The sequence below is a fragment of the Bacillus sp. A01H genome (assembly GCF_045277205.1).
Lineage (GTDB): Bacteria > Bacillota > Bacilli > Bacillales > Bacillaceae_G > Bacillus_A > Bacillus_A paranthracis.
The window spans coordinates 32,501-82,500 of the sequence record NZ_CP117702.1; the positions used below are offsets into that span (position 1 = coordinate 32,501).

A 50,000-nucleotide genomic window follows, 5' to 3' on the forward strand; every position below is an offset into this window, starting at 1 on the left:
AGCTCTGAACTGAAGCCCCAGTAAACGGCGGCCGTAACTATAACGGTCCTAAGGTAGCGAAATTCCTTGTCGGGTAAGTTCCGACCCGCACGAAAGGTGTAACGATTTGGGCACTGTCTCAACCAGAGACTCGGTGAAATTATAGTACCTGTGAAGATGCAGGTTACCCGCGACAGGACGGAAAGACCCCGTGGAGCTTTACTGTAGCCTGATATTGAATTTTGGTACAGTTTGTACAGGATAGGCGGGAGCCTTTGAAACCGGAGCGCTAGCTTCGGTGGAGGCGCTGGTGGGATACCGCCCTGACTGTATTGAAATTCTAACCTACGGGTCTTATCGACCCGGGAGACAGTGTCAGGTGGGCAGTTTGACTGGGGCGGTCGCCTCCTAAAGTGTAACGGAGGCGCCCAAAGGTTCCCTCAGAATGGTTGGAAATCATTCGTAGAGTGCAAAGGCATAAGGGAGCTTGACTGCGAGACCTACAAGTCGAGCAGGGACGAAAGTCGGGCTTAGTGATCCGGTGGTTCCGCATGGAAGGGCCATCGCTCAACGGATAAAAGCTACCCCGGGGATAACAGGCTTATCTCCCCCAAGAGTCCACATCGACGGGGAGGTTTGGCACCTCGATGTCGGCTCATCGCATCCTGGGGCTGTAGTCGGTCCCAAGGGTTGGGCTGTTCGCCCATTAAAGCGGTACGCGAGCTGGGTTCAGAACGTCGTGAGACAGTTCGGTCCCTATCCGTCGTGGGCGTAGGAAATTTGAGAGGAGCTGTCCTTAGTACGAGAGGACCGGGATGGACGCACCGCTGGTGTACCAGTTGTTCTGCCAAGGGCATAGCTGGGTAGCTATGTGCGGAAGGGATAAGTGCTGAAAGCATCTAAGCATGAAGCCCCCCTCAAGATGAGATTTCCCATAGCGTAAGCTAGTAAGATCCCTGAAAGATGATCAGGTTGATAGGTTCGAGGTGGAAGCATGGTGACATGTGGAGCTGACGAATACTAATAGATCGAGGACTTAACCATATAATATGTAGCAATGTTATCTAGTTTTGAAGGAATATGCCTTCATAGTTTGGTGATGATGGCAGAGAGGTCACACCCGTTCCCATACCGAACACGGAAGTTAAGCTCTCTAGCGCCGATGGTAGTTGGGACCTTGTCCCTGTGAGAGTAGGACGTCGCCAAGCAACTAAAAACACAAGTCAAAAGACTTGTGTTTTTTTGTGTTTTCAAACAGTATGCAAAAAGAAGTAATGGTAATACAAACACGTTGCCCAAGGATGAATCATATTATATAAGAGATTGATGTATATTTTTCTGTAAATTGTTAAGGAATAGAAGTATAAAATATGTCCATTTAAATAGGGAGGGAAAGATATGAAATCACAAAACGAAGTTTGTATTGTTTGTGAGACAGAAAGAAAAGAAGGGATATATGTTTATAATAATTTAATATGTTATGAATGTGAAAAGGACATGGTGAATACGGAAACAAATGATCCGAAGTATATATATTATTTAAAACAGCTTCGGAAATTAGAAGTATCATATTTTTAAATAGGCATATGCCTATTATTTTTTTTGTTCTGTATAATAGATAAAGAATGAAATAATAAGGAAGAGATATAGATGAATCAAAATCGCATACCTTTATATGAAGCATTAATAGAGTTTAAAGAAAGAAGGCCGTTATCCTTTCATGTCCCAGGTCATAAAAATGGTTTAAACTTCCCTCAGGAGGCGGTAGGAGAGTTTAAAGATATACTATCTATCGATGTAACTGAGTTGTCAGGATTAGATGATTTACATAGTCCGTTTGAATGTATAGATGAGGCACAACAATTATTAGCTGATGTATATGGAGTGAACAAAAGTTATTTTTTAATTAATGGCTCAACAGTCGGGAATCTAGCAATGATTTTGTCTTGTTGTGGGGAACATGATATTGTTCTTGTACAAAGAAATTGTCATAAATCCATTATTAATGGTTTAAAGTTAGCGGGAGCAAATCCTATTTTTTTAGATCCATGGATTGATGAGGCTTATAACGTACCAGTGGGAATTCATGATGAGATTATTAAGGAAGCAATTGAAAAATATCCGAATGCGAAAGCACTCATTTTAACGCATCCTAATTATTATGGTATGGGTATGGATTTAGAGGCAAGCATCGCTTATGCACATGCACATAAAATTCCTGTGTTAGTAGATGAAGCACATGGAGCTCATTTTTGTTTAGGCGGGGCATTTCCAAAGTCAGCGTTAGCATATGGTGCAGACATTGTAGTTCATTCTGCGCATAAAACATTACCCGCAATGACGATGGGATCCTATTTACATATAAATAGTCGCTTAGTGAAAGAAGAAAAAGTTTCTACTTATTTAAGTATGCTACAATCTAGTAGTCCATCGTATCCAATTATGACTTCTCTTGATATTGCACGCTTTACGATAGCGCGTATAAAAGAAAAGGGACATGATGAAATTGTCGAGTTTTTACGGGAATTTAAAGAAGAATTGAGTGCTATTCCACAAATAGCTATTTTACAATATCCATTACAAGACGAGCTAAAAGTTACCGTACAGACGCGTTGTCAATTATCAGGATACGAATTACAGTCTTTATTTGAAAAGGTTGGTATATATACAGAAATGGCAGATCCATATAATGTCTTATTTATTTTGCCTTTGCAAGTAAATAAGACATATATGAAGGCTATAGAGATGATCCGAGTGGCATTGCAATATTATGAGGTGAAAGACAAGACGGAATCTATTCGTTATACTTATAAAGGGGAAATTTCTCCTTTACCGTATACATATAAACAATTGGAAGAATACGAAACAAAAGTAGTATCTGTAGAAGAAGCAGTTGGGATGGTAGCAGCAGAAATGGTAATTCCGTATCCACCTGGTATTCCATTGATTATGTATGGGGAAAGAATTACTTCAGAACATAAAGAGCAAATTATGCATTTAGAGAAAGCTGGCGCTCGTTTTCAAGGCAGCACGAAATATATGAAAGTGTATGATATAGAAAGTAGGTTTTAGAATGAAGGGATTATTTGTAACAATTGAAGGTCCAGAAGGTTCGGGTAAAACAACGCTAATTCAAGGTTTATTGCCATACTTTGAACAAAAGGAACAAAAGGTAATGGCGACGAGAGAACCAGGTGGTATTGCAATTTCTGAGGATATTAGAACGATTTTGCATAAACAAGAATATACGATGATGGAAGCACGTACAGAGGCGTTGTTATATGCTGCTGCACGTAGACAGCATTTAGTAGAAAAAGTTATGCCGGCACTTAATGAGGATTACCTTGTATTATGTGATCGTTTTATAGATAGCTCTTTAGCATATCAAGGATATGCAAGAGGATTAGGTATGGATAAAGTATTTGAAATAAATCGTTTCGCAACAGAGGACTGTATGCCTAGTTTAACAATTTACTTAGATATTGAGCCAGAGGTTGGCTTAGCTCGAATTGCAAAAGATGCAGGACGTGAAGTGAATCGGTTAGATATGGAAGATATCTCTTTCCATAAACGTGTGCGTGAAGGGTATTTACAAGTTGTAGAACGTTTCTCGGATCGTATTGTATTGGTAAATGCTGATCAACCAATGGAAAAACTTATAGAAGAAGTTATTCAGGTTATAGAAGATAAATTGTTATAATAGAAGGAAAGAATGAAATAAGTGAGGTATGCATTATGATGAAGACGTGGGAGCAGCTTTCTGCTATACAACCCATCGGTGTAAAAATGTTGATGAATAGCATCGCAAAAGAGCGTATATCCCACGCTTACTTGTTAGAGGGAGGGAAAGGGACGGGAAAGTTTGCGACAGCAATTCAAATGGCAAAGAGTTTCCTCTGTTCTCAGCGGAATGGGGTAGAACCTTGTCATGTATGTACAAATTGTAAGCGAATTGATTCAGGTAACCACCCAAACTTACATATTGTAAAACCAGACGGATTATCTATTAAGAAGCAGCAAATTCATGATTTACAAGAAGAGTTTTCCAAAACAGGATTAGAAGCAAATAAAAAAGTATATGTTATTGAGCACGCAGACCGTATGACGGCAAACGCAGCGAATACACTGTTGAAATTTTTAGAAGAACCAAGTAGTGATACAACAGCTATTCTACTTACTGAACAAAGTCATCAAATTTTAAATACGATTTTATCTCGCTGTCAAGTTGTTACATTTAGACCGTTACCTACGGAATCTTTAATTAGAAGATTACAGGATGAAGGTATTACGGCATCTTTATCAACACTTGCTGCACAACTTACGAATAGTTTTGATGAAGCTTTAGCTTTATGTAGTGATGAATGGTTTGCACAAGCACGAGCTTTAGTGATAAAATTATGTGAAGCGCTCGAAAAAGATAAAGCCTCTATTTTTTTTGTACAAGAAAAATGGGGAAAACACTTTAGAGAGAAAGAGCAATTACAGCAAGGTTTAGATATGTTACTCCTTATTTATAAGGATTTATTATATGTTCAACTTGGAGAAGAAGATCGTCTTGTTTTTCATGAGCAGAAAGAGATGTTTGAATCTTTCTCCTACGCTCAGAAGCGCATTGTATCAGCTCTCTTTAATATATTAGAGGCAAAAAATAGAATCAACGCTAATGTAAATGCGCAGCTTGTGTTCGAACAGTTAGTGTTGCGGTTGCAGGAGGGATGACCGTTTTGTATGATGTAGTAGGTGTTCGCTTTAAGAAGGCCGGAAAGGTGTATTACTTTGATCCGAATCAGTTCGATATCTCTGAAAATGAGTTTGTAATTGTAGAAACGGTAAGAGGTATTGAATACGGAAAAGTAGTTATTACCAAAAAGCAAGTTGATGAAAACGACGTTGTATTACCACTAAAAAAGGTTATTCGCATTGCAAATGAAAACGATCGTACCATTGTTGAAGAGAACAAACATGCTGCAAAAGAAGCATATCAAGTTTGTCAGCAAAAGGTAGTAGAACATAATCTTGATATGAAACTTGTAGATGTAGAGTATACGTTCGATCGCAATAAAATTATTTTCTACTTTACTGCGGATGGTCGGATTGATTTTCGCGAACTAGTGAAGGACTTAGCAGCAATTTTTAGGACAAGAATTGAACTAAGACAAATCGGTGTTCGTGATGAAGCGAAAATGCTTGGTGGTATTGGTCCATGTGGTCGTATGCTTTGTTGTTCTACTTTTTTAGGGGATTTTGAACCTGTATCCATTAAGATGGCAAAGGATCAAAATTTATCATTAAATCCTGCAAAAATCTCTGGTTTATGTGGTCGCTTAATGTGTTGCTTAAAATATGAGAACGATGAATATGAGGCAGCAAAGGAACAACTTCCTGATTTAGATCAACGTATACAAACCCCGCATGGTACTGGCCGTGTTATCGGATTAAATATTTTAGAAAGATTAATTCAAGTGGAACTAGTAGACAAGGAACGGATAGTAGAATATACGTTAGATGAGTTAGTGAATAAAGGGGTCGTTTCGAGTCAAACCACAGATTAATGAGGTGGGTGCTTGTGGAGAAAAAAGATATTTTTGCATCGGTTTCTAGTATGGAAGAGCAAATTGGACATTTATACAAACAGTTGGGAGAATTAAAACAACATCTTGCAGAGTTACTGGAAGAAAACCAACATATAAAAATGGAAAATGAAAATTTGCGACACCGCTTTGAAGAAGTACAGATTAAAGAAAAACAAAAAGCTCAAAAACGTAAAGAAGTGAAGCCGAAGACAGATATTGGTGAAGGCTACGATAATTTAGCAAGACTATATCAAGAAGGTTTTCATATTTGTAATCTGCATTATGGAAGTGTACGTAAAGAGGGAGATTGTTTATTCTGCCTGTCATTTTTAAATAAAAAGTGAAATTACCTTTCCAATAATAATTGGAAAGGTAATTTTTTATACATGAGAGTAGAATCGAATATGTTTTTTATTAGTAGAAGATGAAATAGGGTAGGTTAAGTGTAAGAAAAGGAGCAACATATGAATTTATATGAAGATGAACGTTTAGATTACTTATTAGCACAAGATTTGAAGATTATACAAAGCCCATCAGTATTTAATTTCTCGTTAGATGCTGTTTTACTTGCAGACTTTGCTTGGGTGCCAATTCAAAAAGGTAATTTACTTGATTTGTGTACAGGTAATGCAGTTGTGCCCCTTCTATTAAGTACAAGGACGAAAGGGAATATTACTGGTGTAGAAATTCAAGAACGCTTATATGATATGGGAATAAGAAGTGTCCAATACAATAAGTTGGAAGAAAGAATTCACTTAATACACGGGGATTTGAAAGATATGCCGGAGAAACTTGGGCGTCATCAATATGATGTTGTCACATGTAATCCGCCTTATTTCCAAACACCTGCAACTTCTGAAAAAAATATGAATGAACATTTAGCGATAGCTCGTCATGAAATTATGTGTACACTAGAGGATGTTGTATCTGCAAGTAGTCAGCTAGTAAAGCAAGGCGGAAAAGTAGCATTTGTACATCGTCCAGGTCGTTTATTAGATATTGTTACATTAATGCGTAAATACAAAATTGAACCGAAGCGTGTACGATTTGTTTATCCTAAGGCAGGGAAAGAAGCGAATACATTGTTAATTGAAGGAATTAAGGACGGAAACGCAGATTTGAAAATATTGCCACCTCTTTTTGTATATGAAGAAAATAATGAATATACAAAGGAGATTCGTTCTATTTTATATGGAGAAGAATAAGCATTGTTTTTATGTAGTGGAGTGCTCTGATGGAAGTTACTATGCTGGATATACAAATCATATAGAGAAGCGGATTGAGACCCATAATAGCGGAAAAGGGGCTAAGTATACGCGTGCTAGACTTCCTGTTGCTTTAAAGTACGTAGAATTTCATGAAGATAAGCGTACAGCTATGCAAGCAGAGTATTATTTTAAGCAATTAAATAGAAAACAAAAAGAAGAATATATGCAAAAAGGAGAACGCTATGTGGCAACAAAAAAGCTTTCAACAAAGTGAAAAGGGAGTTTTATATTTAGTACCAACTCCTATTGGAAATTTAGAAGATATGACATTTCGTGCAATCCGAATTTTAAAAGAAGCGGATTTAATTGCTGCTGAAGATACGAGACAAACGAAAAAACTTTGTAATTATTTTGAAATTGAAACGCCTGTTATGAGTTACCACGAGCATAATAAAGAAGTAAGTGGAAAGAAAATATTAGAGAAGTTAGATGAAGGAAAGACTATAGCACTTGTTAGTGACGCTGGTATGCCGTGTATTTCCGATCCAGGCTATGATATTGTTGTCGAGGCAGTAGCTGAGCAATATCATGTAATCCCGCTTCCTGGGGCAAATGCAGCCCTTACAGCATTAATTGCATCAGGACTTGAAACAAAACAGTTTTATTTCTATGGGTTTTTACAAAGAAATAAAAAAGAAAGAAAAATGGAGTTAGAGAAGCTTCGTTACATACAAACTACAATGATGTTTTATGAAGCGCCTCACCGCCTGGATGATACTTTAATCTCGATGCAAGAAGTATTGGGAAATAGAGAAATCGTATTATGCCGAGAGTTAACGAAAAAATTCGAGGAATTTATTCGAGGAACAGTTGAAGAAGCAATTGAGTGGACGAAACAAAATGAAGTTCGTGGTGAGTTTTGTATTTTAGTAGCTGGTTCAACGGAAGAACCTGCTCCAGAAGAACAATGGTGGGAATCTATTTCAGTATATAATCATATTGAACATTATATAAACGAAAAAGGTATGAATTCAAAAGAGGCGATAAAAACAGTCGCTAAAGATCGAGATTTGTCGAAACGCGATGTATATCAAATCTATCATGTCGATAAAAAATAAGCTTCTCATAATTGAGAAGCTTATTTTGCTGTTTCGATATAATCTTGAAGCTCGTTTAAGATTTGCTCAGCGCCTTCTTTGCTTAAGATAATTTTACCTTCAGCTAAAGATAGGTTACCATCAGATACTTCACCAGTTACTTGGCAAGTCATGTTTGGCTTATATTTTTTTAAGATGATTTTCTCGTCATCAACATAGATTTCAAGAGCATCCTTTTCTGCAATACCTAAAGTACGGCGTAATTCGATCGGAATTACTACACGACCTAATTCATCAACTTTACGAACGATACCAGTAGATTTCATAATTCTTTTCCTCCTAAAGAAATAGTTTATAAGTTTCGAGTCTATTTTTAGATTCGTCATTTTTCGACAAAATACCCTATGGATATATGATACCAATCATTTACATTTCCGTCAATTCTTTAATTCTATATTTTTTAAAAAGATTTATAGATTTCTTACTTCTTATATATAATAGAGTTTGAGTAATTTCTACTATTATTTCACTTTATTTTCGGAAAAATCAAGAAATTATAGGTAATGACTGTATATTTTCTTGAAATATGAGTAATAGATGATAAATATAAAAATATGAACTTGTTTTTATCCTGCATTAACGAGTAGTAAGATTCTAAATTTTAAATTCGGCTGGGCCAAAGAAGTTAAGTGGAAGTCGGATTGCTCGTAAAAGTCCGATTGGTGTGGGTTGATAATCCGTGGGAATGAACAAGACCCTCACAGATTAAAGTTTCACTTTATATATAAGTTTTTGATATACTATTTATAAATACATATGAGGTTATCCGGGAGGTCCAAAACAATGACAAAGGAAAACAAATCCTTTTATATTACTACCCCAATTTATTATCCAAGTGGAAAATTACACATTGGACATGCTTATACAACAGTAGCAGGAGATGCGATGGCACGATATAAGCGTATGCAAGGATATAATGTTCATTATTTAACAGGAACTGATGAGCATGGACAGAAGATCCAAAAGAAAGCAGAAGAATTAAATGTTACACCACAAGCATATGTGGATAACATCGTTGCAGGAATTAAAGAACTTTGGGAGAAGATGGATATCTCCTATGATGACTTTATCCGTACAACGGAAGATCGTCATAAAGATGTTGTCGAAAAAATCTTCAAGCAACTAGTAGATCAAGGTGATATTTATCTTGATGAATATGAAGGTTGGTATTCTGTACAAGATGAGACATTCTATACAGAGCATCAATTAGTAGATCCAATTATGGAAGGTGACAAAGTAGTTGGGGGAAAAAGTCCGGACAGTGGTCATGATGTAGAACTTGTTCGTGAAGAATCATATTTCTTTAGAATGGGTAAATATGTTGACAGACTATTAAAGTTCTATGAAGAGAATCCACATTTCATTCAGCCAGAGTCTCGTAAGAATGAAATGATTAATAACTTTATTAAACCAGGATTGGAAGATTTAGCAGTTTCCCGTACTTCATTTGACTGGGGAGTTCGTGTTCCAGGTAATCCGAAACACGTTATTTACGTATGGGTTGACGCATTATCTAACTACATTACAGCATTAGGTTATGGAACAGAAAATGAAGAGATGTATAAGAAGTTCTGGCCAGCAGATGTGCATTTAGTTGGAAAAGAAATCGTTCGTTTCCATACGATTTATTGGCCAATCATTTTAATGGCATTAGATTTACCTCTTCCGAAAAAAGTCTTTGCTCACGGTTGGATTTTAATGAAGGATGGAAAGATGAGTAAGTCAAAAGGAAATGTAGTAGATCCAGTTACATTAATTGATCGTTACGGATTAGATGCATTACGTTATTACTTACTTCGTGAAGTTCCATTTGGATCTGATGGCGTATTCACACCAGAAGGATTTGTGGAGCGTATTAATTTCGATTTAGCAAATGACTTAGGTAACTTATTAAATCGTACAGTAGCTATGATTGATAAGTACTTTAACGGAGAAATCCCTGCATTTAAAGAAAATGTAACGGAATTTGATGAAACGTTAGTAACATTTGCGAAAGATACATTGAAAAAAGTGGAAGAAGCAATGGAGAATATGGAATTCTCTGTAGCTCTAAGCTCAATTTGGCAATTGGTTAGCCGTACGAATAAATATATTGACGAAACACAACCGTGGGTATTAGCGAAAGATGAGAATGATCGCGAAAAGTTAGCCTCTGTAATGGCTCACTTAGCAGAAGTACTTCGTCAAACGGGTATTATGCTTATGCCATTCTTAACAGTAGCACCAAGCAAAATGTTTGCTCAGCTTGGCCTTACTGATGAAGCACATATATCTTGGGGAAGCCTATCTACAATCGGCTGTATTCCAGCTGGAACAAAAGTAGAAAAAGGACAACCAATTTTCCCTCGTTTAGAAATGGACGTGGAAGTGGCGTACATTAAAGAACAAATGAAAGCCTCTGCTCCTAAAGTAGAAGAGAAAAAAGAAGAAGAACCGAAGGCAGAAGAAATTACAATTGATGATTTCTTTAAAGTAGAATTGCGTGTAGCTGAAGTTCTATCTGCGGAACCTGTGAAAAAAGCAGACAAGTTGTTAAAAATTCAACTAGACTTAGGTACAGAAAAGCGTCAAGTTGTTTCTGGAATTGCAAAATTCTATTCGCCAGAAGACCTAAAAGGTAAAAAGGTTATTTGTGTAACAAATTTAAAACCTGTAAAATTACGCGGTGAATTATCGCAAGGTATGATTTTAGCGGGTGAAGAGAATGGCGTATTGTCATTAGCATCGATTGACCAAAATCTACCAAATGGTACAAAAATTAAGTAATTAAGACAAGAAAAGAGATGTTTCACGTGTAACATGTGTGAAGCGTCTTTTTTCTTTTTACACTCTCAATTTTTGCATTAAGATTGTAGTATTGTTATCGTTAAGTTATAAAAGAGCTTATTTACGTAGAATAAATTTGATTTCAATATAAAAGGAGTTATGTATTATGTTGTTTGATACACATTCACATTTGAATGCAGAGCAATTTGAAGAAGACTTACAAGAAGTTATTGCCCGAATGAAAGAAGCGGGGGTTACTTATACAGTTGTTGTTGGTTTTGATGAAGTAACGATAAAAAAGGCGATTGAATTAGCTGAAGCCTATGATTTTATTTATGCCGCGGTTGGATGGCATCCAGTTGATGCAATCGACATGACAGAAGAGCATTTAGCTTGGTTAGAAGAACTTGCTTCTCATCCTAAAGTCGTTGCACTTGGAGAAATGGGCTTAGATTATCACTGGGATAAGTCTCCAAAAGAAATACAGAAAGAAGTATTCCGTAAACAAATTGCATTAGCGAAAAAAGTAAAATTACCGATTATTATACATAACCGCGATGCAACTCAAGATATTGTTGATATTCTAGAAGAAGAGAATGCAGCTGAAGTAGGGGGTATTATGCATTGCTTTAGCGGTAGCGTAGAGGTAGCAGAGCGATGTGTTGATATGAACTTTTTAATTTCGTTAGGTGGACCAGTTACATTTAAAAACGCTAAGAAACCGAAAGAAGTTGCTACGGAGATTCCATTAGAGAAATTATTAATAGAGACGGATTGTCCGTATTTAACACCGCATCCATTTCGCGGGAAACGAAATGAACCAAGTTATGTAAAACTCGTAGCAGAAGAAATTGCGAACTTAAAAGGAATTTCTTATGAAGAGGTAGCGGAAGTAACAACTAAGAATGCAAAAGCTTTATTTGGTGTCGAATAAAAAGAATGGGGGAGCCCATTCTTTTTATTTTTTGAGAAACAGAATAGTAGAAGTGGTAGAGAAAACGAGGGTGAATGAGTAAGTGTTACAATAAGGAGAGAGAACAAAGTTTTGGACATTCTATTTTTTAAAATGTAACAATGGGGAAAATAATAATGGAAAAGTCGTCATTTTTTTGTTTTACTAAGTAGAGACGAAACGAGTGTGGAGGCAAGCATGAAAATTAAAGAGATTATCGTTGTAGAAGGTAAAGATGATACAGTCGCGATTAAGCGTGCTGTTGATGCGGATACAATTGAAACGAACGGTTCAGCAATCGGTGATCATGTTATTGAACAAGTTAAATTAGCGCTGCAAAAACGAGGCGTTATTATTTTCACAGATCCGGATTATCCTGGAGAGCGTATTCGAAAAATTATTTCTGATAAGGTGCCTGGATGTAAACATGCTTTTTTACCGAAGGAAGAAGCACTTGCTAAGAGGAAAAAAGGTGTCGGGATTGAACATGCTTCTGATGAATCAATTCGCCGTGCTTTAGAGAATATACATGAAGAAATGGAAGCTTACACAAGTGAAATCAGTTGGAGCGATTTAGTCGATGCAGGTTTAGTGGGCGGAGAAATGGCAAAGAGTCGCAGAGAAAGAATGGGTAAGCTATTAAAGATTGGTTATACAAACGCAAAACAGTTACATAAACGTTTACAAATGTTTCAAGTTTCAAAAGAATCATTTGCAGAAGCTTATAAGCAAGTCATACAGGAGGAAAGAAAATGAAGGATATCGCAACGCCAAATCGTACGAAAGATATTGTTGAAAAGTATGGATTTTCATTCAAAAAAAGTTTAGGACAAAATTTTTTAATTGATACGAATGTATTAAATCGTATCGTTGATCACGCTGAAATTTGTTCAGAAAGTGGTGCAATTGAAATTGGACCAGGTATCGGTGCATTAACAGAACAATTAGCGAAGCGTGCTAAAAAAGTAGTGGCTTTTGAAATTGATCAAAGGTTATTACCGATTTTAGATGAGACGTTAGCTCCATATGGCAACGTTACTGTTATCAATAAAGATGTACTAAAGGCAGATGTACATGAGGTGTTTAGTGAGCAATTTGAAGAAGGGCAAGATGTAATGGTAGTAGCTAACTTACCATACTATATTACGACGCCAATTTTATTTAAATTGCTGGAAGAGAAATTACCGGTTCGTGGTTTCGTTGTTATGATGCAAAAAGAAGTTGGGGATCGTTTAGCGGCTAAGCCTGGAACGAAAGAGTATGGCTCTTTATCCATTGCTATTCAGTATTATACAGAGGTAGAAACAGTTATGACTGTACCGCGTACAGTGTTTGTGCCACAACCGAATGTTGATTCTGCAATTATTCGCCTCCTAAAGCGTCCTAAACCAGTGGTAGAAGTAACAGATGAGACATTCTTCTTTGAAGTAGTACGAGCAAGTTTTGCACAGCGTCGTAAAACTTTAATGAATAATTTATCAAATAATTTAAATGGTTTCCCGAAAGATAAAGAGCTGTTGGATCGGATTTTAACAGAAGTAGGAATTGATCCAAAACGAAGAGGCGAAACACTATCTATCGAAGAGTTTGCGACATTAAGTAATGCATTAGTTCTGCATAAGTTATCATAAGGGTACAAAAGGGACAGTTCAATTTGAACTGTCCCTTTTGTCACCTTTCTCCTCCTAAATTCATACTTTAAAAACAGGTAAGATGGCCTAACGAGTTTGGAGGTAGGAGAATGGCTTTACATGTTGGAGAATTAGTGGAACGATATTCTCATAATAGGGATATCCTTTTTCGTATTATAGAAATAAAAGGCGAGATAGCTATATTGTTTGGAGAGGAAATTAGATTAGTGGCAGATGCGCCACTTGAAGATTTAATTAGTATAGATCAACGAGAACATAAAAAGAGAGCGAAGCGTGAGAAAGAAACAATGGAGCGGACGTATCGTTTGTTTCAACAAGATTACGTATTAATGAAACAAAGGCATGAACACACTTCAACTGGTGGATATACAAGTGAAGTGAATTATTTTCAAATGCCAGGGCGTGTCTTGCATATAGATGGAGACCCGTTATATTTGCGCAAGTGCCTAGATTTATATAATAAAATTGGTGTTCCTGTACAAGGTATTCATTGTAAAGAAACAGAGATGCATGAAAAGGTAGTAGATTTAATAGATCATTTTCGTCCGGACATTTTAGTTATTACAGGGCACGATGCGTATACAAAATCAAAAGGCGTAAAGGGAGATTTAGCAGCCTATAGGCATTCAAGGCATTTTGTACAGGCTGTTCGAGAAGTGAGAAAAAAATATCCATCATTGGATCAACTCGTTATTTTTGCTGGGGCATGTCAATCACACTTTGAAGCATTAATTCGAGCAGGCGCTAATTTTGCTAGTTCCCCATCTAGAATTAATATTCACGCACTAGATCCTGTATATGTGGTTGGTAAAATTAGTTTTACGTCATTTATGGAAAGGGTTAATGTATGGGATGTTGTACGTAATACGATTACTGGTGAAAAGGGGCTTGGCGGGATTGAGACGAGGGGGATTTTACGAACTGGATTACCTTTTCAACATTATGAAGAATAAGCAAGGTACATATGTATCTTGCTTTTTTATTTGGAGAGGATTTAAATCAGTTTGGATAAAAAGAGACAAGAACGCACAGACTACATAATGATACTTTTACAATATAGTATTTCTTCTATCTATTCGAACGCATGATGCTTTTATAATGATATTGTCTGTGAGTTGCGGTTAATAATTGGGATAGATATATCGTGTTTTAAGTGTTCAATCTAAATTACAGCGAGGTGTAACGAAGTATATGTCAAAACGTTTAGATGAAATTAAAAGCGAATTAGATCACCATCTTGGACAGAGACTGATGTTAAAGGCGAACAGTGGGAGAAGAAAAACTGTAGAACAATCGGGTGTACTTGCAGAAACGTACCGTTCTGTTTTTGTTGTACAACTGGATCAACAAGAAGATGCGTTACAACGTGTATCGTATAGTTATGCGGATGTTTTAACAGAGACAGTAGAGTTAACATTTTATGGTGAACCTCATAATGAAGTGATTTTATAATTCATGTATCGTTACATATATTCCCACAAATGAAAAGCTATATTATTTTGCATACTAATGATACCGTAGCAAAATAAGGAGGGACTCTGCATTGAGTAGACGAAGAGGTGTCATGTCGAATCAATTTAAAGAAGAGCTTGCAAAAGAGTTGGGCTTTTATGATGTTGTTCAGAAAGAAGGATGGGGCGGAATTCGTGCGAAAGATGCTGGTAACATGGTGAAACGTGCTATAGAAATTGCAGAACAGCAATTAATGAAACAAAACCAGTAGTTGTAAGATACTTTCTATGCTACGGTAGCCGAGGAGTGATTCCTCGGCTTTTTGTACTATAAAAGGTGCCATCATTTTACATAAGTAGTTTCATTCTGAATGCTTTTCGTTATAATTAGGGAAGTGTCATCGTCTTACTATAAATTTATGGTAAAATAAACGATAAAAGATTGAGTACATAGAGTGGGTGAATAGATTGAAGCTACTAGTGAAAGCACCAGCAAAGATTAATCTGTCGTTAGATGTACTGGGAAAAAGACAAGACGGATATCATGAAGTGAAAATGATTATGACAACAATTGATTTAGCGGATCGTTTAGAACTAATGGAATTAGCAGAAGACCGTATTGAAATTTTATCCCATAATCGGTATGTCCCAGACGACCAAAGAAATCTGGCTTATCAAGCAGCGAAATTATTAAAAGAGAAGTTTAATGTGAAAAAAGGTGTATCTATTACTATTGAAAAAACGATTCCAGTAGCAGCTGGATTAGCGGGTGGAAGTAGTGATGCAGCAGCGACATTACGTGGCCTTAATAAATTATGGAATTTAGGGCTTACAATTGATCAGTTAGCAGAGCTTGGCGCAGAAATTGGGTCAGACGTATCATTTTGCGTATATGGTGGGACAGCAATTGCCACTGGAAGAGGGGAGCAGATTGAGCACATAAAAACTCCACCTTCTTGTTGGGTTATTTTAGCAAAAACCCATATTGGTGTATCTACTGCTGATGTGTATGGAAATTTAAAGTTAAATCGAGTTACACATCCAAATGTAGATAAAATGGTGGATGTCATAAATGCTGGAGACTACAAAGGGATTTGTGATACTGTCGGTAACGTTTTAGAAGATGTAACGTTTGCGATGCATCCTGAAGTTGCACGTATTAAGGCACAGATGAAGCGATTTGGAGCAGATGCCGTATTAATGAGTGGTAGTGGTCCAACTGTATTCGGTCTTGTGCACCATGATTCGCGAATGCATCGTATATATAACGGATTAAAAGGATTTTGTGAACAAGTATACGCAGTACGTTTATTAGGAGAGCGAGAAACGCTTGAATAAAGACGTATAATACGTTATGATTTGTTTAGAATATTCGTGATTTGAGGTGAGAGTATGAAAATTAGACGAAGTACAAGATTGGTTGATATGACTTATTACTTGTTACAAAACCCTCGTCAGCTAGTTTCTCTCACTTTTTTTGCTGAAAGGTATCAATCAGCTAAGTCTTCTATTAGTGAAGATTTAGTTATTATTAAGCAAACGTTTGAACAACAAGGGGTCGGCACATTGCAAACGATACCAGGAGCAGCAGGAGGAGTGAAATATATACCATATATAAGTGAAGAAGAGGCAGATCTAATTATTGGTGAGCTGTGTAGCTTATTTGAAAATCCAGATCGTATTTTGCCTGGTGGTTACTTATATATGACAGATCTTTTAAGTAATCCTCGTCATATTAATGGCGCAGGTCGTTTGTTTGCTTCTGTTTTTGCTAGGCAACCAATTGATGCAGTTATGACGGTGGCAACGAAGGGGATCCCACTTGCATATGCAGTGGCGAACTACTTAGATGTACCGGTAGTGATTGCAAGAAAAGATAATAAGGTAACAGAAGGCCCCACTGTTAGTATTAACTATGTATCAGGTTCTTCTAAGCGAATTCAAACAATGACGTTAGCGAAGCGTAGCCTTCCAGAAGGATCCAATGTTTTAATTATTGATGACTTCATGAAAGCTGGCGGAACCATTCAAGGTATGATGAGTATGTTAGAAGAGTTTAAAGCTAATGTTGTTGGTATTGGTGTATTAGTAGAGTCTACGGATATTGAAGAAAGACTAATTAATAATTTTGTATCATTAATTCGTCTATCGGAAGTTGATGTGAAAGAAAAAGCGATTCAAGTGGAAAAGGGAAATTATTCACTGGCACCATTTGATGAAGGGCTTGTAGAGGCTGAGTAAAAAGGTAAAGCAAATAGCTTTATCTTTTTTTATTCTATTTATAAGTTATAAAATAGATGGACAAACTGCTTTTCGTGCACTATTTTTAAAGAGTAAAAATAAATAATAAAAGGGTGAAAAGTATGAAAGTTGTTCAAACAAACAATGCACCACAAGCGATTGGACCATATTCACAAGGGATTATTGTAAATAATATGTTTTACAGTTCAGGACAAATTCCGTTGACTGCAAGTGGAGAGCTTGTAGCAGGAGACGTAACAGTACAAACAGAGCAAGTATTTCAAAATTTACAAGCAGTATTAGAAGAAGCAGGTGCTTCATTTGATACGGTAGTAAAAACAACAGTATTCTTAAAAGACATGGATGATTTTAATGCTGTTAATGAAGTATATGGATCTTATTTCTCTGCTCATAAGCCAGCTCGTTCTTGCGTACAAGTAGCAAAATTACCGAAAGATGTTTCAGTTGAAATTGAAGTAATTGCCCTAGTTAAGTAATTCTTTGTAAGCGATAACCTCCACTAATCTCTATATTCAATTACACTAAAAATTTTTATCTTAAAAATTTTTAAAAAATTAAAGGGAAAATAGAAATTTTGTGGAATTTATACAAATATATCGCTTATTTAGAAAAGGGTGGTGAACACAAGATGGAAGTGACTGACGTAAGATTACGCCGCGTAAACACAGAAGGCCGCATGAGAGCAATTGCCTCTATTACTCTAGACCATGAATTTGTTGTTCATGATATTCGTGTAATTGATGGTAATAATGGATTATTTGTAGCAATGCCAAGTAAACGTACTCCAGATGGAGAATTCCGTGACATTGCACATCCAATTAATTCTGGTACACGCTCTAAAATTCAAGATGCGGTTTTAACAGAGTATCATCGTTTAGGCGAGTTAGAAGAGGTTGAGTTTGAAGAAGCGGGCGCTTCGTAAAATTCGAATGAAAAGGGCTTTTTAAAGGAAGCCCTATAATTTTGCAACAAACTCCTGTAAGCATTTACAGGGGTTTGTTTTTTTGTGTTTATACATATATCTCGTTTAGAAAATTCTGAATTAAATAAAATAAAGAGGGGAACTTCTAATTTTTTCAAAATCATTTTAAATAGTATAGCTTATTTCTTAAAAAAGATACTAAAGAGTAAAACATCTTATAAGAATTATGGTAAAATTTAATAGTTAAAATGTGTTTCTTGAAATATATGATGATTTAGGATAATATCGTTAATGGATAAATAGGTTGCGATGGAGGGTCTATATGTCAAACAGATTTGCAGTGATTCTAGCGGCAGGTAAAGGCACACGTATGAAGTCTAAGCTATACAAGGTGCTTCATCCTGTATGTGGAAAACCTATGGTACAACATGTTGTCGATCAAGTATCTCAATTAGGATTGCAGAAACTTGTAACAGTCGTAGGACATGGTGCTGAAATGGTACAAGAACAGCTAGGAAACGTAAGTGAGTTTGCATTACAAGCAGAACAACTTGGTACAGCGCATGCTGTAGATCAAGCTGCAAGTGTACTTGCAAACGAAGAAGGAACAACTTTAGTTATTTGTGGTGATACACCGCTAATAACTGCTGAAACGATGGAAGCATTACTTCAGCAACATAAAGAAGCAGGGGCAATGGCAACGGTATTAACAGCTTACATAGAAGAACCTGCTGGATATGGTCGTATCGTTCGTAATGAGAATGGTCATGTTGAAAAGATTGTTGAGCATAAGGATGCAAATGAGAAAGAATTAGCTATTAAAGAAATCAATACAGGTACGTATTGTTTTGATAATAAAGCTTTATTCGCTTCACTTTCTAAAGTTTCAAATGATAACGTACAAGGTGAATATTACCTGCCAGATGTTATTGAAATTTTAAAAAATGAAGGTCATATTGTATCAGCTTATCAAACAGAGCACTTCGATGAAACGTTAGGTGTTAACGACAGAGTCGCTCTATCGCAAGCGGAAATTATTATGAAAAACCGTATCAACCGAAAGAACATGGTAAATGGTGTTACTATTATTGATCCAAGTAACACGTATATTTCTGCTGATGCAATTATCGGTAGTGATACAGTTCTTCATTCAGGAACAATTATTGAGGGGAACACTGTAATTGGTTCTGATTGTGAGATTGGACCGCATACAGTAATTCGCGATAGTGAAATTGGAGATCGTACGACAATTCGTCAATCTACTGTACATGATAGTAAGCTTGGTACAGAAGTATCGGTTGGCCCATTTGCACATATTCGACCAGATTCAGTTATTGGAGATGAAGTACGCGTTGGAAACTTCGTGGAAATCAAAAAAACTGTTTTTGGTAATAGAAGTAAAGCTTCACACTTAAGTTATATCGGGGATGCACAAGTTGGAGAAGACGTGAATCTTGGTTGTGGTTCAATTACGGTGAACTATGACGGTAAGAATAAATTTAAAACTGTGATTGGTAACGGGGTATTTATTGGATGTAATTCAAACCTTGTTGCTCCTGTAACAGTTGAAGATGGTGCTTATGTGGCAGCAGGCTCTACAATTACAGAGAATGTTCCATCAAAAGCATTATCTGTAGCACGTGCACGTCAAGTTAACAAAGAAGACTATGTTGATCAATTGCTGAATAAGAAAAAATCATAATGTGGAGGGTTAATCTAGATGTCGACTCAATATCTAAATTCTAATTTGAAAGTATTCTCTTTAAACTCTAATAAGGAACTTGCTGAGCAAATTGCAAAGCATATTGGAGTAGGACTAGGAAAATGTTCTGTTGATCGTTTTAGTGATGGAGAAGTTCAAATTAACATTGAAGAAAGTATCCGTGGTTGCGATGTATTCATTATTCAATCTACAAGCTTCCCAGTAAACGAACATATCATGGAATTACTTATTATGATCGATGCATTAAAGCGTGCATCTGCAAAAACAATTAATATTGTTATTCCTTACTATGGTTATGCGCGTCAAGACCGTAAAGCGCGTTCTCGTGAACCAATTACATCGAAACTTGTAGCAAACTTGCTTGAAACAGCAGGTGCAACTCGTGTAATCACTCTAGATTTACATGCTCCACAAATTCAAGGGTTCTTTGATATCCCAATCGACCACCTAATGGGTGTACCGATTCTTTCAGATTACTTTGAAACAAAAGGTCTTAAAGATATCGTAATCGTGTCACCTGACCACGGTGGAGTAACTCGTGCTAGAAAAATGGCAGATCGCCTAAAAGCACCAATCGCTATTATTGATAAGCGTCGTCCTCGTCCGAACGTATCTGAGGTAATGAACATTATCGGTAATATTGAAGGTAAAACAGCAATTTTAATTGATGACATCATTGATACAGCTGGTACAATTACATTAGCAGCAAACGCTCTTGTTGAGAACGGTGCTTCTGAAGTATATGCTTGCTGTACACACCCAGTATTATCTGGTCCAGCAATTGAGCGTATCCAAAACTCAAATATTAAAGAGTTAGTTGTAACGAACTCTATCGTATTACCAGAAGAGAAGAAAATCGACAAAGTACATGAACTTTCAGTTGCTCCGCTAATCGGAGAAGCAATCATTCGTGTATACGAAGAAGAATCTGTAAGTGTATTATTCAATTAATTGGATAGAATGAGACGTAACCAAGATTGGTTACGTCTTTTCGTATCGAAAAAAGAAAGTAGTGGTACAAGAATGAAATTGATAGTAGGACTTGGGAACCCAGGTAGAGAATATGAATTAACAAGGCATAATATTGGATTTATGGCGATTGATGAACTTGCAAAGCGTTGGAATATTTCTTTGAACGAACAAAAGTTTAAAGGAGTATTTGGTGCAGGATTTGTTAATGGAGAAAAAGTAATCTTATTAAAGCCACTTACATATATGAATTTATCTGGGGAAAGTATTCGTCCGTTAATGGATTACTATAAAATTGATGTAGAGGACTTCGTTGTTCTGTACGATGATTTAGACATCCCTGTAGGTAAATTACGCCTTCGTATGAAAGGCAGTGCGGGTGGACATAATGGTGTGAAATCAACAATTTCACATTTAGGAACACAAGAGTTTCAACGTATCCGCATGGGAATCGATCGTCCGAAAAATGGAATGAAGGTAGTAGATTACGTATTAGGACGTTTTACATCGGAAGAAATTCCTGATGTAAATCATTCTATTGAAAAAGCAGCAGATGCATGTGAAGAGTGGTTAAATAAACCTTTTCTTCAAATTATGAATACTTTCAATAGTTAAGGGTACAATTGGGAATATTTTATTTTGTTTTTACCCATACTAGCAGTAATTGGATTTTTAGGAGGCTAGTATGGAAGGGTATTATTATTGCAGACATTGCGGGAGTAATGTAGGCTCCGTTACCGCAGAAAAAGTATATAGCGACGTTTTATTTCAACTAACAGAGCAAGAAGTAGTAGAGATGATTCATTTTCATGAGAATGGAAATATATATATAAAAACGATTTGTGAATTGTGTCAAGAAACGCTCGCATCTTATCCTGAGTATTATGAATATGAAAAATTTCTGCAATAAAATGTTGTCGCTTTGGCATGTCCAAAGCATTTTTCTGTTTTCTTTTTCCAAAATATTTGCATAAAATATAGTGGCTTGCTCTTTATGTTGAGAGGGGTTTTGAAAATGATAGGTTTATTAGAGCAATTTTATAAAAATGAAGAGATCCAATCGGTCATTAATGGATTAGAAGATGGTTTAAAAGAGCAACTTGTATCAGGTATGGCAACCTCTTCTCGTTCGTTATTAATGGCGGCCTTATATAAAAAAACAAAAAAATCACAACTTATTGTGACGCATAATTTATATCAAGCACAAAAAGTACATGAAGATTTAGTGGCGTTACTTGGTGAAAAGGATGTATGGCTATATCCAGTAAATGAATTGATAGCATCAGAACTTGGTGTTGCAAGCCCAGAATTGAAGGCGCAACGTATTGAAGTGTTAAATCGCTTAGCTGCAGGAGAACATGGGATTATTGTAGCACCAGTTGCAGGACTACGCAGATTTTTACCAATGAAAGAGTTGTGGAAGCAAAGGCAAATCGAAATCAATCTAGGGCAAGAGATTGATTTCGATACATTCTTGCATACTTTACATCATATCGGCTATGAGCGTAAGTCTATGGTAGAAGCTCCTGGAGAATTTAGTTTACGCGGGGGAATATTAGATATTTATCCACTAACTGAAGAGCTACCATTTCGTATTGAATTTTTCGATACAGAAGTTGATTCTATTCGATTATTTGATGTGGATGAACAGCGCTCTCAAGATAAAAAAGAAAGTGTTAGATTTGGTCCAGCAACAGAGTTTTTATTTTCGCAGGAAGAATTGAAATCGGGAATTAAGCATCTTGAAGAAGGCCTGACTAAGACGATGCAAAAACTTTCCGATGATAAGTTGAAGACTACAGTGCTTGAGACGGTAAGTCATGAAATTGAGATGTTAAAAAACGGGCAAAGTATAGAACAGATGTTTAAATATTTATCTATTTTCTATAACGAACCTGCTAGTCTGATAGATTATTTACCAGAAGACGGTGTTGTGATTTTAGATGAGATTTCACGTATTCAAGAAACAGCATCACATCTTGAAACAGAAGAGGCGGAATGGTATATATCCCTTCTTGGTGAGGGAACAATTATTCAAGATTTAACTTTCTCTCATTCGTTTGAAGAATTTCTTCATCATAAAAAAAGAAGCTTTGTATATTTAACGTTATTCTTACGTCATATAGCACATACACATCCACAAAACATTGTGAATGTGACATGTAAAACAATGCAAGATTTCCATGGGCAGATGCAGTTGTTGAAAACTGAAATTGATAGATGGAACGAAGGGCATTTTACGACTGTTGTGCTAGGTACAGATGATGAACGTGTGAAAAAACTACAACATATTTTAAGTGATTATGATATTGAGGCAGATATTGTAGAGGGCACAGATATATTGTTGCCTGGAAGGTTACAAATTGCTGTAGGTGATTTGCATGCAGGATTTGAAATGCCGATGCAAAAGCTTGTTGTCATTACTGAAAAAGAGCTTTTTCATAAGAAAGTTAAAAAATCACAACGTAAGCAAAAGTTATCGAATGCTGAACGTATTAAAAGTTATTCGGAATTAAAAGTTGGGGATTATGTAGTTCATGTAAATCATGGTATAGGTAAATTCTTAGGTATTGAGACATTAGAGATTAACGGTGTTCATAAAGATTATCTAAACATTAAATATCAAGGTAATGATAAGTTATACGTTCCAATTGAACAAATTGACCAAGTGCAAAAATATGTAGGATCTGAAGGTAAGGATCCGAAAGTTTATAAACTGGGTGGAAATGATTGGAAGAAGGTCAAAACGAAAGTTGAAAAATCTGTACAAGACATTGCGGATGACCTAATTAAACTATATGCTGAGCGCGAAGCTTCAAAGGGTTATGCATATACACCAGATACAGCAGAACAGCAAGAATTTGAGTCGTCTTTCCCGTATCAAGAGACAGAGGATCAATTGCGTTCTATTGAAGAGATTAAAAAGGATATGGAACGCGGACGTCCAATGGATAGGCTTCTTTGTGGTGATGTAGGATATGGAAAGACGGAAGTAGCTATTCGTGCGGCGTTTAAAGCAATTATGGATGAAAAACAAGTTGCAATTTTAGTGCCGACAACGATCCTTGCACAACAACACTATGAAACAATTCGAGAGCGTTTTCAAGATTATCCAATCAATATAGGGTTATTAAGTAGATTCCGTACGAGAAAGCAGCAAAATGAAACCATTAAAGGTTTAAAAGATGGCACGGTAGATATTGTAATCGGAACGCATCGTATTTTATCTAAAGATGTTACTTATAAAGATTTAGGTCTTCTCATTATTGATGAAGAACAAAGATTTGGCGTAACGCATAAAGAAAAAATTAAACAATTAAAAGCAAATGTTGACGTATTAACATTAACGGCAACTCCGATTCCACGTACGCTTCATATGTCTATGCTTGGTGTGCGTGATTTATCTGTTATTGAGACGCCGCCCGAAAATCGTTTCCCAGTTCAAACATATGTAGTAGAGTATAATCCAGCGTTAATGCGAGAAGCGATAGAACGCGAACTTGCAAGAGGTGGGCAAGTTTACTTCCTATATAATCGTGTGGAGGATATTGAACGAAAAGCAGATGAAATTTCGATGTTGGTTCCAGATGCGCGTGTAACTTATGCGCACGGTAAAATGAACGAGAGTGAATTAGAGTCTGTTATGCTATCGTTTTTAGAAGGACAGCATGATGTTCTTGTAAGTACAACGATTATTGAGACGGGTGTAGATATTCCAAATGTAAATACATTAATTGTATTTGATGCAGATCGTATGGGATTATCGCAGTTGTATCAGCTTCGTGGGCGTGTTGGACGTTCTAATCGTGTTGCATATGCTTACTTTGCATATAAACGGGATAAAGTGTTATCAGAAGTTGCGGAGAAGCGTCTGCAAGCTATTAAGGAGTTCACAGAGCTTGGATCTGGTTTCAAAATTGCGATGCGAGATTTATCAATTCGTGGTGCTGGTAACTTGTTAGGAGCCGAACAACATGGATTTATTGATTCTGTCGGATTTGATTTATATTCTCAAATGTTAAAAGATGCAATTGAACAGCGTAGAGGAACAGACGGAGTTGAAAATACAGTTAATGTTGAAATTGATTTAGAAGTAGATGCATATTTACCGGATGCTTATATTTCTGATAGTAAACAAAAAATTATGATGTATAAACAGTTTAGAGGTGTTTCTGCAATTGAGGATATTGAAGAGTTGCAGGAAGAGATGATAGATAGATTTGGTGATTACCCGCAAGAAGTTGGTTACTTATTGCAAATCGCAAATATTAAAGTATTAGCAATGAAAGAACAAATTGAATTAATTAAGCAAAATAAATTTGAAGTAACAATTCTGTTCTCAGAACAAGCGAGTCAAAACATTGATGGCGGAAAATTATTCATGCTTGGAAATAGTTTTGGACGAATGATCGGTCTAGGAATGGAAGGATCACAATTGAAAATCGTCATGAAAACAAATGGCTTAGAGACATCGAAGTGGTTAACAATTGCTGAAAATTTATTAAAAGGCTTGCCAGATGTAAAAAAAGAAGTCATAAATGCCTAATATTAGATAAAAAAATGCAATTCGACGTGCATAGAAGAACTAATGTGTAAAATACTATGTCTAACAGTTGGTGATTTTTACATGAACAGGTAAATTCACCACTTTCATCATCAGTAGAAAGTGAGGCAGCATTAGAATGAAAGCAACTGGAATCGTACGTCGAATTGATGATTTAGGTAGGGTAGTAATCCCGAAGGAAATTCGTAGAACTTTACGTATTCGAGAAGGGGACCCACTAGAAATATTTGTAGATCGCGATGGAGAAGTAATTTTAAAGAAATATTCTCCAATTAGCGAGCTAGGTGATTTTGCAAAAGAATATGCAGATGCTTTATATGATAGCTTAGGACATAATGTGCTTGTATGTGATCGAGATTCTATTATCGCAGTATCAGGTGTATCAAAAAAAGAATACTTAAATAAAAGCGTTGGCGATCTAATTGAAAAAACGATGGAAGAAAGAAAGTCTGTTATTATGACGGACGAAAGTGATATTTCCATTATTGATGGTGTAACAGAAAAGGTTCATTCTTATACAGTTGGGCCGATTGTTGCAAATGGAGACCCAATTGGGGCTGTCATTATTTTTTCAAAAGAAGCGATTATAAGCGAAATAGAGCACAAGGCGGTCAATACTGCTGCCAGTTTCTTAGCCAAACAAATGGAACAGTAAAGGTGTATGATTTTAGAAGTAGCAATCTTTCCTAATTATGATATTTCTTCTTGAGAAATCAATTATTTGGAGATATATGTATATTGAATGAAGGTAGCGCTTTGCTACCTTTTTTCATTGAATATTTCTAACGTTGCACGAACGTATTCTTACTTGTGTAGGTAAGGAAGCTTGTCCTTTTCTTTATGATATAATACGAGGGGTGAGAATAGAAAAAGGAGTTTTCTTGCATGGAATCGAAGAAGTATCAAGCCTTTTGGCGTGGGGCTATTATATTAACAATCGCAAGTTTTGTTACAAAGGTATTAAGCGCCTTTTACCGTATTCCATATCAAAATATAGCGGGTGACGTTGGTTTTTATATTTACCAACAAATTTATCCATTTTATGGATTTTGTTTAATTTTAGCTACTTATGGGTTCCCTATTATAATTTCAAAAATGGTTGCGGAACGATTAGAGCGAGGGAAAAAACAAGAAGCAGAGGAAATTATTTGTGTATCTTTTTGGTTTTTATTAGGGATTGGTTTCATAGGATTTTTTACATTGTTCTTTGGTGCCGAAGCAATTGCGATAGCTATGGGCGATATACACTTAGATAAGCTATTACGCGTTATTTCCTTTTCATTCATATTGATGCCGTTTTTATCTGTAGCAAGAGGATATTTCCAGGGATTCAATAATATGATGCCAACAGCTGTTTCGCAAGTGATAGAACAAACGATTCGTGTTTCTATTATTGTATTTTTATCTCTATTCCTAATTGCTCACGAATTTGATTTATATACAGTTGGTGCAGGTGCTATGCTCGGTTCAATCGCAGGTGGATTGATTGGGATTATCGTACTTATACTTTATATGCGTCATGACTTTCGTTCTATATTCTTCAAAAGTGTAAAGAGGATTAAAGGGAAAAAGAAGATTATAAAAACCCTGTTTTGGCAGGGGTTAGCGATTTGTGTTAGTAACTTAGTACTTATTTTTATACAAATGGCTGATTCTATTTCTTTCTATTCTCTACTTATTGGAGCGGGAGAGCCAGTTGAAAGTGCAAAGGTGTTAAAAGGTGTTTATGACAGAAGTATCCCGCTTATGCAATTGGGTACTGTCGTGACAACTTCCTTCTCGTTGTCGCTTATTCCAATTATTACAGCAGCGAAGGAAAGAGGGGATCTTACCTTTATTCGAGAAAAGGTAAGGTTAGCGATGAAAATAACATTTGTTATCGGATTTGCAGCAGCCATTGGATTAACTTGTATTATCCAACCTACGAATATTATGTTGTTTGAAAATAGTGATGGGTCAGATGTTTTATCTATTTTATCTTTATCTATTTTATTTAGTTCATTGTCGATTACAACTGCTTCTATTTTGCAAGGGTTAGGACAAACATTAAAACCAGCAATATTCGTTATATTTGGCGGTTGTTTAAAGTTAGCTTTAAATTATATATTAATGCCATATTTTAGTGTGAAGGGAGCTGCAATTGCGACGCTAGTTGCGTTAATTGTAATTTCTATACTAAATAGTGTATTACTTATGCGAGCTGTATCCGAATCGCTTATCGACAAACGGAATATGTTAGGTATAGTTATTAGTGGTATCGGTATGGGATTTGTACTAATAATGTTTATGCGTGTATTGCAAATGTCTGGATTAGTAATGGATACAAGTCATAGAGGTGTTGCAACACTTGAGGCGTTGTTAGGTGTAGCCATCGGCGGATTGGCATATATGTTTTTCATTTTAAAATTACGTGTATTTACAAAAACAGAAATAGGAACTGTTATGAAAAAAGAGAAAAAAGAAGGTTCATTGAAGAAGAGTGGATAGAGGTGACAGGTTGTGAGTGGAATCATTACTATTTTAGGATTAGGTGCTGGTGAATTAGATCAGTTAACGATGGGTGTATATAGAAAAATAAAAGAAGCAGATCACATGTTTGTTAGAACGAAGGAACATCCCGTTATAGAAGAGTTAGAGAAAGAAGGTATACGATATACTGCTTTTGACAATGTATATGAAGCACATGATACATTTGAAATTGTATATGAAACAATTGCGAATACATTGCTAAAACAAGCTGAAGGTGCAGAAATCATCTATGCTGTTCCAGGGCATCCACTTGTAGCGGAAAGAACGGTTCAGCTACTATTGGAAAAAAGTGAAGTAGCGAATATTGAAGTGCGAATTGAAGGTGGGCAAAGTTTCCTTGATCCTATGTTTGCAAGTCTTAAGATTGATCCGATTGAAGGATTCCAATTAATTGACGCTACATCATTTGAAAGAGGACAATTAGAATTACGTCAACACTTAATCTTTTGCCAGGTATATGACGCATTCGTTGCATCAGATGTGAAATTAACATTAATGGAGATGCTGCCAGATGATTATGAAGTGTATATCGTAACAGCTGCAGGGACTTCATTTGAGCAAGTGAAAAAGGTGCCGTTGTACATGTTAGATCATGAAACGGAGTTGAATAATTTAACGAGTGTGTACATACCACCAGTTCAGGAACGTGCATCCTTGTATCAACAGTTTGATGTGCTTAGAGAAATTATTGCAGATCTTCGTGGCCCGAATGGCTGTCCATGGGATAAAAAGCAAACACATCAATCTTTAAAGAAATATTTAATTGAGGAAGCTTATGAAGTATTAGAAGCAATTGATGAAGAGGATGATGATCACTTAGTAGAAGAACTGGGTGATGTATTATTACAAGTTATGCTTCATGCCCAAATCGGAGAGGACGAAGGTTGGTTCTCTATAGATGATATTATTCGAACTTTATCTGAGAAAATGGTTCGTCGTCATCCGCATGTATTTGGGAATACGGATGTAAATAATGCCGATGAAGTAATTGCCAATTGGGAAGAAATTAAAAAACAAGAAAAAGGGTTTGTAAAAGAATCTGTTTTAAATGGGATTCCAAAAAGTTTGCCGCAGTTACTACGCGCTTATGAAATCCAGAAAAAAGCTGGTAAGGTTGGTTTCGATTGGGTTGATGTACAGCCGATGATAGAGAAAGCCTTAGAAGAATGGCAAGAGTTCCAACAAGAAGTTACAAACATGGATGAGGCGAAGATGTTAAGTGAATTTGGCGATTTACTATTTGCGTTTGTTAATATAGCTCGTCATTATAAAATAGATCCAGAAGAAGCGTTACGTTCAACAAATGAGAAATTCGTCAGTCGTTTTTTATACATGGAAGCAAAGGTAGCTGAAATGAAGAAAGAGATGCAAGATTTATCATTAGAGCAGTTAGATATTTTCTGGGAAGAGGCAAAACAAACAGAGCGTTAATAGGGGGATTTAATATGCGTCTAGATAAGTTTTTAAAAGTATCACGTTTAATTAAAAGAAGAACATTGGCGAAAGAAGTAGCTGATCAAGGAAGAATATCCATTAATGGTCAAGTGGCAAAAGCAAGTTCAGATGTAAAAGTAGCTGATGAATTAACAATTCGTTTTGGTCAAAAAATAGTAACTGTAAAAATAAATGAATTGAAAGAAACGACTAAAAAAGAAGATGCAGCAAATATGTATAGCTTAGTTCGTGAAGAAAAAGTAAAGGCCGAAGAAGGCTTGTTCTAAAATTGATTATCCCTTCATACATTACTATTAGCTAGTATAAATGTATGGGGGGATTTACGTGAATAATGGTTACTCACCTATGTCTTCTAATCAACAAAATGTTTCTGTAGAGCATGATATTATTATGCGTGGCAGACGTGTAATTGATATTACCGGTGTAAAGCAGGTAGAGAGTTTTGATAGCGAAGAGTTTTTACTTGAGACCGTAATGGGCTTTTTAACAATTCGCGGTCAAAATTTGCAAATGAAAAATTTAGATGTAGAAAAAGGTGTTGTATCGATTAAAGGGAAAGTTCATGAGATGCTGTATATTGATGAGAATCAAGGGGAGAAAACTAAAGGCTTCTTTAGTAAGTTGTTTAAATGAGTCTAACAATTCAGTTGTATACGATGCTCTCAATGATTGGAATGGGTGCTTGGATTGGAGCGTCTTTAGATACATACCAACGATTTTTAAAACGTCAAGAACGTAAGCGTTGGATTGTATTTATACATGATATACTATTTTGGATTGTCCAAGCATTATTCGTTTTTTACGTATTACTTCTTGTAAATGAAGCTGAACTACGTATATATGTATTTTTAGCATTATTATGTGGTTTTGCGGCATATCAAAGCATGTTGAAAGCAATATACATGAGACTGTTAAATTTTCTCATCTATATTTTTGTGCAAACAACACACTTTTTTGTTCAAATTATACAGCTACTCATGATAAAACCTGTTATTATTATAGCGCAGCTATTTATTGCATTTATATTATTCTTATTTCGTATACTGCTTTCAATTGGACATGTGTTATGGAAAATGGTGATTTGGATATTACTTTTCATATGGAAAGTTTTTTTCTGGCCTGTTCGATTTATTGCTTCGCTCATATGGAAACTTCTCCCTAATCGTGTTAAACTTTTTATAATGAAGCATGTAGGGTTCCTGCAATATATAGCAAAATTGAAGGGACATATCTTCCAATTATGGGAGCGTATAAAAAAGAAGTTAGGGGGACCTCGGAAATGAGGGAACTGAGACAAAGAACAATCGAAAAACAGAGTCCAAATCCTGTTAAAGAGCATATAATACAAACGGATGAGAACAGGAAGCGACTTTATCGCCGTTTAGCGGTTTTTCTTGTCTTTGCTTTTACAATTATTGCGAGTATTAGTGTAACGTTTTATCAACAAAACAGTTCCATTAAAGCAAAAGAAGCAAAAGTTAAGGACATGAAAAAAGAACTGGATTCATTAACGAACAAAGAAAAGAGTCTAAAAGACGAAGTTCAAAAGTTAAATGATGAAGAGTACGTATTAAAGATTGCTAGAAGGGATTATTTCTTCTCTGGAAAAGGGGAGATAATTTTTCCTGTTTCTAAGTAGAGTATGTCTTATTGACACTATATTTTAGGATTATATATAATAAAGTAAAATTTGACTTTTTAACCACTAAGGAGGAGCATTTTTTTTATGTCAATCGAGGTAGGCAGCAAGTTACAGGGTAAAGTAACAGGTATTACAAATTTTGGGGCTTTTGTGGAGCTGCCAGAAGGCTTAACGGGTCTTGTTCATATTAGTGAAGTTGCTGATAATTATGTGAAAGATATTAACGATCACTTAAAAGTGGGCGACCAAGTAGAAGTAAAAGTTATTAACGTTGAAAAAGATGGTAAGATTGGTCTATCTATTAAAAAAGCGAAAGAGCGTGAAAAAACAGAAGGAAATCGTCCACGTGGTGAATACCAACGCGGTGGTGATCAACAACGTTCTGGACGTCCACAACGTAATCGTTCTTTCAACAGAGATAACCGTGGTGGCGGTAACGACCGTGCTCCAAAAGAAACATTCGAGCAAAAGATGGCACGTTTCTTAAAGGATAGCGAAGATCGTTTAACTTCTTTAAAGCGTAACACTGAATCTAAACGTGGTGGCCGTGGCGCACGTCGCGGATAATAAGAACGTTTAATTCTTAGAATATAGAGAGGTGCCCAGGGCGATTGCTCAGGGTGCTTTTTTATATGGGAAAATATATTTTTAAAAAAGTTTTCAATATGTGTTGACTTTAAATTATATCTGAGGTAAGATACTAATTGTCCGTTAAATAAGACGACATGGCGGTGTAGCTCAGCTGGCTAGAGCGTACGGTTCATACCCGTGAGGTCGGGGGTTCGATCCCCTCCGCCGCTATATTTAATTTAACGGCCCGTTGGTCAAGTGGTTAAGACACCGCCCTTTCACGGCGGTAACACGGGTTCGAATCCCGTACGGGTCATCTAAAAAGATCATGCAAATGCGCATGATCTTTTTTTGTTAAATAAATTAAGACATACAACACTTCTACAAAATCACCCTATATTTTCTGAATGTTCGATTAAAATATTAAAAATAAAATACATACTGTGTATATATGTAGAGTTATTTCGAATAAAAAGTCGAACGATTATAAAAGTGAAAACTGTTGTTTTGACAAAAATCCCAATAATCATCTTTTATAATGACAGTAATTAAACTATGCAGGTGGTGTTAAAAATATGCCTAAAGCAGGAAGGAATACTATGAATACAAGTGCATTGGCAATGAATGAAGGTCAGCTTGGAGGAGTAAAGTGGACGAGTAAGTTGCGAATGAAGTTTGAGCAAGTTTTCTTTAGATGGGGATTCATTATTGTTGTTATTGGTTTTCTTTTGGGACGAGCATATATATTAACAAACATTTTACCGTTTGCACTACCGTTTTTTGCTGCTGTTTATGTTATGAAGCGGGATAAAATGCCGCTCGCATTCTTGGCCCTAATGGGGGGCGCACTTTCAGTTTCGATAGATAATTTATTCTTTACCTTTGCATCTATTTTTACTTTCTTCATTTATAATATCTTCTTTAGTCGGTTTACACGTAAAACTGTTGGACTTGTACCATTCCAAGTATTTATCTCCGCATTAACTGCACATTTAGTTGTCGTATATTTTGCACAACAAACTGTTACCATGTACGATTTACTCGTTAGTACGATTGAGGCAGGGCTTAGCTTCGTATTAACTATGATATTTTTACAAAGTGTCCCGCTTTTAGTAGAAAGAAAAGGGAAACAACAAGCGTTAGAGACAGAAGAAATTGTTTGTTTAATTATATTACTAGCATCTGTTTTAACTGGTACAACAGATTGGTTCGTATATGACGCTTCTATTCAACATATTTTTACTAGGTATTTAGTGCTTGTGTTTGCGTTTATCGCAGGAGCGGCTACAGGATCTACAGTAGGGGTCGTCACTGGGTTAATATTAAGCTTAGCAAATGTCTCTAGTTTGTCCCAACTTAGTCTGCTTGCCTTTTCTGGATTGCTTGGTGGTTTGTTAAAAGAAGGGAAACGCTTAGGTGTTAGTTTAGGTTTATTAATTGGGACAAGCTTGATTACGCTATATGTAGACAAGCAAACAAACATTGTGACAACTTTAATTGAATCTGGTGTGGCGATTGCTTTCTTTTTATTAACACCGAAACTTGTTATGGATCGTATTGCTAAATTTATGCCAGGCACACAGGAGCATTCGCAAGATCAACAACAGTATTTAAGAAGAATGCGTGATGTTACAGCGAATAAAATCAATCAATTTGCCAATGTATTTGCTGCTTTATCTAATAGCTTTTCTGTATATGGATATGTGGAGGAGGAAGATAAAGAGACGGAGGCAGATTTGTTCTTAAGTACAATTACTGCAAAAACATGTCAAACATGCTTTAAAAAGGACCAATGCTGGGTAGTTAATTTCGATAAAACGTATGATTATATGAAACAAATAATGAGTGAAACGGAAGAAGGAACTCTGCAGCATAATCGGAAGTTAGTTCGTGAATGGGACAAGCATTGCGTAAGAGGCAAGAAAGTGACGGATTTAGTAGCGGGTGAATTAGATCACTTCTATGAGGGACAAAAATTACGAAAACAAATGAAAGAAAATCGTAGAATAGTAGCGGAGCAATTGTTAGGTGTATCAAAAGTTATGGAGGATTTTGCTAAGGAGATACAAAGAGAAAGGGAAAATCATCAAGTACAGGAAGAACAGATTCTGCAAGCGTTTCGTGATTTTGGTGTAGAAATAGAGCATGTTGATATTTATTGTTTAGATAGAGGAAGTATTGATATTGAAATGTTGATTCCAGTTGCATCTAATGAACATGGAGAGTGTGAAAAATTAGTTGCACCAATGCTTTCTGATATCCTGAAGGAAAACATAGTTGTGAAACATGAAGAAAAATCTTCTTATCCGAATGGGCACAGTTTAATATCATTTGGTTCAGCAAAAACGTATTCCCTTGATACCGGCTTGGCCACAGCCGCGAAAGGCGGTGGGTTTGTTTCGGGTGATTCTTATGCGATGATGGATTTAAGTGTTGGGAAATATGCCCTTGCAATTAGTGATGGTATGGGAAATGGGCAAAGAGCTCATATGGAGAGTAAAGAAACGGTGAAATTATTACAAAAAATACTTCAATCAGGTATTGATGAAGAAATAGCGATTAAGTCTATTAACTCTATTCTTTCTTTAAGAACAACAGAAGAGATGTTTACGACGTTAGATTTAGCTATGGTAGATTTACGGGATGCGAGTGCGAAGTTTTTAAAGATTGGATCGACGCCGAGTTTTGTTAAACGCGCAAATAATATTTTGAAAGTTGAAGCAAGTAATTTACCGATGGGAATTATCGAGGATGTTGAAGTTGATGTAGTGGGTGAGCAATTAAAAACAGGTGATATTCTTATTATGATGAGTGATGGGATTTTTGAGGGCGCGCAGCATGTGGAGAATCACGAGTTATGGATGAAGCGGAAAATTAAAGAGTTACAAACTGAAGATCCGCAAGAAATTGCTGATATCATTATGGAAGAGGTGATTCGATCTGGCGATGGTTATATAAATGATGATATGACTATTGTAGTAGCGAAAGTGAAGAAAAATATGCCGAAGTGGGCTACCATTCCAATTGTAGGAATGCAAGCGCAATAAAGTGAAACTTGAAGTGTAATGTTTCTTTCTAAAAACCTAGGTGAATACCTAGGTTTTTTTGCTTTAAAAGATAATGTTATTATTTTTGTGAATATATACGGATGATGTAAGATAAAAATGTAATTTTTGTATATCTTTTTTTTGCACAATGTTTGTAAAAGTTGTACCATTATAAACAAGGTAACTAACGTTGCTGTTCTTGTTTAATGAAAGGTGATTACGAAGTTGAAAGATACATTTGTTGAAAAGGTAGATGACTTTGTAAAGCAGCATGATGTATTAAAGGAACGCTCAACAATTGTTGTAGGGGTTTCTGGTGGTCCTGACTCTTTGGCTCTTCTATATTATTTGTTAGAAAAAAGAGCGGCAAAACAGTTTGAAATTGTAGTGGCGCATGTGGATCACATGTTTAGAGGTGATGAATCTCATGAGGACCTACAGTTTGTGCAGGACCTTTGTAAAGGACTGGGAGTTATTTGCGAAACGATAAGAATTAATGTGTCGCAATATCAACAGCAATACGGGATGAATGCACAGGTTGCTGCTAGAGAATGCAGATATGCATTTTTGGAAAGAATAATGAAGAAATATGATGCGAGATATGTAGCCCTTGGACATCATGGTGATGACCAAGTAGAGACGATTTTAATGCGTCTTGTACGAGGGAGTACTCCGAAAGGATATGCAGGAATTGCAGTGAAGCGTCCTTTTCATAATGGATATTTAATTAGGCCGTTACTTGGAGTAACAAAGGAAGAAATTGTTGATTACTGTAATAAGCTGAAAATAATTCCTCGTATAGATCCAAGTAATAAAAAGGAAGTATATACAAGGAATCGATTACGTAAATACGTTCTTCCTCATTTGAAAGAAGAAAACCCACAAGTGCATGAGAAATTCCAAAAATTTAGCATGCAGATGCAAGAGGATGAGGCGTATTTGCAGGAATTAGCTTTTGAGAAAATGAATAAAGTAATTACAAAAAAAAGTGATAAACAAATTAGCTTATCAATTCCTGCCTTTGAATCCATGTCTATGCCTTTACAAAGAAGAGGGATTCAACTAATATTAAACTATCTTTATGAATATAAGATTCCATCTTCTCTTTCCTCTATACATATTGACAAAGTGATTGAGTTTTTTAAGCGGACACAACCTTCGGGTTCACTTGATTTCCCAGGTGATTTGAAAATTGTTCGCGCATATGAGGAGTGTAGCTTTGGATTTAAACAAGAAATTGTTTCTCCTTTCTTACAAGATTTATCAGTTCCCGGAACAATTACGCTATCGAACGGGGATAAACTTGTAACAGAGGTGAGCGAAGATATACCAAGTGACATGAATGAAACAGTATTTGTTGCTAAGTATAATGATATATCATATCCACTTCGTATTCGGTCTAGAGAAAATGGAGATCGCATGTCAATACAAGGTATGAATGGCACTAAAAAGATAAAAGCTATTTTTATCGAAGCAAAAGTACCAAGAGAAAAAAGAGAAGAATGGCCGGTCGTTTGTGATGCAAGTGGGAATGTTATTTGGTTACCCTTGTTGAAGCGATCTGCATTTGCTATCTCGAAAGAGACAGCAAAGAAGGATAAATATATGATTATTCACTACAAAAGCAAGGAGTCTTCCGGGAGGATAATGAAATGATGAATCAAGATATCGAAAAAGTATTAATTTCTGAAGAGCAAATACAAGAAAAGGTGCTCGAATTAGGCGCAATTATTGCAGAGGATTATAAAAACACAGTACCTCTTGCGATTGGTGTACTAAAGGGTGCAATGCCATTTATGGCAGATTTATTAAAGAGAACAGATACATATCTTGAAATGGATTTTATGGCTGTATCTAGTTACGGTCACTCAACTGTTTCAACAGGCGAAGTGAAAATTTTAAAAGACCTTGATACTTCTGTAGAAGGTCGCGATATTTTAATCGTTGAAGATATTATTGATAGCGGTCTTACGCTAAGTTACTTAGTAGACCTATTTAAATATCGTAAAGCGAAGTCTGTAAAAATCGTTACGTTATTAGATAAACCAACAGGCCGTAAGGTAGATTTGAAAGCGGATTATGTTGGGTTTACTGTACCGCATGAATTTGTTGTAGGATATGGATTAGATTATAAAGAGCAATACCGTAATCTTCCTTATGTAGGAGTATTAAAACCAAGCGTTTACTCAAATTAATTAAATACAGGCGTCACAATTGTATAGGAAAGTTTTTCTATGTTACGATTTACTATAGTGTTTATGCCGTGAGAGGAGGTTAGGAATGAATCGTATCTTCCGTAATACCATCTTTTATTTACTGATATTCCTAGTAGTAATTGGAATCGTGAGCTATTTTAATGGTTCGACACAAAAAACGACATCAGTTAGCTACGATAAATTCATTACTAAACTAGAAAAAGGTGAAGTGCGTAATGTGCAGCTTCAACCGAAAAATGGTGTGTTTGAAGTAAAAGGACAATTTAATAACTCTAGCCAGGGAGAACAATTTGTTACTTATGCACCAAATACTGAGGAATTACAAAAGAAAATTAATGATAAAGCGCAAGGTGCTGAAGTTAAGTATCAACCAGCAGAAGAAACAAGTGCTTGGGTAACCTTCTTTACTTCTATTATCCCGTTTGTCATTATCTTCATTTTATTCTTCTTCTTATTAAACCAAGCTCAGGGCGGCGGTAGCCGTGTTATGAACTTCGGGAAAAGTAAGGCGAAGTTATATAATGACGAAAAGAAAAAAGTTCGTTTCAGAGATGTTGCTGGAGCAGATGAAGAGAAACAAGAGCTTGTTGAGGTAGTTGAATTCTTGAAAGATCCTCGTAAGTTTGCTGAAGTTGGTGCCCGTATTCCGAAGGGTGTTCTATTAGTGGGACCTCCAGGTACAGGTAAAACTTTACTAGCACGTGCCGTTGCGGGTGAGGCAGGCGTTCCGTTCTTCTCTATCAGTGGTTCTGATTTCGTAGAGATGTTCGTCGGTGTCGGTGCATCACGTGTACGTGATTTATTCGAAAACGCAAAGAAAAATGCTCCTTGCATCATTTTCATTGATGAAATTGATGCGGTAGGACGTCAACGTGGCGCTGGTCTTGGTGGTGGCCATGATGAGCGTGAACAAACGTTAAACCAATTGCTTGTTGAAATGGATGGATTCGGTGCCAACGAAGGTATTATTATCATCGCTGCGACAAACCGTCCTGATATTCTTGACCCAGCATTATTACGTCCAGGTCGTTTTGACCGTCAAATTACAGTAGATCGTCCAGATGTAAATGGCCGTGAAGCTGTACTGAAAGTGCATGCTCGTAATAAACCGCTTGATGAGAATATCAACTTAAGAGCAATTGCAACTCGTACACCAGGATTCTCTGGTGCCGATCTTGAAAACTTATTAAACGAAGCTGCTTTAGTAGCTGCGCGTCAAGATAAGAAGAAAATTGATATGAGTGACATTGATGAAGCGACGGATCGTGTTATTGCAGGTCCGGCTAAGAAAAGTCGTGTTATCTCTGAAAAAGAACGTAATATCGTTGCTTTCCATGAAGCGGGCCACACTGTAATTGGTGTTGTCCTTGATGAAGCTGATGTCGTTCATAAAGTAACAATTGTCCCTCGTGGTCAAGCTGGTGGATATGCAGTAATGCTTCCAAAAGAAGATCGTTACTTCATGACAAAACCAGAGTTACTTGATAAAATCACTGGTTTACTTGGTGGTCGAGTAGCTGAAGAGATTGTATTTGGTGAAGTAAGTACAGGTGCTCATAATGACTTCCAACGTGCGACTGGTATTGCAAGACGTATGGTAACGGAATTTGGTATGAGTGATAAGCTTGGACCAATGCAATTTGGTAGCTCACAAGGTGGTCAAGTGTTCTTAGGAAGAGACTTCCATTCAGAACAAAACTATAGTGATGCGATTGCACACGAAATCGATATGGAAATGCAAACGATTATGAAAGAATGTTATGCTCGTGCAAAACAAATTCTTACTGACAATCGTGATAAACTAGATCTTATTGCGAAAACGTTACTTGAAGTAGAAACGTTAGATGCAGAGCAAATCAATCATTTATGTGACTATGGCAGATTGCCAGAACGTTCAACATCTTCAGCTGATGTGAAAGTAAACATCAACATGAAGAAGGACGATGAAGAATCAGAAGATAAGTAAGAAGAGATGAAGGAGTGACGATAGTCACTCCTTTTTTATTTGTAGAAGGGAACTAAGTAGAAAAAGAATTTAAATAAATCTGGTACTAAAAATTGAAATAGGGAGTAATCTTTTTGTAAAATGATGAGGATAGAAAAGCTGATTATATAAGTATGTGTGATATGATGTTTTTATAAGTTTTATACATACTGCACAAATATAGATTAAATAAGATAAGTGGTGAGAATATGATTTTTGTATTGGATGTAGGGAACACAAATGCTGTACTGGGCGTGTTTGAAGAGGGGGAACTTCGTCAACATTGGCGCATGGAAACGGATCGTCATAAGACAGAAGATGAATATGGAATGCTTGTAAAACAGTTGCTTGAGCATGAGGGTCTTTCGTTTGAAGATGTGAAAGGTATTATCGTGTCTTCAGTCGTACCACCAATTATGTTTGCTTTAGAGCGCATGTGTGAAAAGTATTTTAAAATTAAGCCGCTTGTAGTAGGTCCTGGAATAAAAACGGGGCTAAATATTAAATATGAAAATCCACGAGAAGTAGGTGCGGATCGAATCGTAAATGCAGTAGCAGGAATCCACTTATATGGAAGTCCGCTTATTATTGTCGATTTTGGTACGGCTACTACATATTGTTATATTAACGAAGAAAAGCATTATATGGGTGGAGTTATTACACCAGGAATTATGATTTCAGCAGAGGCTTTATATAGTAGAGCGGCAAAACTTCCTCGTATTGAAATTACAAAACCAAGCAGTGTAGTTGGGAAGAATACGGTAAGTGCGATGCAATCCGGTATTCTTTATGGTTATGTTGGACAAGTGGAAGGTATTGTTAAGCGCATGAAAGAGGAAGCTAAACAAGAACCAAAAGTTATTGCAACAGGTGGATTAGCGAAATTAATTTCAGAAGAATCGAATGTAATTGATGTTGTAGATCCATTCTTAACATTAAAAGGTTTGTATATGTTATACGAGCGTAATGCAAATTTACAGCATGAGAAAGGTGAATAAATAAGTATGAAAGATTATTTAGTAAAAGCGTTAGCATTTGATGGGGAAGTGCGTGCGTATAGTGTACGTACTACAAACACGGTAAGCGAGGCGCAAAGACGTCATGATACATGGAGAACAGCTTCAGCGGCACTTGGTCGTTCTTTAACTGCAGGTACAATGATGGGGGCAATGTTAAAAGGTGACCAAAAGCTAACAATTAAGGTAGAAGGAAATGGTCCGATTGGTCCTATCTTAGTAGATGCTCATGCAAATGGAGATGTACGTGGTTATGTAACGAATCCACATGTTGACTTTGAAGGAACAGAACAAGGGAAATTACGTGTATATCAAGCGGTAGGTACTGAAGGATTTGTAACGGTAATTAAAGATATTGGTATGCGTGAGCCGTTTATTGGTCAATCTCCAATTGTTTCAGGAGAATTAGGAGAAGACTTCACGTATTATTTTGCAGTTTCTGAGCAGACGCCTTCTTCTGTAGGTGTTGGTGTCCTTGTAAATGGAGACGATAGCATATTAGCGGCAGGTGGATTTATCCTTCAAATTATGCCGGGTGCACAGGAAGAGACAATTTCATTCATTGAAGAGCGTTTGCAGAAGATTCCTCCTGTATCAACATTGATCGAACAAGGGCTTTCTCCAGAAGAGTTACTGTATGCAGTCCTTGGAGAAGATAAGGTAAAAGTATTAGAAACGATGGATGTTCAATTTAATTGCACATGCTCACGCGAACGTATAGAGAGTGTGTTAATTAGTTTAGGTAAAACGGAGTTAGAGCAAGTTCGTGAAGAAGAAGAAGAAACAGAAGTTCATTGTCATTTCTGTAATGAGCGATACAAGTTCTCTAAAGAAGATATTACAAATTTAATTGAGAATTTGTAATAAGGGAATTTACCCTCTAAATACATTGACAAACAGAGAATTTTCTGACAAAATCTAAATATAGACAAAACCAATAAAAATACTCGGTGTTAGGAGTGACAGGAATGCGAGTGGCACAATCAGTTTCAGAATTAATCGGGAAAACGCCGATCGTTAAGTTGAACCGCATCGTAGAATCAGACAGTGCAGATATATACTTAAAATTAGAATTTATGAATCCGGGGAGCAGCGTTAAAGATCGTATCGCATTAGCTATGATTGAAGATGCTGAGAAAAAAGGATTATTAAAAGAAGGCGATACAATCATTGAGCCGACAAGTGGTAACACAGGAATTGGTTTAGCGATGGTAGCAGCTGCTAAAGGATATAAGGCAATTTTAGTAATGCCAGAAACAATGAGCGTTGAGCGTCGCAATTTATTACGTGCTTATGGCGCTGAATTAGTATTGACTCCAGGGCCTGAAGGAATGGGCGGAGCAATTCGTCAAGCGACTGAATTAGCAAAAGAACATGGCTACTTTATACCGCAACAGTTCAAAAATCAATCAAATCCAGAAATTCATCGTTTAACAACAGGTCCAGAAATTGTTGAGCAAATGGGCGACCAATTAGATGCATTTATTGCAGGTATTGGTACAGGTGGAACGATTACTGGTGCTGGTGAAGTGCTGAAGGAAGCATATAAAGATATTAAAATTTATGCAGTAGAACCTGCGGATTCACCAGTGTTATCTGGTGGAAAACCGGGTCCACATAAAATCCAAGGAATTGGGGCTGGATTTGTTCCAGAAACATTGGATGTAGAAGTATATGATGAAATCATTCAAGTGAAAACAGAGCAAGCGTTCGAATACGCAAGAAGAGTGGCTAAAGAGGAAGGTATTTTAGTTGGTATCTCTTCAGGAGCAGTTATTTATGCAGCGACAGAAGTTGCGAAAAAGTTAGGTAAAGGGAAAAAGGTACTTGTTATTATCCCAAGTAATGGTGAACGTTATTTAAGTACACCACTTTATCAATTTGAGTCTTAATTACATGTGATTGAAAAAGCATCCTTAAAAAAGGATGCTTTTTCTTTTTGGATTGGAAATAGGAAAAGAGTGAATGACTAGAAAACTTCATGTAAAATAAGAGGTAGTATCATTAATTTATTTTCACTAGCCTTCGAATATAACCCTTCTATATACATAACGAATGTAGCTTGAAGTGGTTAATATAAGAGGGTGGGATAAAAGAAGACGGGGTGTTGATATGCAACGAAGAAAATCTTTAGCGCTTTCTATTCCATATCAGTTAGATTTCTTTAAGCAATATAAATTTCTTTCTAAGGATAAACCGCAACATATTTTGTTAGAGAGTGGACGTGGCGGTCGTTATAACATCGTGGGATTAAACCCAGTAGCGGTAATCCGAGGGAAGGGTGAAACGTTACATATAAGTGAAAGTGGTAAGGAAACAATAAAGCAAGGAAACCCATTAGATTTAATGCAGGAATATATGGAGCGATGGAAAACGGATTATAATCCGGAATACCCGCCTTTTCAAGGTGGTGCAATTGGTTACTTTAGTTATGATTGCATCCGTTATATTGAAAAACTTCCTTCTCTTGCGGAAGATGATATTAATATACCTGATATATTCTTTTTATTATTTGATGATGTGTTTGTGTATGATCAAAAAGAAAAAGTATTATGGATTATTACACATTATGTAGATAAGCACGAAGAGGCAAAAGAGCGATTAAATGAATGGAAGATTCTTTGGGCAACAGAAGCGCCGGAAGTGACTATACCGTTTGCGTGCCCTGAAAAGAAAAATGAAGCAGTTGCTTTTACTGAAGAAAGCTTTATGAAGGCGGTTGAATGTATTCAAGAATATATTGGGGCTGGTGATGTGTTCCAAGTAAACTTGTCGACAAGACAAGAAAGAACGTTACAAACACACCCACTAGAAATATATACAAGTCTTCGTGAAATTAATCCATCTCCATATATGGGTTACTTGGAGCTCGGGGATTTTCAAATTGTAAGTGGATCGCCAGAGTTGCTAATTAAGAAACAGGGAACTGAAGTAAGTACAAGACCAATTGCTGGAACGAGATCTAGAGGGGCAAATGAGCAAGAGGATGAAGAATTGGCAAGGGAATTAATTGAGAATGAAAAAGAAAGAGCAGAGCACGTCATGCTTGTAGATTTAGAGCGAAATGATTTAGGACGTGTTTGTAAATATGGCACTGTAGAAGTAGACGAGTTTATGGTAATTGAGAAATACTCACATGTTATGCATATTGTTTCTAATGTGCGTGGTGAGGTGGAAGAAGATAAAGATGCTTTCGATTTAGTGAAGGCTGTATTCCCTGGAGGAACAATTACGGGTGCTCCGAAAATACGTACGATGGAAATTATTGAAGAATTAGAACCTGTTCGCCGAGGGATTTATACAGGTTCAATCGGTTGGATCGGTTATTCTGGAGATACAGAATTGAATATTGTAATTAGGACACTTCTTGCTAAAGACGGAAAAGCGCATGTACAAGCTGGGGCGGGAATTGTAATTGATTCAAATCCGGAAAATGAATATAAAGAGTCGTTAAAAAAGGCGATTGCTTTATGGCGTGCAAAAGAACGTAGTGAAGAAACGGTTAGGTGAGAGAAATGATATTAATGATTGATAATTATGATTCTTTTACATTTAATTTAGTGCAGTTTCTTGGAGAACTTGGACAAGATCTTGTTGTTAAACGTAACGATGAAGTGACTATTTCAGATATTGAGAATATGAAACCAGACTTTTTAATGATTTCGCCAGGTCCATGTAGTCCGAATGAGGCAGGAATTAGTATGGAGGTTATTCGATACTTTGCTGGAAAGATTCCGATTTTTGGGGTTTGTCTTGGTCATCAATCTATTGCGCAAGTGTTTGGTGGAGAGGTTGTTCGTGCAGAGCGATTAATGCATGGGAAAACATCGCTTATGCATCATGACGAGAAGACGATTTTTTCGGATATCCCTAATCCGTTTACCGCGACACGCTATCATTCCCTTATTGTTAAGAAAGAGACGTTACCTGATTGTTTAGAGGTAACGTCTTGGACAGAAGAAGGGGAAATTATGGCGCTCCGCCATACAACATTACCGATTGAAGGTGTGCAGTTCCACCCGGAATCTATTATGACTTCTCACGGGAAAGAGTTGTTGCAGAATTTCATTCGTAAATATAGTCCAAGTGTGACATCATGTTAATTTACGTAAATGGTCAGTATGTAGAATCGAGTGAAGCGAGAATTTCTCCTTATGATCATGGTTATTTATATGGTCTTGGAGTTTTTGAGACTTTTCGTATTTATAATGGTCATCCTTTCTTATTGGATGATCATTATGACCGTTTAATAGATGCGCTGGATACATTGCAAATAAAATGGACGATGACGAAAGATGAAGTAATGCTTATTTTGAAGAATTTAATCGTTAAGAATAAATTAGAGCATGCGTATGTCCGTTTTAATGTATCGGCGGGTATAGATGAAATTGGATTGCAAACAGAAATGTATGAAGAGCCGTCTATTATTGTTTTTATAAAACCTTTAGCGGCCCCGGGAGATGTAGTGGAAAAAGAAGGGGTTATCTTAAATCAAGTAAGAAATACCCCAGAGGGTGCATCTCGCTTGAAGTCTCACCATTATTTAAATAACATTTTGGGGAAACGTGAAATTGGAAATGGTGTGAATAAGGAAGGGATTTTCCTGACTGAAGTAGGTTATGTTGCAGAGGGTATTGTTTCGAATCTCTTTTTTGTGAAAGGTGATATTTTATATACACCTTCGCTTGAAACAGGGATTTTAAATGGTATCACTCGTGCGTTTATTATAAAGGTTGCTGAAGAGATTGGTATAGAAGTAAAAGAAGGTTTCTTTACAAAAGATGAATTACTTTCAGCCGATGAAGTCTTCGTAACAAACTCGATTCAAGAAATTGTTCCGCTTAATCGTATAGAGGGACGAGATTTCCCGGGTAAAGTAGGTATGGTTACAAAAAGATTTATGAACCTTTATGAAATGCAGAGAGAGAAATTGTGGAGCAGAAATGAATTACGAAGAGGAGATGTGTAGTTTGAAGTGGGATTATGATTTGCGCTGCGGCGAATATACATTGAACTTAAATGAAAAAACGTTAATTATGGGGATTTTAAATGTAACACCAGATTCGTTTTCTGATGGTGGGAGTTACAACGAGGTAGATACTGCAGTGCGCCATGCGAAAGAAATGCGAGATGAAGGTGCTCATATTATTGATATTGGTGGCGAATCTACTCGTCCGGGCTTTGCTAAAGTGTCAGTGGAAGAAGAAATAAAACGAGTTGTTCCAATGATTCAGGCTGTTTCAAAAGAGGTGAAATTGCCTATTTCTATCGACACATATAAAGCGGAAGTTGCAAAACAAGCAATCGAAGCTGGTGCTCATATTATTAATGATGTTTGGGGAGCGAAGGCGGAACCGAAAATCGCTGAAGTTGCGGCTCATTACGATGTACCTATTATCTTAATGCATAATCGCGATAACATGAATTATCGTAATTTAATGGCTGATATGGTTGCTGATTTATATGACAGTATTAAAATTGCTAAAGATGCTGGTGTACGAGATGAGAATATCATTTTAGACCCGGGCATCGGTTTTGCTAAAACACCTGAACAAAATTTAGAAGCGATGCGTAATTTAGAACAGTTAAACGTACTAGGTTATCCAGTTCTCTTAGGTACTTCAAGAAAGTCCTTTATTGGGCATGTGCTAGATTTGCCGGTAGAAGAACGTCTTGAGGGGACGGGAGCTACCGTTTGTCTTGGTATTGAAAAGGGTTGTGAGTTTGTTCGTGTTCATGATGTGAAGGAAATGGCACGTATGGCTAAGATGATGGATGCGATGATTGGTAAGGGGGTAAAGTAATTGGATAAAATTTATATTCATGATATGGAGTTTTACGGTTATCATGGTGTATTCCCAGAGGAAAATAAATTAGGCCAGAGATTTAAAGTGGACTTAACGGTGGAATTGGATTTGAAACAAGCAGGAGAAAGTGATGACTTAGAGCATTCTGTTAATTATGGAGAGCTTTTCGAATTATGTAGGAAAGTTGTAGAAGATAGAACATATAAGCTTGTAGAGAGTATTGCTGAAAATATTGCTACAGATATATTGAAACAATATGAGAGTATTTCAAGATGTACGATAAAGGTAATTAAACCAGATCCGCCGATACCAGGACATTATCGTGCTGTAGCGGTAGAAATTACGAGAGAACGCCCATGAATAATATAGCTTACATTGCATTAGGTTCAAATATTGGAGAACGTTATACGTATTTAACTGAAGCGATTCAGTTTCTGAATAAAAATCCTTATATCAAAGTTGAGGATGTTTCGTCTGTATATGAGACGGAACCGGTTGGCTATACTGACCAAAGTTGCTTTTTAAATTTAGTTATAAAAATTTCTACCAATTTATCACCGCAAGAATTATTGAAAGTAACGCAAAAAGTAGAAAATGATCTAGGAAGAAAAAGGGAAATTAGGTGGGGACCTAGGACTATCGACCTTGACATTTTACTATATAATCAAGAAAATATTGAAGCAGAGAATCTTATTGTTCCGCATCCGCGGATGTTCGAAAGAGCTTTTGTTATCGTTCCGTTGTTAGAGATTAATCAAGATATAAAACAAAACATTTCACGTTCACAAGTAGAAGAAATGAAAAGGCGAGAGGGAGTAACGGTATGGAAGCAGAAAAATGGGGAAGACGCATTCGTGCTTTTCGAAAACTAAAAGGTTATACGCAAGAAGGTTTTGCAAAAGAATTAGGGGTATCTGTATCTGTTTTAGGTGAAGTTGAGCGAGGAAATCGATCGCCTTCCCAAGACTTTGTAGTGGAAGTTGCTAAAGCATTAAAGGTCTCGATAGATGAGCTAATGCCAAAGTGACCATGAAGGAAGGAGTAAATCGAGTGTTAAAAATCGCAAATATTGAGATGAAAAATCCGGTTGTATTAGCACCGATGGCGGGAGTGTGTAACTCTGCATTCCGTTTGACAGTAAAAGAATTCGGTGCAGGCCTAGTTTGTGCTGAAATGGTAAGTGATAAGGCGATACTACTGAACAATAAAAGAACATTAGATATGTTATATATTGATGAGAGAGAAAAGCCATTAAGTTTACAAATTTTTGGTGGCGAGAAAGAAACTCTTGTAGATGCTGCGAAATACGTAGATCAATATACGACAGCAGACATCATTGATATTAATATGGGGTGCCCAGTACCAAAAATCGTTAAGTGTGATGCAGGAGCAAAGTGGCTTTTAGACCCAAATAAAATATATGAAATGGTAGCGGCAGTTGTAGATGCTGTAAAAAAACCAGTTACAGTAAAAATGCGTATTGGTTGGGATGAGGATCATATTTTCGCAATCGAGAATGCGAAAGCTGTTGAGCGTGCTGGTGGACAAGCGGTAGCAGTTCATGGGCGCACACGAGTACAAATGTATGAAGGAAAAGCGGATTGGGATATTATTAAACAAGTAAAGCAAGCTGTAAATATCCCGGTTATCGGAAATGGTGATGTCGCAACGCCGCAAGATGCAAAGCGTATGCTTGATGAAATTGGTGTAGATGGTGTTATGATTGGCCGCGCTGCCCTTGGAGATCCATGGATGATTTATCGTACGGTAAAGTATTTAGAGACTGGTGAATTAATGCCGGAACCGACAGTACGTGAGAAAATTGACGTATGTATGTTGCATCTAGATCGTCTGATCGATTTAAAGAATGAAAATGTCGCTGTAAGAGAGATGAGAAAGCACGCAGCTTGGTATTTAAAAGGCATTCGTGGTAATGCAACTGTACGTAATGGTATCAATGCTTGTAATACGCGTGAAGACCTTGCAAATGTATTAGGTACATTTGTAGAAGAAGTAGAAGCGAAACAACAAACAATTCACGTTGGTTAATAATAGGAAGGGAAGATTGACATTCTTCTATACACTTCCTATAATTACGTGAAAGAAAGAAGAACTGCCAGTTAGTTGCTGGCAGTTTTTCTAGTTGAGTAGAAAATGCTATACTGTATATATTGTAAAAATTAATAGAGCTGGAGTGATATCAATACCATGGATAACATGAACCACGAAGAATTAAACGACCAATTGCTTGTTCGTCGTGAAAAGCTACATAACTTACGTGAGCAAGGGATCGATCCGTTCGGTAAACGTTTTGAACGTACAAATGCAACAAATGAATTATTAAGCCTATATGGAGAGTTCTCTAAAGAAGAATTAGAGGAGAAAGAAATCTCTGTTTCTATCGCTGGTCGTATTATGACAAAACGCGGTAAGGGAAAAGCTGGATTTGCACATATTCAAGATTTACATGGACAAGTTCAAATTTACGTTCGTAAAGATGCTGTTGGAGATGAAGAGTACGAATTATTTAAAACAGCAGATTTAGGTGACTTAGTAGGTATTGAAGGTAAAATTTTCAAAACGAACGTTGGAGAACTTTCAGTGAAAGCAACGGGATTTACGCTATTAACGAAATCTCTTCGTCCATTACCGGATAAATATCATGGATTAAAAGATGTTGAACAACGCTACCGTCAACGTTACTTAGACTTAATTACAAGTATGGAAAGCCGTGAAACATTCGTTACTCGCAGTAAAATCATTCGTGAAATGAGAAGATACTTAGATGACAACGGTTATCTTGAAGTGGAAACACCTATGATGCATGCAATTGCAGGTGGAGCTTCTGCGCGTCCTTTCATCACGCACCATAATGCGTTAGATATGGAATTATATATGCGTATCGCAATTGAACTTCATTTAAAACGCCTTATTGTGGGTGGATTAGAAAAAGTTTATGAAATCGGCCGTGTATTCCGTAACGAGGGTGTATCAACTCGTCATAACCCTGAGTTTACGATGATTGAATTATATGAAGCGTATGCTGATTATAAAGATATTATGAAACTAACAGAAAATATGGTTGCTCATATCGCGAAGCAAGTACTAGGTACAACAACAATCCAATATGGTGATTATGAAATTAATCTAGAACCAGAATGGACACGTCTTCATATGGTAGATGCAATTAAAGAACATTCTGGAGCAGATTTCTGGAATCCGATGAGTGTAGAAGAAGCGCGTGAACTTGCAAAAGAACATAATGTAGAAATTAAGGATACAATGGAAGTTGGTCATATTATTAATGAATTCTTCGAGCAAAAAGTAGAAGATAAATTAATCCAACCAACATTTATTTACGGTCATCCGGTAGAAATTTCGCCACTTGCGAAAAAGAATGACGAAGATCCACGATTCACAGATCGTTTCGAATTATTTATCGTTGCACGTGAACATGCAAATGCATTCACTGAATTAAATGATCCAATCGATCAGAAAGAACGTTTTGAAGCGCAATTAAAAGAACGCGAACAAGGTAATGATGAAGCTCACATGATGGATGATGATTATATCGAAGCTCTTGAGTATGGTATGCCTCCTACAGGTGGACTAGGAATTGGTATTGATCGTCTTGTTATGTTATTAACGAATGCACCATCTATTCGTGACGTACTATTATTCCCTGCTATGCGTCATAAACAAGACTAAGCTTTGGAGATTTCTCCAAAGCTTTTTTTATCGCGATTGGTGAGGCTTGATTAAAGTTTCACTTTATTTGAGTATGAGTGTGGAGATTAGATGTTGATGTTGGAAGAAATTATATTTATATAGAAGAAAAGTGCTGTTTTTATACTTTTTTACTAAGTTAAAAATTTTATTAGAAAAACTATTGCATTTTAATAATCAAACTGGTATATTTATATTCGTTGCCACGAAAGGTAACAAGCAAAACAAACGAAAAACAACTTTTTGAAAAAAGTTGTTGACGAAAATATAACAAAATGTTATATTAATAAAGTCGCTTCTGAGCGACGAAGTAGTTCTTTGAAAGCTGAACGAAACAAACAACGTGAAACGTCAATTTTTATTTTATGATGCTAGACAAACTAACTTTATTGGAGAGTTTGATCCTGGCTCAGGATGAACGCTGGCGGCGTGCCTAATACATGCAAGTCGAGCGAATGGATTAAGAGCTTGCTCTTATGAAGTTAGCGGCGGACGGGTGAGTAACACGTGGGTAACCTGCCCATAAGACTGGGATAACTCCGGGAAACCGGGGCTAATACCGGATAACATTTTGAACCGCATGGTTCGAAATTGAAAGGCGGCTTCGGCTGTCACTTATGGATGGACCCGCGTCGCATTAGCTAGTTGGTGAGGTAACGGCTCACCAAGGCAACGATGCGTAGCCGACCTGAGAGGGTGATCGGCCACACTGGGACTGAGACACGGCCCAGACTCCTACGGGAGGCAGCAGTAGGGAATCTTCCGCAATGGACGAAAGTCTGACGGAGCAACGCCGCGTGAGTGATGAAGGCTTTCGGGTCGTAAAACTC

At 36.7% G+C, this 50,000-nt stretch carries 50 protein-coding genes, 2 tRNA genes and 3 rRNA genes (2 of these 55 running past the window's edge); 54 read left to right on the plus strand and 1 reads right to left on the minus strand.

Annotation, left to right across the window (positions count from 1 at the left end; translation table 11 throughout):
• The 11 genes from PSR14_RS00165 to rsmI all read left to right on the plus strand — a co-directional run.
• Positions 1-1,023, plus strand: a 23S ribosomal RNA gene (locus PSR14_RS00165); it begins 1,900 nt to the left of the window's first position.
• A 48-nt stretch (positions 1,024-1,071) separates the two neighbouring features.
• Positions 1,072-1,187 (plus strand): 5S ribosomal RNA (gene rrf, locus PSR14_RS00170).
• Positions 1,188-1,377: 190 nt separating this feature from the next.
• Positions 1,378-1,557 (plus strand): sigma factor G inhibitor Gin, encoded by a 180-nt coding sequence (locus PSR14_RS00175; RefSeq protein WP_000842028.1) that lies wholly within the window; start codon positions 1,378-1,380, stop codon positions 1,555-1,557.
• A gap of 72 nt (positions 1,558-1,629) precedes the next feature.
• Entirely contained in the window at positions 1,630-3,051 is a 1,422-nt protein-coding gene (locus PSR14_RS00180; RefSeq protein WP_001075268.1) for an aminotransferase class I/II-fold pyridoxal phosphate-dependent enzyme, read from the plus strand.
• A 1-nt stretch (position 3,052) separates the two neighbouring features.
• Positions 3,053-3,679, plus strand: a complete 627-nt coding sequence (tmk, locus tag PSR14_RS00185; RefSeq protein ID WP_000677229.1) for a dTMP kinase — start codon at positions 3,053-3,055, stop codon at positions 3,677-3,679.
• 35 nt (positions 3,680-3,714) lie between these two features.
• Positions 3,715-4,698: a DNA polymerase III subunit delta' gene (gene holB, locus PSR14_RS00190; protein WP_000978582.1), complete on the plus strand. Its 984-nt coding sequence runs from the start codon at positions 3,715-3,717 to the stop codon at positions 4,696-4,698.
• 5 nt (positions 4,699-4,703) lie between these two features.
• Positions 4,704-5,531 carry a stage 0 sporulation family protein gene (locus tag PSR14_RS00195; RefSeq protein ID WP_000272429.1) on the plus strand — a complete coding sequence of 276 codons (828 nt, stop codon included), beginning with the start codon at positions 4,704-4,706 and terminating at the stop codon, positions 5,529-5,531.
• Positions 5,532-5,545: 14 nt separating this feature from the next.
• Positions 5,546-5,896, plus strand: coding sequence for a DNA replication initiation control protein YabA (yabA, locus tag PSR14_RS00200; RefSeq protein ID WP_000412054.1), 351 nt, complete (start codon positions 5,546-5,548; stop codon positions 5,894-5,896).
• 120 nt (positions 5,897-6,016) lie between these two features.
• Positions 6,017-6,757, plus strand: a complete 741-nt coding sequence (locus tag PSR14_RS00205; RefSeq protein ID WP_001055351.1) for a tRNA1(Val) (adenine(37)-N6)-methyltransferase — start codon at positions 6,017-6,019, stop codon at positions 6,755-6,757.
• On the plus strand, positions 6,744-7,034 hold the full coding sequence (locus PSR14_RS00210) for a GIY-YIG nuclease family protein (protein WP_000414340.1): 291 nt from the start codon (positions 6,744-6,746) through the stop codon (positions 7,032-7,034). Before PSR14_RS00205 ends, PSR14_RS00210 begins: the two co-directional genes overlap by 14 nt.
• The gene (gene rsmI / locus PSR14_RS00215) at positions 7,003-7,878 is read left to right on the plus strand and encodes a 16S rRNA (cytidine(1402)-2'-O)-methyltransferase (protein WP_000267828.1); all 876 of its coding nucleotides are present in this window, start codon (positions 7,003-7,005) and stop codon (positions 7,876-7,878) included. Before PSR14_RS00210 ends, rsmI begins: the two co-directional genes overlap by 32 nt.
• A gap of 20 nt (positions 7,879-7,898) precedes the next feature.
• Here rsmI and PSR14_RS00220 read toward each other — a convergent pair whose 3' ends face one another.
• Positions 7,899-8,183: an AbrB/MazE/SpoVT family DNA-binding domain-containing protein gene (locus tag PSR14_RS00220; RefSeq protein ID WP_000843036.1), complete on the minus strand. Its 285-nt coding sequence runs from the start codon at positions 8,181-8,183 to the stop codon at positions 7,899-7,901.
• A 517-nt stretch (positions 8,184-8,700) separates the two neighbouring features.
• On the opposite strand from PSR14_RS00220, the gene metG reads away from it, so the two are divergent.
• The 43 genes from metG to PSR14_RS00435 all read left to right on the plus strand — a co-directional run.
• Positions 8,701-10,683 (plus strand): methionine--tRNA ligase, encoded by a 1,983-nt coding sequence (gene metG / locus PSR14_RS00225; RefSeq protein WP_000159679.1) that lies wholly within the window; start codon positions 8,701-8,703, stop codon positions 10,681-10,683.
• Positions 10,684-10,849: 166 nt separating this feature from the next.
• Entirely contained in the window at positions 10,850-11,617 is a 768-nt protein-coding gene (locus PSR14_RS00230; protein WP_000895831.1) for a TatD family hydrolase, read from the plus strand.
• Between the two features lie 216 nt (positions 11,618-11,833).
• The gene (rnmV, locus tag PSR14_RS00235; RefSeq protein ID WP_000692826.1) at positions 11,834-12,391 is read left to right on the plus strand and encodes a ribonuclease M5; all 558 of its coding nucleotides are present in this window, start codon (positions 11,834-11,836) and stop codon (positions 12,389-12,391) included.
• Positions 12,388-13,266, plus strand: a complete 879-nt coding sequence (rsmA, locus tag PSR14_RS00240) for a 16S rRNA (adenine(1518)-N(6)/adenine(1519)-N(6))-dimethyltransferase RsmA (RefSeq protein WP_098487680.1) — start codon at positions 12,388-12,390, stop codon at positions 13,264-13,266. Before rnmV ends, rsmA begins: the two co-directional genes overlap by 4 nt.
• Positions 13,267-13,376: 110 nt before the next feature.
• Complete coding sequence (yabG, locus tag PSR14_RS00245; RefSeq protein WP_001173738.1) at positions 13,377-14,240, plus strand: sporulation peptidase YabG; 864 nt, start codon at positions 13,377-13,379, stop codon at positions 14,238-14,240.
• A gap of 238 nt (positions 14,241-14,478) precedes the next feature.
• Positions 14,479-14,739: a biofilm formation stimulator Veg gene (gene veg, locus PSR14_RS00250; protein ID WP_000044349.1), complete on the plus strand. Its 261-nt coding sequence runs from the start codon at positions 14,479-14,481 to the stop codon at positions 14,737-14,739.
• 91 nt (positions 14,740-14,830) lie between these two features.
• The gene (sspF, locus tag PSR14_RS00255; protein WP_001985066.1) at positions 14,831-15,010 is read left to right on the plus strand and encodes an acid-soluble spore protein SspF; all 180 of its coding nucleotides are present in this window, start codon (positions 14,831-14,833) and stop codon (positions 15,008-15,010) included.
• Positions 15,011-15,206: 196 nt separating this feature from the next.
• Positions 15,207-16,076: a 4-(cytidine 5'-diphospho)-2-C-methyl-D-erythritol kinase gene (ispE, locus tag PSR14_RS00260; protein WP_142328680.1), complete on the plus strand. Its 870-nt coding sequence runs from the start codon at positions 15,207-15,209 to the stop codon at positions 16,074-16,076.
• A gap of 54 nt (positions 16,077-16,130) precedes the next feature.
• Positions 16,131-16,979, plus strand: coding sequence for a pur operon repressor (gene purR, locus PSR14_RS00265; RefSeq protein ID WP_000702473.1), 849 nt, complete (start codon positions 16,131-16,133; stop codon positions 16,977-16,979).
• A gap of 122 nt (positions 16,980-17,101) precedes the next feature.
• Positions 17,102-17,476: a RidA family protein gene (locus tag PSR14_RS00270; RefSeq protein ID WP_000869808.1), complete on the plus strand. Its 375-nt coding sequence runs from the start codon at positions 17,102-17,104 to the stop codon at positions 17,474-17,476.
• 152 nt (positions 17,477-17,628) lie between these two features.
• Positions 17,629-17,922 (plus strand): septation regulator SpoVG, encoded by a 294-nt coding sequence (gene spoVG, locus PSR14_RS00275; RefSeq protein ID WP_000454041.1) that lies wholly within the window; start codon positions 17,629-17,631, stop codon positions 17,920-17,922.
• Positions 17,923-18,244: 322 nt separating this feature from the next.
• A complete protein-coding gene (gene glmU / locus PSR14_RS00280; RefSeq protein ID WP_406644105.1) occupies positions 18,245-19,624 on the plus strand; it encodes a bifunctional UDP-N-acetylglucosamine diphosphorylase/glucosamine-1-phosphate N-acetyltransferase GlmU in 1,380 nt (459 codons plus the stop codon).
• A gap of 18 nt (positions 19,625-19,642) precedes the next feature.
• Positions 19,643-20,596 carry a ribose-phosphate diphosphokinase gene (locus tag PSR14_RS00285; protein WP_000107420.1) on the plus strand — a complete coding sequence of 318 codons (954 nt, stop codon included), beginning with the start codon at positions 19,643-19,645 and terminating at the stop codon, positions 20,594-20,596.
• A gap of 72 nt (positions 20,597-20,668) precedes the next feature.
• On the plus strand, positions 20,669-21,229 hold the full coding sequence (gene pth, locus PSR14_RS00290; RefSeq protein WP_001979768.1) for an aminoacyl-tRNA hydrolase: 561 nt from the start codon (positions 20,669-20,671) through the stop codon (positions 21,227-21,229).
• A 70-nt stretch (positions 21,230-21,299) separates the two neighbouring features.
• Positions 21,300-21,524 (plus strand): anti-sigma-F factor Fin, encoded by a 225-nt coding sequence (locus PSR14_RS00295; RefSeq protein WP_000399440.1) that lies wholly within the window; start codon positions 21,300-21,302, stop codon positions 21,522-21,524.
• 105 nt (positions 21,525-21,629) lie between these two features.
• Positions 21,630-25,160, plus strand: a complete 3,531-nt coding sequence (gene mfd / locus PSR14_RS00300) for a transcription-repair coupling factor (RefSeq protein ID WP_046199540.1) — start codon at positions 21,630-21,632, stop codon at positions 25,158-25,160.
• A 136-nt stretch (positions 25,161-25,296) separates the two neighbouring features.
• Positions 25,297-25,833, plus strand: a complete 537-nt coding sequence (gene spoVT / locus PSR14_RS00305; protein ID WP_000648302.1) for a stage V sporulation protein T — start codon at positions 25,297-25,299, stop codon at positions 25,831-25,833.
• A 230-nt stretch (positions 25,834-26,063) separates the two neighbouring features.
• Positions 26,064-27,665, plus strand: a complete 1,602-nt coding sequence (locus tag PSR14_RS00310) for an oligosaccharide flippase family protein (RefSeq protein ID WP_000444158.1) — start codon at positions 26,064-26,066, stop codon at positions 27,663-27,665.
• A gap of 12 nt (positions 27,666-27,677) precedes the next feature.
• Positions 27,678-29,138: a nucleoside triphosphate pyrophosphohydrolase gene (gene mazG, locus PSR14_RS00315; protein ID WP_000014265.1), complete on the plus strand. Its 1,461-nt coding sequence runs from the start codon at positions 27,678-27,680 to the stop codon at positions 29,136-29,138.
• A 14-nt stretch (positions 29,139-29,152) separates the two neighbouring features.
• Positions 29,153-29,428, plus strand: coding sequence for an RNA-binding S4 domain-containing protein (locus tag PSR14_RS00320; protein WP_001234876.1), 276 nt, complete (start codon positions 29,153-29,155; stop codon positions 29,426-29,428).
• Positions 29,429-29,486: 58 nt separating this feature from the next.
• Complete coding sequence (gene yabP, locus PSR14_RS00325) at positions 29,487-29,795, plus strand: sporulation protein YabP (RefSeq protein WP_001059101.1); 309 nt, start codon at positions 29,487-29,489, stop codon at positions 29,793-29,795.
• Entirely contained in the window at positions 29,792-30,445 is a 654-nt protein-coding gene (gene yabQ, locus PSR14_RS00330) for a spore cortex biosynthesis protein YabQ (protein WP_000059762.1), read from the plus strand. The genes yabP and yabQ overlap by 4 nt, the downstream gene beginning before the upstream one ends.
• Positions 30,442-30,801, plus strand: coding sequence for a cell division protein DivIC (divIC, locus tag PSR14_RS00335; RefSeq protein WP_001208736.1), 360 nt, complete (start codon positions 30,442-30,444; stop codon positions 30,799-30,801). Before yabQ ends, divIC begins: the two co-directional genes overlap by 4 nt.
• A gap of 87 nt (positions 30,802-30,888) precedes the next feature.
• Positions 30,889-31,371, plus strand: coding sequence for a S1 domain-containing RNA-binding protein (locus tag PSR14_RS00340; protein ID WP_098487683.1), 483 nt, complete (start codon positions 30,889-30,891; stop codon positions 31,369-31,371).
• 160 nt (positions 31,372-31,531) lie between these two features.
• Positions 31,532-31,605: transfer RNA gene (locus PSR14_RS00345), tRNA-Met, on the plus strand.
• A gap of 13 nt (positions 31,606-31,618) precedes the next feature.
• A tRNA-Glu gene (locus PSR14_RS00350) sits at positions 31,619-31,690 on the plus strand.
• Positions 31,691-31,949: 259 nt separating this feature from the next.
• On the plus strand, positions 31,950-34,421 hold the full coding sequence (spoIIE, locus tag PSR14_RS00355) for a stage II sporulation protein E (RefSeq protein ID WP_001123534.1): 2,472 nt from the start codon (positions 31,950-31,952) through the stop codon (positions 34,419-34,421).
• 225 nt (positions 34,422-34,646) lie between these two features.
• The gene (gene tilS / locus PSR14_RS00360) at positions 34,647-36,077 is read left to right on the plus strand and encodes a tRNA lysidine(34) synthetase TilS (RefSeq protein WP_000655447.1); all 1,431 of its coding nucleotides are present in this window, start codon (positions 34,647-34,649) and stop codon (positions 36,075-36,077) included.
• Entirely contained in the window at positions 36,074-36,616 is a 543-nt protein-coding gene (gene hpt / locus PSR14_RS00365; protein WP_000981838.1) for a hypoxanthine phosphoribosyltransferase, read from the plus strand. The genes tilS and hpt overlap by 4 nt, the downstream gene beginning before the upstream one ends.
• An 85-nt stretch (positions 36,617-36,701) precedes the next feature.
• Positions 36,702-38,603: an ATP-dependent zinc metalloprotease FtsH gene (gene ftsH / locus PSR14_RS00370; protein ID WP_001079660.1), complete on the plus strand. Its 1,902-nt coding sequence runs from the start codon at positions 36,702-36,704 to the stop codon at positions 38,601-38,603.
• Between the two features lie 227 nt (positions 38,604-38,830).
• Positions 38,831-39,619 carry a type III pantothenate kinase gene (locus tag PSR14_RS00375; RefSeq protein WP_000578367.1) on the plus strand — a complete coding sequence of 263 codons (789 nt, stop codon included), beginning with the start codon at positions 38,831-38,833 and terminating at the stop codon, positions 39,617-39,619.
• A 6-nt stretch (positions 39,620-39,625) separates the two neighbouring features.
• On the plus strand, positions 39,626-40,501 hold the full coding sequence (gene hslO, locus PSR14_RS00380; RefSeq protein ID WP_000656366.1) for a redox-regulated molecular chaperone HslO: 876 nt from the start codon (positions 39,626-39,628) through the stop codon (positions 40,499-40,501).
• Between the two features lie 104 nt (positions 40,502-40,605).
• The gene (gene cysK / locus PSR14_RS00385; protein WP_001261709.1) at positions 40,606-41,529 is read left to right on the plus strand and encodes a cysteine synthase A; all 924 of its coding nucleotides are present in this window, start codon (positions 40,606-40,608) and stop codon (positions 41,527-41,529) included.
• 220 nt (positions 41,530-41,749) lie between these two features.
• The gene (pabB, locus tag PSR14_RS00390) at positions 41,750-43,147 is read left to right on the plus strand and encodes an aminodeoxychorismate synthase component I (protein WP_001189691.1); all 1,398 of its coding nucleotides are present in this window, start codon (positions 41,750-41,752) and stop codon (positions 43,145-43,147) included.
• Between the two features lie 5 nt (positions 43,148-43,152).
• On the plus strand, positions 43,153-43,740 hold the full coding sequence (pabA, locus tag PSR14_RS00395) for an aminodeoxychorismate/anthranilate synthase component II (RefSeq protein ID WP_000602276.1): 588 nt from the start codon (positions 43,153-43,155) through the stop codon (positions 43,738-43,740).
• Positions 43,734-44,606: an aminodeoxychorismate lyase gene (pabC, locus tag PSR14_RS00400; RefSeq protein WP_000909889.1), complete on the plus strand. Its 873-nt coding sequence runs from the start codon at positions 43,734-43,736 to the stop codon at positions 44,604-44,606. The genes pabA and pabC overlap by 7 nt, the downstream gene beginning before the upstream one ends.
• On the plus strand, positions 44,581-45,441 hold the full coding sequence (gene folP, locus PSR14_RS00405; protein ID WP_025991707.1) for a dihydropteroate synthase: 861 nt from the start codon (positions 44,581-44,583) through the stop codon (positions 45,439-45,441). Before pabC ends, folP begins: the two co-directional genes overlap by 26 nt.
• A complete protein-coding gene (gene folB / locus PSR14_RS00410) occupies positions 45,442-45,804 on the plus strand; it encodes a dihydroneopterin aldolase (protein ID WP_000358059.1) in 363 nt (120 codons plus the stop codon).
• Positions 45,801-46,316 (plus strand): 2-amino-4-hydroxy-6-hydroxymethyldihydropteridine diphosphokinase, encoded by a 516-nt coding sequence (folK, locus tag PSR14_RS00415; RefSeq protein ID WP_001059445.1) that lies wholly within the window; start codon positions 45,801-45,803, stop codon positions 46,314-46,316. Before folB ends, folK begins: the two co-directional genes overlap by 4 nt.
• Complete coding sequence (locus PSR14_RS00420; RefSeq protein WP_000387027.1) at positions 46,268-46,471, plus strand: helix-turn-helix domain-containing protein; 204 nt, start codon at positions 46,268-46,270, stop codon at positions 46,469-46,471. The genes folK and PSR14_RS00420 overlap by 49 nt, the downstream gene beginning before the upstream one ends.
• A 23-nt stretch (positions 46,472-46,494) precedes the next feature.
• The gene (gene dusB / locus PSR14_RS00425) at positions 46,495-47,493 is read left to right on the plus strand and encodes a tRNA dihydrouridine synthase DusB (protein ID WP_000912268.1); all 999 of its coding nucleotides are present in this window, start codon (positions 46,495-46,497) and stop codon (positions 47,491-47,493) included.
• A 159-nt stretch (positions 47,494-47,652) separates the two neighbouring features.
• The gene (lysS, locus tag PSR14_RS00430) at positions 47,653-49,152 is read left to right on the plus strand and encodes a lysine--tRNA ligase (protein WP_000369677.1); all 1,500 of its coding nucleotides are present in this window, start codon (positions 47,653-47,655) and stop codon (positions 49,150-49,152) included.
• Positions 49,153-49,556: 404 nt separating this feature from the next.
• Positions 49,557-50,000, plus strand: a 16S ribosomal RNA gene (locus PSR14_RS00435); it runs 1,108 nt beyond the window's last position.

Excerpts from the sequence above, each read along its gene's own strand:
- PSR14_RS00175 (WP_000842028.1), top strand. The coding sequence starts at position 1,378 with ATGAAATCACAAAACGAAGTTTGTATTGTTTGTGAGACAGAAAGAAAA.
- PSR14_RS00180 (WP_001075268.1), top strand. The coding sequence starts at position 1,630 with ATGAATCAAAATCGCATACCTTTATATGAAGCATTAATAGAGTTTAAA.
- tmk (WP_000677229.1), top strand. The coding sequence starts at position 3,053 with ATGAAGGGATTATTTGTAACAATTGAAGGTCCAGAAGGTTCGGGTAAA.
- holB (WP_000978582.1), top strand. The coding sequence starts at position 3,715 with ATGATGAAGACGTGGGAGCAGCTTTCTGCTATACAACCCATCGGTGTA.
- PSR14_RS00205 (WP_001055351.1), top strand. The coding sequence starts at position 6,017 with ATGAATTTATATGAAGATGAACGTTTAGATTACTTATTAGCACAAGAT.
- PSR14_RS00210 (WP_000414340.1), top strand. The coding sequence starts at position 6,744 with ATGGAGAAGAATAAGCATTGTTTTTATGTAGTGGAGTGCTCTGATGGA.
- rsmI (WP_000267828.1), top strand. The coding sequence starts at position 7,003 with ATGTGGCAACAAAAAAGCTTTCAACAAAGTGAAAAGGGAGTTTTATAT.
- PSR14_RS00220 (WP_000843036.1), bottom strand. The coding sequence starts at position 8,183 with ATGAAATCTACTGGTATCGTTCGTAAAGTTGATGAATTAGGTCGTGTA.
- metG (WP_000159679.1), top strand. The coding sequence starts at position 8,701 with ATGACAAAGGAAAACAAATCCTTTTATATTACTACCCCAATTTATTAT.
- PSR14_RS00230 (WP_000895831.1), top strand. The coding sequence starts at position 10,850 with ATGTTGTTTGATACACATTCACATTTGAATGCAGAGCAATTTGAAGAA.
- rnmV (WP_000692826.1), top strand. The coding sequence starts at position 11,834 with ATGAAAATTAAAGAGATTATCGTTGTAGAAGGTAAAGATGATACAGTC.
- rsmA (WP_098487680.1), top strand. The coding sequence starts at position 12,388 with ATGAAGGATATCGCAACGCCAAATCGTACGAAAGATATTGTTGAAAAG.
- yabG (WP_001173738.1), top strand. The coding sequence starts at position 13,377 with ATGGCTTTACATGTTGGAGAATTAGTGGAACGATATTCTCATAATAGG.
- veg (WP_000044349.1), top strand. The coding sequence starts at position 14,479 with ATGTCAAAACGTTTAGATGAAATTAAAAGCGAATTAGATCACCATCTT.
- purR (WP_000702473.1), top strand. The coding sequence starts at position 16,131 with ATGAAAATTAGACGAAGTACAAGATTGGTTGATATGACTTATTACTTG.
- PSR14_RS00270 (WP_000869808.1), top strand. The coding sequence starts at position 17,102 with ATGAAAGTTGTTCAAACAAACAATGCACCACAAGCGATTGGACCATAT.
- spoVG (WP_000454041.1), top strand. The coding sequence starts at position 17,629 with ATGGAAGTGACTGACGTAAGATTACGCCGCGTAAACACAGAAGGCCGC.
- glmU (WP_406644105.1), top strand. The coding sequence starts at position 18,245 with ATGTCAAACAGATTTGCAGTGATTCTAGCGGCAGGTAAAGGCACACGT.
- PSR14_RS00285 (WP_000107420.1), top strand. The coding sequence starts at position 19,643 with ATGTCGACTCAATATCTAAATTCTAATTTGAAAGTATTCTCTTTAAAC.
- pth (WP_001979768.1), top strand. The coding sequence starts at position 20,669 with ATGAAATTGATAGTAGGACTTGGGAACCCAGGTAGAGAATATGAATTA.
- PSR14_RS00295 (WP_000399440.1), top strand. The coding sequence starts at position 21,300 with ATGGAAGGGTATTATTATTGCAGACATTGCGGGAGTAATGTAGGCTCC.
- mfd (WP_046199540.1), top strand. The coding sequence starts at position 21,630 with ATGATAGGTTTATTAGAGCAATTTTATAAAAATGAAGAGATCCAATCG.
- spoVT (WP_000648302.1), top strand. The coding sequence starts at position 25,297 with ATGAAAGCAACTGGAATCGTACGTCGAATTGATGATTTAGGTAGGGTA.
- PSR14_RS00310 (WP_000444158.1), top strand. The coding sequence starts at position 26,064 with ATGGAATCGAAGAAGTATCAAGCCTTTTGGCGTGGGGCTATTATATTA.
- PSR14_RS00320 (WP_001234876.1), top strand. The coding sequence starts at position 29,153 with ATGCGTCTAGATAAGTTTTTAAAAGTATCACGTTTAATTAAAAGAAGA.
- yabQ (WP_000059762.1), top strand. The coding sequence starts at position 29,792 with ATGAGTCTAACAATTCAGTTGTATACGATGCTCTCAATGATTGGAATG.
- divIC (WP_001208736.1), top strand. The coding sequence starts at position 30,442 with ATGAGGGAACTGAGACAAAGAACAATCGAAAAACAGAGTCCAAATCCT.
- PSR14_RS00340 (WP_098487683.1), top strand. The coding sequence starts at position 30,889 with ATGTCAATCGAGGTAGGCAGCAAGTTACAGGGTAAAGTAACAGGTATT.
- spoIIE (WP_001123534.1), top strand. The coding sequence starts at position 31,950 with ATGCCTAAAGCAGGAAGGAATACTATGAATACAAGTGCATTGGCAATG.
- hpt (WP_000981838.1), top strand. The coding sequence starts at position 36,074 with ATGATGAATCAAGATATCGAAAAAGTATTAATTTCTGAAGAGCAAATA.
- ftsH (WP_001079660.1), top strand. The coding sequence starts at position 36,702 with ATGAATCGTATCTTCCGTAATACCATCTTTTATTTACTGATATTCCTA.
- PSR14_RS00375 (WP_000578367.1), top strand. The coding sequence starts at position 38,831 with ATGATTTTTGTATTGGATGTAGGGAACACAAATGCTGTACTGGGCGTG.
- hslO (WP_000656366.1), top strand. The coding sequence starts at position 39,626 with ATGAAAGATTATTTAGTAAAAGCGTTAGCATTTGATGGGGAAGTGCGT.
- cysK (WP_001261709.1), top strand. The coding sequence starts at position 40,606 with ATGCGAGTGGCACAATCAGTTTCAGAATTAATCGGGAAAACGCCGATC.
- pabB (WP_001189691.1), top strand. The coding sequence starts at position 41,750 with ATGCAACGAAGAAAATCTTTAGCGCTTTCTATTCCATATCAGTTAGAT.
- pabA (WP_000602276.1), top strand. The coding sequence starts at position 43,153 with ATGATATTAATGATTGATAATTATGATTCTTTTACATTTAATTTAGTG.
- pabC (WP_000909889.1), top strand. The coding sequence starts at position 43,734 with ATGTTAATTTACGTAAATGGTCAGTATGTAGAATCGAGTGAAGCGAGA.
- folP (WP_025991707.1), top strand. The coding sequence starts at position 44,581 with ATGAATTACGAAGAGGAGATGTGTAGTTTGAAGTGGGATTATGATTTG.
- folK (WP_001059445.1), top strand. The coding sequence starts at position 45,801 with ATGAATAATATAGCTTACATTGCATTAGGTTCAAATATTGGAGAACGT.
- PSR14_RS00420 (WP_000387027.1), top strand. The coding sequence starts at position 46,268 with ATGGAAGCAGAAAAATGGGGAAGACGCATTCGTGCTTTTCGAAAACTA.
- lysS (WP_000369677.1), top strand. The coding sequence starts at position 47,653 with ATGGATAACATGAACCACGAAGAATTAAACGACCAATTGCTTGTTCGT.